At 54.1% G+C, this 57,671-nt stretch carries 36 protein-coding genes and 19 pseudogenes (2 of these 55 running past the window's edge); 19 read left to right on the top strand and 36 right to left on the bottom strand.

Features of this window, described 5'->3' with window-relative positions; all coding sequences use genetic code 11:
• Nucleotides 1–8, bottom strand: the 5' portion of a protein-coding gene (locus JCM13996_RS06295; RefSeq protein WP_054750485.1) for an ABC transporter ATP-binding protein. Its footprint begins 697 nt before the window's first position; 8 of the gene's 705 nt are visible here — the first part of the coding sequence; it begins with the start codon at nucleotides 6–8; its stop codon lies off the left edge, out of view.
• Nucleotides 1–785, bottom strand: a pseudogene (locus JCM13996_RS06290) (ABC transporter ATP-binding protein). The gene JCM13996_RS06295 and the pseudogene JCM13996_RS06290 overlap by 8 nt, the downstream one beginning before the upstream one ends.
• Nucleotides 782–1,734: pseudogene (locus JCM13996_RS06285) on the bottom strand (branched-chain amino acid ABC transporter permease). The pseudogenes JCM13996_RS06290 and JCM13996_RS06285 overlap by 4 nt, the downstream one beginning before the upstream one ends.
• 9 nt (nucleotides 1,735–1,743) lie before the next feature.
• A pseudogene (locus JCM13996_RS06280) lies at nucleotides 1,744–2,619 on the bottom strand (branched-chain amino acid ABC transporter permease).
• A 170-nt stretch (nucleotides 2,620–2,789) separates the two neighbouring features.
• A complete protein-coding gene (locus tag JCM13996_RS06275) occupies nucleotides 2,790–3,980 on the bottom strand; it encodes an ABC transporter substrate-binding protein (protein WP_054750484.1) in 1,191 nt (396 codons plus the stop codon).
• Between the two features lie 382 nt (nucleotides 3,981–4,362).
• A pseudogene (locus tag JCM13996_RS06270) lies at nucleotides 4,363–5,733 on the bottom strand (amino acid permease).
• Between the two features lie 204 nt (nucleotides 5,734–5,937).
• On the opposite strand from JCM13996_RS06270, the gene mmuM reads away from it, so the two are divergent.
• Complete coding sequence (gene mmuM, locus JCM13996_RS06265) at nucleotides 5,938–6,864, top strand: homocysteine S-methyltransferase (RefSeq protein WP_054750483.1); 927 nt, start codon at nucleotides 5,938–5,940, stop codon at nucleotides 6,862–6,864.
• 181 nt (nucleotides 6,865–7,045) lie between these two features.
• A complete protein-coding gene (locus JCM13996_RS06260; RefSeq protein WP_054750482.1) occupies nucleotides 7,046–7,735 on the top strand; it encodes an aspartate/glutamate racemase family protein in 690 nt (229 codons plus the stop codon).
• A gap of 22 nt (nucleotides 7,736–7,757) precedes the next feature.
• Here the strand turns inward: JCM13996_RS06260 and JCM13996_RS06255 are convergent, their stop codons facing one another.
• Nucleotides 7,758–8,411, bottom strand: a complete 654-nt coding sequence (locus JCM13996_RS06255) for a LysE/ArgO family amino acid transporter (RefSeq protein WP_054750481.1) — start codon at nucleotides 8,409–8,411, stop codon at nucleotides 7,758–7,760.
• Between the two features lie 301 nt (nucleotides 8,412–8,712).
• On the opposite strand from JCM13996_RS06255, the gene JCM13996_RS06250 reads away from it, so the two are divergent.
• Entirely contained in the window at nucleotides 8,713–9,342 is a 630-nt protein-coding gene (locus tag JCM13996_RS06250) for a histidine phosphatase family protein (protein WP_054750480.1), read from the top strand.
• Nucleotides 9,343–9,427: 85 nt separating this feature from the next.
• Here JCM13996_RS06250 and JCM13996_RS06245 read toward each other — a convergent pair whose 3' ends face one another.
• The 9 genes and pseudogenes from JCM13996_RS06245 to JCM13996_RS06210 form a co-directional block, all read right to left on the bottom strand.
• Complete coding sequence (locus JCM13996_RS06245; RefSeq protein WP_054750479.1) at nucleotides 9,428–10,471, bottom strand: dipeptide epimerase; 1,044 nt, start codon at nucleotides 10,469–10,471, stop codon at nucleotides 9,428–9,430.
• Between the two features lie 198 nt (nucleotides 10,472–10,669).
• Nucleotides 10,670–12,506 (bottom strand): annotated as a pseudogene (locus JCM13996_RS06240) (cation:proton antiporter domain-containing protein).
• Between the two features lie 193 nt (nucleotides 12,507–12,699).
• Entirely contained in the window at nucleotides 12,700–13,821 is a 1,122-nt protein-coding gene (locus JCM13996_RS06235) for an NAD(P)-dependent alcohol dehydrogenase (protein ID WP_054750478.1), read from the bottom strand.
• Between the two features lie 93 nt (nucleotides 13,822–13,914).
• Nucleotides 13,915–14,697: a metal ABC transporter permease gene (locus JCM13996_RS06230; protein WP_054750477.1), complete on the bottom strand. Its 783-nt coding sequence runs from the start codon at nucleotides 14,695–14,697 to the stop codon at nucleotides 13,915–13,917.
• The gene (locus JCM13996_RS12435) at nucleotides 14,690–15,130 is read right to left on the bottom strand and encodes an ATP-binding cassette domain-containing protein (RefSeq protein WP_263848880.1); all 441 of its coding nucleotides are present in this window, start codon (nucleotides 15,128–15,130) and stop codon (nucleotides 14,690–14,692) included. Before JCM13996_RS12435 ends, JCM13996_RS06230 begins: the two co-directional genes overlap by 8 nt.
• Nucleotides 15,022–15,264 carry a hypothetical protein gene (locus JCM13996_RS12430; RefSeq protein ID WP_263848881.1) on the bottom strand — a complete coding sequence of 81 codons (243 nt, stop codon included), beginning with the start codon at nucleotides 15,262–15,264 and terminating at the stop codon, nucleotides 15,022–15,024. Before JCM13996_RS12430 ends, JCM13996_RS12435 begins: the two co-directional genes overlap by 109 nt.
• A gap of 153 nt (nucleotides 15,265–15,417) precedes the next feature.
• Entirely contained in the window at nucleotides 15,418–15,873 is a 456-nt protein-coding gene (locus tag JCM13996_RS06220; RefSeq protein WP_054750476.1) for a MarR family winged helix-turn-helix transcriptional regulator, read from the bottom strand.
• Nucleotides 15,874–15,897: 24 nt separating this feature from the next.
• Nucleotides 15,898–16,803 (bottom strand): metal ABC transporter solute-binding protein, Zn/Mn family, encoded by a 906-nt coding sequence (locus JCM13996_RS06215; RefSeq protein WP_054750475.1) that lies wholly within the window; start codon nucleotides 16,801–16,803, stop codon nucleotides 15,898–15,900.
• Between the two features lie 277 nt (nucleotides 16,804–17,080).
• Nucleotides 17,081–17,893: a metallophosphoesterase family protein gene (locus JCM13996_RS06210; RefSeq protein ID WP_054750474.1), complete on the bottom strand. Its 813-nt coding sequence runs from the start codon at nucleotides 17,891–17,893 to the stop codon at nucleotides 17,081–17,083.
• Between the two features lie 344 nt (nucleotides 17,894–18,237).
• Here JCM13996_RS06210 and fba point away from each other — a divergent pair, with 344 nt between their 5' ends.
• Nucleotides 18,238–19,119 (top strand): class II fructose-1,6-bisphosphate aldolase, encoded by an 882-nt coding sequence (fba, locus tag JCM13996_RS06205; RefSeq protein ID WP_054750472.1) that lies wholly within the window; start codon nucleotides 18,238–18,240, stop codon nucleotides 19,117–19,119.
• A 186-nt stretch (nucleotides 19,120–19,305) separates the two neighbouring features.
• On the opposite strand, the pseudogene JCM13996_RS06200 reads toward fba, so the two are convergent.
• Together JCM13996_RS06200 and JCM13996_RS06195 are read right to left on the bottom strand one after the other, a co-directional pair.
• Nucleotides 19,306–20,039 (bottom strand): annotated as a pseudogene (locus JCM13996_RS06200) (ABC transporter permease).
• Nucleotides 20,040–20,094: 55 nt separating this feature from the next.
• A pseudogene (locus JCM13996_RS06195) lies at nucleotides 20,095–21,035 on the bottom strand (ATP-binding cassette domain-containing protein).
• A 141-nt stretch (nucleotides 21,036–21,176) separates the two neighbouring features.
• Between JCM13996_RS06195 and JCM13996_RS06190 the strand changes: the two are divergent.
• Nucleotides 21,177–21,682, top strand: a pseudogene (locus JCM13996_RS06190) (MarR family winged helix-turn-helix transcriptional regulator).
• A 150-nt stretch (nucleotides 21,683–21,832) separates the two neighbouring features.
• Nucleotides 21,833–22,174, top strand: a complete 342-nt coding sequence (locus tag JCM13996_RS06185) for a thioredoxin family protein (protein ID WP_082383852.1) — start codon at nucleotides 21,833–21,835, stop codon at nucleotides 22,172–22,174.
• Nucleotides 22,175–22,243: 69 nt separating this feature from the next.
• Here the strand turns inward: JCM13996_RS06185 and JCM13996_RS06180 are convergent, their stop codons facing one another.
• From JCM13996_RS06180 to JCM13996_RS06175, 3 genes are all read right to left on the bottom strand, one after another.
• Entirely contained in the window at nucleotides 22,244–22,828 is a 585-nt protein-coding gene (locus JCM13996_RS06180; protein ID WP_054750471.1) for a hypothetical protein, read from the bottom strand.
• 157 nt (nucleotides 22,829–22,985) lie between these two features.
• Complete coding sequence (locus tag JCM13996_RS12425; protein WP_263848879.1) at nucleotides 22,986–23,351, bottom strand: MMPL family transporter; 366 nt, start codon at nucleotides 23,349–23,351, stop codon at nucleotides 22,986–22,988.
• Complete coding sequence (locus tag JCM13996_RS06175; RefSeq protein ID WP_263848878.1) at nucleotides 23,345–26,713, bottom strand: MMPL family transporter; 3,369 nt, start codon at nucleotides 26,711–26,713, stop codon at nucleotides 23,345–23,347. Before JCM13996_RS06175 ends, JCM13996_RS12425 begins: the two co-directional genes overlap by 7 nt.
• Nucleotides 26,714–27,123: 410 nt before the next feature.
• On the opposite strand from JCM13996_RS06175, the gene JCM13996_RS13185 reads away from it, so the two are divergent.
• The 8 genes and pseudogenes from JCM13996_RS13185 (at nucleotide 27,124) to JCM13996_RS06145 (ending at nucleotide 35,476) form a co-directional block, all read left to right on the top strand.
• Complete coding sequence (locus tag JCM13996_RS13185; protein WP_263848877.1) at nucleotides 27,124–27,840, top strand: low temperature requirement protein A; 717 nt, start codon at nucleotides 27,124–27,126, stop codon at nucleotides 27,838–27,840.
• A gap of 82 nt (nucleotides 27,841–27,922) precedes the next feature.
• Nucleotides 27,923–28,231 (top strand): hypothetical protein, encoded by a 309-nt coding sequence (locus tag JCM13996_RS13180; protein ID WP_439646474.1) that lies wholly within the window; start codon nucleotides 27,923–27,925, stop codon nucleotides 28,229–28,231.
• 134 nt (nucleotides 28,232–28,365) lie between these two features.
• Nucleotides 28,366–29,205 (top strand): alpha/beta hydrolase, encoded by an 840-nt coding sequence (locus JCM13996_RS06165; RefSeq protein WP_156321889.1) that lies wholly within the window; start codon nucleotides 28,366–28,368, stop codon nucleotides 29,203–29,205.
• Nucleotides 29,206–29,471: 266 nt separating this feature from the next.
• On the top strand, nucleotides 29,472–29,606 hold the full coding sequence (locus tag JCM13996_RS12410) for an MFS transporter (protein WP_162205189.1): 135 nt from the start codon (nucleotides 29,472–29,474) through the stop codon (nucleotides 29,604–29,606).
• The gene (locus JCM13996_RS06160; protein WP_054750469.1) at nucleotides 29,603–30,598 is read left to right on the top strand and encodes an MFS transporter; all 996 of its coding nucleotides are present in this window, start codon (nucleotides 29,603–29,605) and stop codon (nucleotides 30,596–30,598) included. Before JCM13996_RS12410 ends, JCM13996_RS06160 begins: the two co-directional genes overlap by 4 nt.
• Before the next feature lie 276 nt (nucleotides 30,599–30,874).
• Nucleotides 30,875–32,270, top strand: a pseudogene (locus JCM13996_RS06155) (MFS transporter).
• 283 nt (nucleotides 32,271–32,553) lie between these two features.
• Nucleotides 32,554–34,027: pseudogene (locus JCM13996_RS06150) on the top strand (UbiD family decarboxylase).
• A gap of 70 nt (nucleotides 34,028–34,097) precedes the next feature.
• Nucleotides 34,098–35,476: pseudogene (locus tag JCM13996_RS06145) on the top strand (SLC13 family permease).
• Nucleotides 35,477–35,595: 119 nt separating this feature from the next.
• On the opposite strand, the gene JCM13996_RS06140 reads toward JCM13996_RS06145, so the two are convergent.
• The 3 genes from JCM13996_RS06140 to JCM13996_RS06130 all read right to left on the bottom strand — a co-directional run bounded on the left by JCM13996_RS06140 (nucleotide 35,596) and on the right by JCM13996_RS06130 (nucleotide 37,304).
• Nucleotides 35,596–36,489 carry a LysR family transcriptional regulator gene (locus tag JCM13996_RS06140; RefSeq protein ID WP_054750467.1) on the bottom strand — a complete coding sequence of 298 codons (894 nt, stop codon included), beginning with the start codon at nucleotides 36,487–36,489 and terminating at the stop codon, nucleotides 35,596–35,598.
• Between the two features lie 34 nt (nucleotides 36,490–36,523).
• Nucleotides 36,524–36,934, bottom strand: a complete 411-nt coding sequence (locus JCM13996_RS06135) for a peptide deformylase (RefSeq protein WP_054750465.1) — start codon at nucleotides 36,932–36,934, stop codon at nucleotides 36,524–36,526.
• 154 nt (nucleotides 36,935–37,088) lie between these two features.
• Complete coding sequence (locus JCM13996_RS06130) at nucleotides 37,089–37,304, bottom strand: P8 family protein (RefSeq protein ID WP_420836030.1); 216 nt, start codon at nucleotides 37,302–37,304, stop codon at nucleotides 37,089–37,091.
• Nucleotides 37,305–37,631: 327 nt separating this feature from the next.
• Between JCM13996_RS06130 and JCM13996_RS06125 the strand changes: the two genes are divergently transcribed.
• A complete protein-coding gene (locus JCM13996_RS06125) occupies nucleotides 37,632–38,498 on the top strand; it encodes a DegV family protein (RefSeq protein ID WP_054750461.1) in 867 nt (288 codons plus the stop codon).
• On the opposite strand, the gene JCM13996_RS06120 is transcribed toward JCM13996_RS06125, so the two are convergent.
• Nucleotides 38,495–39,229 carry an EAL domain-containing protein gene (locus JCM13996_RS06120; protein WP_054750459.1) on the bottom strand — a complete coding sequence of 245 codons (735 nt, stop codon included), beginning with the start codon at nucleotides 39,227–39,229 and terminating at the stop codon, nucleotides 38,495–38,497. The two genes, JCM13996_RS06125 and JCM13996_RS06120, sit on opposite strands and share 4 nt — an antisense overlap.
• Nucleotides 39,230–39,925: 696 nt before the next feature.
• On the opposite strand from JCM13996_RS06120, the pseudogene brnQ reads away from it, so the two are divergent.
• Together brnQ and JCM13996_RS06110 are read left to right on the top strand one after the other, a co-directional pair.
• Nucleotides 39,926–41,235: pseudogene (gene brnQ, locus JCM13996_RS06115) on the top strand (branched-chain amino acid transport system II carrier protein); the annotation flags it as partial.
• Nucleotides 41,236–41,689: 454 nt separating this feature from the next.
• Nucleotides 41,690–42,793: pseudogene (locus JCM13996_RS06110) on the top strand (SLC13 family permease).
• Between the two features lie 47 nt (nucleotides 42,794–42,840).
• Here the strand turns inward: JCM13996_RS06110 and JCM13996_RS06105 are convergent.
• A pseudogene (locus tag JCM13996_RS06105) lies at nucleotides 42,841–43,418 on the bottom strand (uracil-DNA glycosylase family protein).
• 603 nt (nucleotides 43,419–44,021) lie between these two features.
• On the opposite strand from JCM13996_RS06105, the gene JCM13996_RS06100 reads away from it, so the two are divergent.
• Nucleotides 44,022–45,161, top strand: a complete 1,140-nt coding sequence (locus JCM13996_RS06100) for a GGDEF domain-containing protein (RefSeq protein ID WP_054750457.1) — start codon at nucleotides 44,022–44,024, stop codon at nucleotides 45,159–45,161.
• Between the two features lie 117 nt (nucleotides 45,162–45,278).
• A complete protein-coding gene (locus tag JCM13996_RS06095; protein ID WP_054750455.1) occupies nucleotides 45,279–45,593 on the top strand; it encodes a SemiSWEET family transporter in 315 nt (104 codons plus the stop codon).
• Nucleotides 45,594–45,680: 87 nt separating this feature from the next.
• Here the strand turns inward: JCM13996_RS06095 and pepI are convergent, their stop codons facing one another.
• The 10 genes and pseudogenes from pepI to JCM13996_RS06045 form a co-directional block, all read right to left on the bottom strand.
• Nucleotides 45,681–46,559 carry a proline iminopeptidase gene (gene pepI / locus JCM13996_RS06090; protein WP_054750453.1) on the bottom strand — a complete coding sequence of 293 codons (879 nt, stop codon included), beginning with the start codon at nucleotides 46,557–46,559 and terminating at the stop codon, nucleotides 45,681–45,683.
• A 108-nt stretch (nucleotides 46,560–46,667) separates the two neighbouring features.
• Nucleotides 46,668–48,603, bottom strand: a pseudogene (locus JCM13996_RS06085) (GTP-binding protein).
• 836 nt (nucleotides 48,604–49,439) lie between these two features.
• Nucleotides 49,440–51,077, bottom strand: a complete 1,638-nt coding sequence (locus tag JCM13996_RS06080; RefSeq protein ID WP_054750518.1) for a peptide ABC transporter substrate-binding protein — start codon at nucleotides 51,075–51,077, stop codon at nucleotides 49,440–49,442.
• 251 nt (nucleotides 51,078–51,328) lie between these two features.
• Nucleotides 51,329–52,001 (bottom strand): annotated as a pseudogene (locus JCM13996_RS06075) (ABC transporter ATP-binding protein).
• A gap of 5 nt (nucleotides 52,002–52,006) precedes the next feature.
• Nucleotides 52,007–53,061 (bottom strand): annotated as a pseudogene (locus JCM13996_RS06070) (ABC transporter permease).
• 21 nt (nucleotides 53,062–53,082) lie between these two features.
• A complete protein-coding gene (locus JCM13996_RS06065) occupies nucleotides 53,083–53,589 on the bottom strand; it encodes a TetR/AcrR family transcriptional regulator (RefSeq protein WP_054750451.1) in 507 nt (168 codons plus the stop codon).
• A 151-nt stretch (nucleotides 53,590–53,740) separates the two neighbouring features.
• Nucleotides 53,741–54,221: pseudogene (gene rlmH, locus JCM13996_RS06060) on the bottom strand (23S rRNA (pseudouridine(1915)-N(3))-methyltransferase RlmH).
• Between the two features lie 80 nt (nucleotides 54,222–54,301).
• Nucleotides 54,302–55,403 (bottom strand): annotated as a pseudogene (locus JCM13996_RS06055) (SLC13 family permease).
• Nucleotides 55,404–56,082: 679 nt separating this feature from the next.
• Nucleotides 56,083–57,399 (bottom strand): S1C family serine protease, encoded by a 1,317-nt coding sequence (locus tag JCM13996_RS06050; protein WP_054750517.1) that lies wholly within the window; start codon nucleotides 57,397–57,399, stop codon nucleotides 56,083–56,085.
• Between the two features lie 174 nt (nucleotides 57,400–57,573).
• Nucleotides 57,574–57,671: the 3' end of an MBL fold metallo-hydrolase gene (locus JCM13996_RS06045; protein ID WP_420836031.1), read on the bottom strand. The gene runs 721 nt beyond the window's last position; the window shows 98 of its 819 coding nt (coding positions 722–819); its start codon lies off the right edge, out of view — the gene reads right to left on this strand; its stop codon occupies nucleotides 57,574–57,576.

Genomic DNA, 57,671 nt, shown 5'->3' with positions numbered 1-57,671 from the left:
TTAAGCATGGACGCCACCCCCTAAGTACGCCGTGACCACCGCTTCGTTGGCCTTAATTTCGTCCGGTGTCCCCGCGGCAATCAACTTCCCGTGGTCAAGCACAAAGATGCGTTGCGCCAGATTCATCACGAGCGACATGTCGTGTTCGATCAGCACTACGGTTACGCCATAGTCCGACTGCAGCTTGCGAATCAGCCGCATCAAGTCGGCCGTTTCCTCGGGGTTCATCCCCGCCGCCGGTTCATCCAGGAAGATGATCTGGGCTTCGTCGCCAATGCACGCACGATTTCCACGCGCCGTTGCTCACCATATGGTAGGTTACCCGCACCGGTGTCCGCAAACGGTGTCAGGTCAAAGTCGGCCAGTAAGGCATCGGCCCGGGCCCGTACCTCCGCCTCCTGCTTGTAAAATGACGGGAGCCGCAGCATGGTCGCCACAAAACTTTCGCGGTAACTCGTGGTCATACCCACGGCCACGTTGTCGCGGACGCTCATGTCGGCAAACAACCGGATGTTTTGGAACGTTCGCGACAGGCCCAACTTAGCCACTTTGTACGCGGGCAACTTGTTCAGCTCCACCGTTCCCTCCTGGGTATGGAGCAACACCTGTCCACTAGTGGGCGGTACCACGCTGGTGATGGCGTTAAACAGGGTGGTTTTGCCCGCACCGTTGGGGCCAATCAACGCAACCAGCGCCCCCCGCTCAACGTCGAACGACACGTTGTCCACTGCGGTCAGGCCGCCAAAGACTTCACTGACGTGCTGTAATTCCAGAATCGTACTCATTCGGCACCTCCCGCCTTCCGTTTCTTACCAACCCAGCGGAACGTCAACTCGTGCCGTCCCAACAGACCGGATGGCTTGAAGACCATCAGCAGAATCAGTGCCAACGCGTAAATAACCATCCGCAGCGTACCAAAGTTCTGGAGCACGGTATCGATCACGCCGAGCACCACGGCCGCCACGACGGTCCCGGTCATACTACCAATGCCACCGAGCACCACGATGATGAGGATAGCGATGGTGTTCATGATACCAAAGTCACTGGGGGCAATCATTTGGATATAGCTAGCGTGCAGTGAGCCCGCCACCGCCGCCGTGGCCGCGCCAAAGACGAACGTGGATAGCTTCCACTTGGTCGTGTTCAGTCCCACCGCTTCGGCTGCGATGTCATCTTCCCGCACGGACATCACTGCCCGTCCGGAGCGTGCATGGATGAAATTAACGGTCATGATGACCACGATACACATCACCACGTACACAACCGGCCAGGTCGCGTACATCGGAATGTTGAAAATACCTGAGGGGCCGTTGGTAATTTTGAGGTTGTTAATGACAACGCGGATAATCTCGGACGCCCCCATCGTGGCAATGGCCAGGTAGTCACCCCGTAGCCGGAGCGTCGGTACCCCGATGATGATGGCCGCAATAATAGCAATCACCACCCCCACGACGACCGACAGCCAAAAGCCCACGGCCGTCGTGGCGTACTCAGTGATGATTCCGGTGGCGTATGCCCCAATGGCCATAAACCCGGCGTGGCCCAGGCTGAACTGGCCGGTAAAACCGATGATCAAGTTCAGCCCCGTCGCGAGGATGACGTTGATGCCGATGGTTACCAATGCGTTTTCAATGAAGGTGTTGATCAGGCCGGCGAACTCACACGCATCGATGAGGCAAAGCCGGCGACCATTATTAATAGCCAAATCGCATTTGCTTTGATATTTCTTTGCATAGTGTCCCCCTAAACCTTTTCCTTCTTGTTCTTCCCGAATATTCCTGACGGCATGACCAGCAGGATGATGATCAGTACCACGTACACCGCTGCGTCCTTGTATGCGGACAGGCCCACCGCCTGCGTGGCCGTTTCCAGGATGCCGATAAGAAAGCCACCGATGGACGCACCGGGGATGGACCCAATGCCGCCAACCACCGCCGCCACAAAGGCTTTGATCCCGGGCGTCATGCCCATGAGCGGGTCAATAGAATTGTAGTAGAGGCCAATGAGCACCCCACCAGCACCCGCCAGCAGAACCAATGGCAAAGGTGAAGGAGATCACGTGGTTCGGGTTGATGCCCACTAACTGCGCCGCGTCCGGGTCGTTGGCCACGGCCCGCATGGCCTTGCCCATCTTGGTCTGTTTGATGACCAACTGCAGAGCGACCATCAGGAAAATGGCGGTACCCAAAATAATGAGTTGAATGTTGGAAATGGTGATCCCCGCCACGTGGTAACTATGTTGCTTGATTACCTGGGGGAAGTTACGGGCACTCGCGCCATACAGGTAGGACATCCCGTTTTCCAGGAAGTACGACACCCCGATGGCGGTAATCAGCGCCGCCACACGCGGCGCGTGCCGTAGTGGCCGGTACGCCAGAAACTCGATGATGACCCCCACCAATGCGGTAATAGCCATGGTGGAGATGAGGCAAAGATAAAGTTAAAGTGCCAATAGTTAATGACATAGTAGCCCCAAAACGCCCCCAACATGTACACATCACCATGCGCAAAGTTGAGTAGTTTGATGATCCCGTAGACCATCGTGTAGCCTAACGCCAACAGCGCGTAAATACTGCCCAGCGAAATACCGTTGATTAATTGTTGCATGACTGTGTGCACAATCAAACCTCCTCGTGATTGCTACCTGGGTGGCTGCCGCCGCGCTGTATGCGCAGGACACCACGCCCACACGTGATTAACTACACGAACGTATAAGCAGTCCCGAGCCGAAACCGACACCGTCGATTCCCGCCCGGGACCACCGATACTGCGTGTTGTGTCGGGCGCTACTACTTAACGGAGTAGGCCTTCACGATCTGCCCATTGGTCATCTGCTCAATGGAAACCGTCTTTTCAGGGTTGTGCTTACTGTCAATACTCATTGTCCCGGTGACACCCTTCATGTTCTTCAGCTTGCCCAGTGCCTTGGCGATATCGACGGAGTTCGTCGAGTTGGCCTTTTCAATGGCAGCTTTGACCATGTAGACCGAGTCGTAAGCCAGTGCGGAGAACGTTGGGGCTTCGGCGTTGAACTTCTGCTTGTAATCAGCCATGAAGTTCTTGACGGTCGTGTTCGTGTCAGCGGACTTAGTGGAGAATGGCGTGCTGTAGTAAACGTTCGTGGCGTTATTGCTACCAGCGATCTTGGGCAGCGACGGGTCACCCATACCGTCAGCCCCAATAATTGGCGTCTTGATGCCCATCTGCCGTGCCTGCTTGATGATCAGGCCAACTTCAGAGTAGTAGCCCGGAACGTACAGAGCGTCAAACTTCTTGTTCTTCAGGCTGGTCAGCGTAGCGTTGAAGTCCTTGTCACCCGCCTGGAAGTACTGGGTGGAGACCACGTCGCCCTTGAAGGTCTTCTTAAAGGCCTTGGTCAGGCCGGTGCCATAGTCACTGGCGTTGTCAGCCAAGATGGCAACCTTCTTCACCTTCAGCGTGTTGTAGGCAAATTTAGCAGCTGCCGTCGCTTGGAAACTGTCCGTGAAGCAAGCGCGGAATGCGTATGGCTGGACCTTGCCGTTCTTCTGTAGCGTGTAGCCAGCATCCGTAGCGGATGGTGTGATCATCGGTACGGACGCCTTAGTCACGTTCGGAATGGCCGCCGTCGAATCGTTGGTCGTGGCCGGCCCGACCACTGCCACCACTTTGTCGTTGTTCACCAACTGGGCGGCAACGGAAGCGGCACTGGTGGTCGATGACTTGTTGTCACGGTAAACCGGCTTGAGCTTCATCTTCTTGCCCTTGACCTTAACGCCACCAGCCTTGTTGATCTTCTCAAAGGCCAGCTCGATCCCCTTCTTTTCCTGCTCACCATAACCAGCCGTCGAACCAGAAAGTTCCATGTTGACCCCCACTTTAATGGTGTTGCCACTGGCACTATTGCCTTTGGCCTTCGCGGAACTGGAACAGCCTGCCATGATGGTCACCATGGCCGCGGCGGCAAATCCCAGTGCGATACGTTTGAAAGTTTTCTTCATCGTCCTAATCTCCTTCTAATCTATTCCCACACTCAATATGTGTAAAACCAACCACAGCAACCTATGTGCGCATCCATCCCGCAAAAAAAACGGTGGACCTTCATGCAGCAACTGCTACATCAGGGTCCACCGTTAACTTACCGGATGAGCCCCATTGCCAAAGTGAATAAGGCTCAATTGACGGCCTATCGCCGTAACCGGGTCCTTTACCTCAACAACAAGGCTAGCAACGCAAAAGCAGGCATCGTCACGGATGTTGTACCGTTAGTAATAATCATGGCGATTCCTCCTTTCGCGCTACCGATTCAATATGGCTATCTTATTAGCGATAGCCATATTTGTCAACACATTTTACAACCTTTCTTTAATTTAACGCACAGAATTAATGCTGGGAACGTGAAAATTTACTGCCACGGTGCCGCCGCCACGCCTCGCGGCCGTAATAGAAACCGTAACAAAGTGCGATAAATGGCAACATGTAAAACAGACTACTACGCTGATTAGGGTCAAAGATAATCAGCACGCACGACAGCAAGCTCATGATCAACGCGGCCCACGGCACCACCGGGTAGCCCGGTGTGCGGAATTGGAGCTCACTGACCGTGTGGCCCTGGGCCAGCCACTGCCGCCGGAAGTTGATTTCGGAGAGCGCAATGGCCATCCAGACGATGACGACTGCCAGTCCTGATACCGACACGAGGACCAGGTAGACGGTGTCCGCCGCCACAACGCTGGACGTGAGAGCCAGGATCCCACCGATCATGCTGACGGCTAGTGCCAGTAGCGGTACACCGCGGCGACTGGTATGCGCAAAGCGGCGGCTGATCATACCCTCATGGGCTAGCGACCACAGCATGCGCGTCGACGCGTACAAACCAGAGTTGGCCGCCGATAGAATCGCGGTCAACACCACGAAGTTCATCAGGTCACCAGCAAATGGTAGCCCAATCTGGTTGAAGACCAGCACGAAGGGACTCTGGTTGACCCCCGCATGCTGCCACGGAATCAGTGCGGCCATCACGAAGATACTGCCGATGAAAAAAAATTACCAGCCGCAAGAGTGTGGTCCGAATGGCTTGGGGGATATTGTGGGCCGGGTCCTTCGTCTCCCCGGCGGTGACACCGATCAGTTCGGTCCCAGAAAAAGCAAAGTTAACCGTCAACATCGTCGTGAAGACACCCTTAAAGCCCGTGGGGAACCACCCATCTTTGGTCAGGTTATGCAGTAACGGTGCGTGCTGGGTACCGTTCAGGTGAATGACCCCGATAATCGCCAGGCCACCCAGGATGATGAAGCAATGATGGCCACGACTTTGATGCTAGAAAACCAAAACTCGGTCTCCGCAAAGAAACGCACGGACAGCGCGTTGGACACCACAATTACCACCATAAACAGCAGGCTCCACACCCACGTTGGTGAATCGGGGAACCATTTGCGCATCATTAGCCCCGCGGCGGTGAACTCCGAACCCAATGCTACCGTCCAGGTCAGCCAGTAGAGGATGGCCACCGTGAACCCGGTGCCCGGGCCGATAAAACGGTCAGCGTAGACGTGAAACGAACCAGTTTCGGGCATCGCCACGGATAATTCGCCCAGGCACAACATGACCAGATACACCACGACCGCCCCAATGGCGTAGGCGAGAATGGTGCCAATTGGCCCCGCTTCATGAATGGTGTAACCCGAACTAAGGAAGAGTCCCGTCCCAATGACCCCACCCAGTGAGATCATCAGTAGGTGTCGGGACTCCATTTTGCGTTTTAACGTTTCGTGCTGTGCCGCCAAGTTGCTACCTCCCAGTGTATGTACTGCCTGCACGCCGAATGCATCAGCGGGATGACACCGATATTACTACGGATAATTTTCAGGTGCCCGCTGGCGTGCTACAATGTCTTTAACGCGCTTGTGATTCACTATCTCACTTTGTGGGCCGAATATGCAAGCATGGAGGTATTTATGCAGAATCCACTAACCACTTTACTCAATCAACGTCACTACCTGGTCGACGACGGCGCCATGGGCACGGAGCTGGACCGGCGGGGTGTTGATACCAACAATAGTTTGTGGTCCGCGCTAGCGTTGACCACGGATCCAGAGGCAGTCCAGGCGGTACACGCGGATTACTATGCCGCGGGTGCCGACATCGCCACTACTGACACCTACCAGGCCACACCACAAGGCTTTGCCCAGCAGGGTATCGACCACGTGGTCAGTAGCAAGCTCATCACCAAAGCCGTCGCGTTAGCCCAAGCCGCGCGTGATCACGCCACCCGTAGCGATGAGCGTCTCGTCGCCGGTAGTGTGGGCCCTTACGGTGCGTTTCTGGCCGACGGGAGCGAGTACACCGGGAAGTACCAGCTGAGCGACACCCAGTATCATGACTTTCACCTGATGCGGATGCGTGCATTAGCTGCCGCTGGCGTCGACCTCTTTGCCTTTGAGACCCAACCAAACAACGACGAGGTCACCGCGTTGGTCGAGCTACTCAGTCAAGAGTTCCCCGACCTCACCGCTTGGGTCTCCTTCAGTATTAGTGACCCCCACCACCTCGCTGACGGTACACCGTTGGCCCGGGCTGCAGCGGCGCTGAACGATAACCCGCAAATTGAGGCCATTGGGGTCAACTGTACTAGCATGGAAACCATCACCCCAGCGTTGCGGGTACTACGTCACGCCACGGAAAAGCCACTGATTGTCTACCCCAACAACGGCGATACCTACGACCCCAGCTCCAAGAGTTGGGTGACCAACCCACACGCTGCCAGCTTCACGGACCTGGTGCCAGAATGGATCACGGCCGGTGCTGCCATCATCGGTGGTTGTTGCCGTACGACGCCGACCGATATCGGCACCATCCGCGTCGCCATTGACGAAGCGGAATAACAATAACATTAGTCTTTGAATTTAAAAACTAGGTGCAGCCAGTTTGGTGGCTACACCTAGTTTTTTTGGTTGGCAGCACTATGAGCCCCCTAACTGGTCACGGAGAGTGGGCCCCCCACACTAAATTTTGACCACCCGTCAACAATTTAATGCTAGGATAGTGCCAAAGGAAGTGGTCACATTGAAAACAATCGGTTTACTGGGTGGCATGAGTTGGGAAAGTACCGTCACCTACTACCAGCTAATTAATACGTTGGTCAACAAACGCCTTGGCGGGGTCCACTCCGCCAAAATTCTGATTGCCAGCGTCGACTTTGACGAAATCGCCCGGTGCCAGGAACGCAACGAGTGGGATAAGAGTGCGGACATCCTCGGCCGCGCCGCGCACGGTTTGGAGTTAGCCGGGGCCGACTTTATCCTGATTGGCGCCAACACGATGCACAAAGTAGCCACGCAGATTCAGTCCTACATCAAGATCCCGTTGTTACATATCGCCGACGCCACCATTGCGGCTTTGCAACAACAACACATTACGCGGGTGGGACTGCTCGGGACCAAATACACGGTGCAAGAAGACTTTTACAAGCAGCGGATCGCAGCTGCGAGTATCGAGGTGCTCACTCCCAACGCTGCCGGCATTGATGAAGTCAACCGCATTATCTACGAGGAACTCGTGGTGGGTCAGAAGGAGCCGAGCTCTAAGGCCAAGATGCTGGCAACCATTGAACAGTTACAACAAGCCGGCGCCCAGGGACTGATTCTGGGTTGCACCGAACTGGACTTGCTCGTACAGCCAGCGGATACGGAATTACCGCTATTCGACACAACCCGAATCCATGCGGAGGCAGCGGTGGACTGGGCGTTGCGGTAATCACGGTTAGAGCGGCTGCTCGTTACTCGCGCCGAACAAATATTCCCGGGAAATACCTCACACCACCATCAGTACCGCGTGTCCAACCAGCGTCACGCCATAGACCATCACAATAGCGCCTGAAATAATGTTGATCCACAACAGGAACCGCCGTGGTAGTCGGTTCTTGAGTATGCCGATAATTAGGGTGACACCAAAAAAACCACAGCGCTGTGCTACTTAAAATGCCCAATAAGAACGGCAGCACCTGACTATTGCTGAGCGTACTGCGCATCGCCCCGAATGACACGCTGGTATCAATGATGGCTTGGGGGTTGGCAAAGGCCACCACCCAGGCGCCCGTAAACGCCTCCTTGAGCGGCATGGCGGTATCACCACCACCCAACGTGGTAGCGTTGGCGCTCCGTAAGATTCCCCAACCCATCCAAATTACCACTACGCCGCCGACCAGCAAAATCACTAACTTGAGCCATTGGTAATGGGTAATAATCGTGCCCACGCCCAAAAAGGCCACCACCGTTAACGTGGTATCCGCTACCCACACAAAAGCGGCGATCAACAAGGCCCGCCGGAGTCGGTTGCTCATGGCACTATTGAAGACAAAGAGGTTTTGCATCCCGATGGAACTAACTAGGGCAATGCTAATCAGCATCCCGCGCAAATAAACTGCTAACATGTTGGCCTCCTCACGCTACTATCCACAAAGAAAAAGGCACTCACCACACAATCTTCCAGCGCCATGCGCCGTGCCTACGATCGTGAAGTGAGTGCCTAAGCCAGTTGCCCGACGACAAACTGACCCAATAGCAATTTAACTTAACTAAGATTTTACCCGTGGTAATTGTGGCCGTCAAGTCGCCATCTTTGCCTGGTGTCCATACTGTTAAACACGCCACCGATAACTATGCCTGCTAACAATGGTCACTAATTTATGCCATAATGTGGCCGGACATAAATTGCACAGATGGAGGCTTGCTATGACCACCTTTTATTTTATTCGGCACGGTCAGACCACCGCAAACGCACTTGGCCTGAAGCAAGGCATCATCAATGACGCGCAAACCCACCTTAACACCGCGGGCCAGCAGGAAATACAGCGCTTGCACCAACAATTTGACATCAGCTTTGCCGACCGTATCGTCATCAGTCCGCTTGACCGGGCACGGGAAACCGCCAGCATTCTCAACGAAGATGCGCGCCTGCCCCTAACCACCGATCAGCGGGTCAACGAGATCTCATACGGCTCGTGGGACGGGCAACCTAACGCACAGTTGGAGGCCGAACACCCTTCCGTGTTTGACCCCGTTTTGCACGACGTGTTACCCGACTATGTCCAGTTAGCCAGTGACGGCGAGCAGTTCAGCCATGTACGCCAGCGCGTGGACGCGTTCATGCACGATGCCGCCGACCAGTACCCGGACGACAACATCATCGTGGTGTCACACGGATTCACCATTAAAGCGGCGGCGGTGGTCGCCACCAGTACGCAGGACATGATGAGCATCCCCGAGCCCGATAACTCCAGCGTCACAAAAATCACCCTGAGTGACGAAACCATGCGTTATTACCTGTGGTACTACAACCGTTTTAATACCACCGTATACTAGGAGCACATAAAAACACGCCCAACGCGTTCACGTTAGGCGTGTTTTTTTATACCCAGCGGTGCTTAATCGGATACCGTGAGTGGCGTCAGGTAACTACCATCAACCGCGTACCCTGCGTCTGGACGTTAGCCTCAGGCGCAATCATGTACGCCGCATCAAGGTCAACATACTGCACGTTGCGATGAGCAGACGCAAAGGCCACCGCCGCCGCCAAACTGATGGGGGCTTCAATCATACAGCCGACCATACAATCGATACCGTAGTCGGCGCACAGCTCAGCAATCTTGGTTGCCTGCGATAAGCCGCCCGTCTTCATTAACTTAATGTTGATCAGATCGCACGCATGCATCCGGATCAACCGTAGTGCATCACGGTAGGTGTGCACGGACTCGTCGGCCATCACGGGTAACGCCACGTTGGCCGTCACCCGTGCCAACCCATCCAGATCGTCGGCACGAACGGGCTGCTCAACAAACTGGATGTTCAAGTTGAGGTCGGCAAAACGGTTGATGGCGCTGATGGCCTGTTTCGGCGTCCACCCCTGGTTAGCGTCAAGCCGCAGTGGCGTGAGACCACCAACGGCATTGGCGATGGCCCGCACCCGTTCTACGTCGGTATCCAGGTCACCCGCACCAACTTTGATTTTAAAAGCCGCAAAGCCCTTATCCGCTAGTGCGCGGGCCATCGCCACCATGTGTTCAGTATCCGCAATACCAATTGTGTAGTCGGTCTGGATCGTCACGCCGGTGCCACCCAATAACTGCACCAATGAGGTGTCAAACTGCTGCGAGCGGAGATGATACAACGCAATTTCTACGGCCGCTTTAGCCGCAGCGTTGTGCTGAATGCTACTTTGTACCGTTGCCAATAAGTTCTCCCAATCATCAATGTCCGCACCAATAATGGCCGGTGTAATCCCCTCGCGCACAGCAGACTGCATCGTGCCCATCGTGTCGCCGGTCACCACGGCGTTCGGACTGGCCGCGCCAATTCCGGTGAGGCCATTATCCAACTGAATGCGTACCACCATTGCTTCCAGCTGTGTCACGGCGTGCTGCGACGTGGTAAATGGTTCTGCTAACGGTAACCGCTGGGAATCAACCGTAATACTCTCAATTTTATTACCCATAATGTAAGCCCCTTCACGTGTGTTTACCCTCAATGTACCATGACCGACAGGTAAAGTGAACGGAAAATGTGCTACTTGCACAGACAAACGGTCACGGCGCGCCACACCCTGCCCTGCAGAGAATAAAAAGCACTCACATCACCATGTCTCGGTGACGTGAATGCCAACTAAAAATTTGTTTCACGTGAAACACTGTATTTAGTTACGCGCCCCCAACTGCTGGCGGAGCGTCCGTGCGGCGTCTTTGCTCCCCGTAAAAATTAGGTGGTCGTTTGGCTCAATTAGCGTATCACCATGCGGCGCCACAAAGTGCCCGTTACGGTAGATTCGACTCACGGTAATGGCCCCAATGTCGGGCAAACTTTGCAACGTTTTGCCAGTATACCGGTGGTTGTGCACTTCAACTTCGTACAGGCCAGCTTCGGTATCCGTCAATAGTTTCAGCGTAGACGGTGATTCGATCATCCCGCGCAGCAAACTGGCGTTAACCGTAAAGGTGTTGAATAGCTCCACACCGTCAGCGGCCAGCTCCTCAAGGTGGTCATCACCCGCTTCACGCGTTTCAAAGCGCGCGACCACGCGGGCAACTTTGTGCTCGACGGCCATCCGGGCAATACGGTAGTTGCGGTCCGCGTCAAAGTAGCCGAGTACCAAGATGTCAGTATCAAACACCCCCGCCTGGGTGAGCGCATCATCGTCCAAAGCAGCTAGTAGCTTGACGTTCACCTGGCTGTTGTAAGTCCGGTAATTCTTTTCGGAATCAGTCACCATGGTAATGTCGTACATGCCTTTGGCCAACTGTTGCGCCACAGGAACCGTCAGAATGTTAGCCCCCAGAAAGGTGACGCGCGTCCGTTCCTCATCCTCTGGTTGCGGCCGGTACAACTTGTTAAACACAATGGGCGCAATCACACAGCTCAGAACGGCCGCCAGGGTGAAGGCCCCTGACTGGTCAGACGTAATCGCGTTCAGGTTCCGCGCGATGGTCAATGTAGGAATGACCAGCGTAATCGTCGTGGACGTCAGAACGGCCCCCGCCGCGGAATTCCGCGCGTTAAAGCGTTGGTGGAAGATAAAAAAAAGGTATAAGTTTGGCCAGTGCAAAACAAACAAAGAAGACCGGAATCAACATTAATGCCTGTGGGTTCCCCATCATGGTGCGCAGGTTGAGTTTAGCACCCGTCATAATGAAGAAGATGGGAATGAAAAAGCCGTAACCAATGGACGTGAGCTTATCCCGCGTCACCTCGCTGGGCCGCAAGAGTTTCATGACGATGCCAGCTAGGAACGCGCCGAGGATGTTTTCAGCACCCACGTTTTCGGCGATGGTGACCAGCACGAAGATGAGGAAGAACGCCAGCCGAATGTCGAGCTGAGTTGTGGATTTGTCGATGCGGGCAAAGAACTGGTACACGGCTTTAAACCGGCGCAGCAGGATAATGGCGGCCAGAAAAATCAGTAGTACCAACCAAATCCGGGCAGCATGGCCCCCGTTAATGGTGGAGTATACGGTCAGTGCCAGCAACGGGATGATTTCGCCAAGCGCTGCGGTCAGCAGGATGGTCTGCCCTAGTGGCTTACTGAGTAATTCCTGTTCAGTTAGCGCAGCGATCACGACCCCAAGCGCAATGGTCGAAAACAGGATGGTAGCCAGCATGACGTCACTAAACAGGCCCAACATTTTCAGCACCACCGCCAGCACTAACGCGGTGATGACAACGCCCACAAAGGCACTACCCGCGAGAAAGACGGGCGAACGCGGCACCGTACCGTCGCGGTTAGCCCGCGGCTTTTGGACAAACAGTTCAAAGTTGATTTCCATCCCCGACAGGAAGATCAGAACGATCACCCCAAGGCTGGATAAGAAGGTCAGGTCGGTCGTGGTGGTCACGAACCGCAGACCGGTTTTACCCAACAGAATACCGACCACGATTTCGGCCACGGCGGTAGGAATCCCGTTGATTTTAAACCGGGCCATGAACAGCGGGATCATTAGCGCCGCGATCATGACGATTAACATTGAAAGTTGTGGCATAAGATACATCCCTTCACGTAATGTCTTAATTGTCATCAAGTATAACGCACCCTACCGCTGGATTTCATAACAAAATCGGTGGTGGTGACCCCAACCCTGCACCGCGCCAGCTCTGGCTTGCCGCCACCAACTGACAGCCAACCAGAAAAGGCGTGACCCATACAGGTCACGCCTTACTCGTTACGTTGTTAAATTACTTGCCCGGTACATAGTCGGGGTCGATGACCAAAACTGGCTTGATCGTCTTACCACTGCGTGAGTCCGCGTTGGCTTCGTTGATCTGATCGAACGGGTAGAACTTCTCGGTCTTGTCAAAGTCGAACATGCCCATCTGGTAGAACTTGATCAACCGGGGCACGTCGATCTGCGGAATCGAGTCACCCATGTTAACGCCGACAATCTTCCGGTCAGACGTGCACAGGTCGTTCCACGTATCCACGTCGATGTGGTGTGCCGTAACGGCAATAGTTGCGGTCGTACCACCCTGAGCCAAAGCCTGGATGGAACTTTCCATGACCGCCGTAACCCCCGTCGTGTCCACAGCCCAGTCAACACCGTAACCACCAGTCAAGTCGCGAATGGCCTTAACCGGGTCGGTCTCCTTACTGTTGATGGTGTCAGTGGCGCCGAGCTCCTTAGCCAGAGCAAGACGACTGTCGACAATGTCAACGGCAATGACTTTAGTGCAGCCAGAAATCCGGCCCGCCATCATTGCGGCCAGACCAACGGCACCAGTACCAAAGACGGCGATGGTGTCACCCGGATGTGGCTGCAACGTGTTCAGCACGGTGCCGGAACCAGTGACATAACCACAGCCCAAAGGACCGAGGGCCCGCAAATCCAACTCCTTGGGCACCTTCACGGCGTTACGTTCACGCACAACCGTAGTGGTGGTGAAGGAACTCTGGTCAAACATGTCCGCGACGTGCTTACCGTCAATGGTGAAGTGCGACGACCCATCTGGACGCACACCTGAGAGGTTATTGTGCGCGTAGTTCAAGCACTGCGTTGGAATCCCACGCAGGCAGTTAGCACACTGTCCACAAGCGTAGAAGCTCAGGACAACGTGGTCGCCCGGCTTAAACTGGGTGACTTCTGGACCAACTTTTTCCACGATCCCAGAACCTTCATGCCCCAGCACGATTGGATAGTCGATAGTCGCATCGCCAACCCGCAACGCTTCGTCGGAGTGGCAGATCCCGGTCGCAACCATGTGGATCTGCAAATCATCCGGCCCCATCGGACAGAGTTCGACGTCGTCGCGGATTTTAAAGTCCGCGCCCTGATGGTCCACAACTGCAGCAGTGATTTTCATAAAGAAAAACCCCCTCAATTAAAATAATTGCTTACAGGGGTCATCATGGCACTGTTAAGGCGAGAATGCAAAGGCTTACAGAAAATTCGCGTACTACCGGGCACTTGTCGACACAAAGTAGATGGCCGACTCGATCATCGCGATGAAGAAGCTGACCGGCACGTTGGTCCAATATGACAAGGCCAACGCCCCCCAGACCCCAATGAGTGCGAACAAAATTGCTAACCCGATCATCTGGGAGACGCGCCGACCCCAACGCATGGCCGCGCTAGCAGGTAACGTCATCAGGATGAAAATCAGTAGGGAGCCCACGACCTGGGCGGACACCGCCACGGTCGTCGCCATCAAGACAAGAAAGACAACGTCCACAGCTTTGACGTGGGGCAACGAATCCACCGCCGTCGCGTGGTCAAACGCCACGTGCCGTAGCGGCCGGTACAGCAACACGCCTACCAGCAGAACGGCCAACGTCAGTACGATTACATGCACGATGTTCTGATGGCTAATACTAAAGATCGACCCAAACAGAATGCTGGTAGCTGAGCTGGCATTCTTTTGCGATAGTGCAAGGAACGCGATCCCGAGCCCGATCGCCACCGAACTGACCGCCGATACCGTTGACTCGCTGCGCCGTTCATCACCCACGTCCAGTTGGCCAATGCTGGCTGACGATACCAGGGTAAAACCAAGCATCCCCAGTAGTGGCGACCACCCCATGAACAGGGCAAAGGAAGCCCCGGCAAAACCAATTTCACTGAGCACGTGTGCCAGGAAGGACATTCTGCGGGCCACCACAAACACACCGATAAAGCCGCTCACGATGGCAATCAACGTCCCTACCACGTAGGCATTTTGCATAAACGGATAGTTAAACATGGTCGCGTCCCCCTTCCTCAAGTTTGCTAGTATCCAGCGCGTCAATCGGCCCGAACTCGGCCCCATCCGGGCTGAGCAGCAAGTAGTTATCCGAGTACCGTTCCACGATGTCGAGGTCATGGCTCACCATGATGACACTCAAGTCGTGGTGGTCTCGATAATGTTTCACAACATCCATCAACGCAAACTTAGCCACATTATCCATGTTAGCCGTTGCCTCATCGAGAATCAGGACGTCAGGATCCTGGATCATGGCCTGGGCGAGAAAAGCCCGTTGCTTTTCCCCACCAGACGCGCGGTCGATCCGCTCGTTGGCGATTGCCGTTAGGTTAGCCTCCTCCAAAACGTGAGCGAGGTGCTCCTTTTCACTCCGCCGCAACCATGGTAGCAGACCACGGTCATAGCTGAGGCCCACAAAGTCGGCGATGTGCAACGGAAACGCCCCAATATCGTCATGGTACTGGGTACGTAACCAATGCGCAGGTCCTGTGTGTGGTCATGGATAATTTGGCCCTCCGTGACCGTCCGTTGACCCATAATGGTCCGAATGAGTGTGGTCTTCCCCACGCCGTTATCACCAACTAGGGCCAGAATCTGACTACTATCAAGGTGGAAGTTTACGTGGCGGTATAACCACCGCTTATTGTCGGTAAACTGAATGCCGACGTCTTTGCCAGTAAGAATACGCACTTAAATACCTTCTATCTTCATTAACTTCGGTTACACATCGAGGCAAACGCTCAGTTCCTGGATAAACCGCCCAATGACGGCCTGTTCCGCCGCGGAAAAGTCATCAAGGACGGCCATGTACGCCTTGAGGGTGTCCTGATGGTTACGCGCGTGTGCGGCGGCCAGTTGCTGGCCAAAGTCGGTCAGGGACCATTGCTTACTACGTGCGTCGTCCGGATCCCTGGTGAGTGTCACCACCGCCGGCACCAACTTTTGCAGTCCCCGCATGGCTTTGGTCACGCCCGCCGCCGAAATATCCAGTTCTTTGGCTAACGTCGAGTTAGTCTGCGGTCCCTGCAACAACATCATCAACGCATGCCCCTGGGTGCCGGTGACCTGCCCGGTGCTGTCACCCAACAACACTTCCTGCTGGTTCTCGGGGACGACCCGCCGCACCTCGTTGAGTAATTTAGCTAACTGTTCCGCATACACCTTAGTGTCTGCCATGATTTGCCTCCGTCTTGCTTTCTACTATTGTTGCAGCGCTTTGAGTACCGCCCGCAACTCCTTGGTTTGCCACTGAATATACGTTTCACCAGCCGGCTTAGTCTCGGTAATGTTGACCACCGGTACCCCGTGCTGACGAGCGTAGGCGACGGCGGACTTCACCAGCCGTCCACTGTTCTGGGGGTTGTTGATGACAAAGGCCACCGTGTGGTTTTGGACATCGGTCTGCCACTGCCGAATTTCCGTGGCCGTGGGGTCATTTTCCGCATCGACAGCTTCCGCAAAGGCGTGAGCGTCATTCTGCGCCCCCAGCGCTGTTAGCATGTTGTCGTAGACGGGTTCGGTTGCCAGGTAGCGTTTGCCCGCTAATTGCTGACGGGCTCGGCGTTCCAACCGCCGCAAGCCTTTGAACTTGGCTAGGTACCGCTGGGCGTTAGTCGTGTATTGTCGCTTATGCTGGGGGTCAATTTTGATCAACTGTCGCTCGACCGCCAACACCACTTTGCGTGCCGTTGACGGCTTGTACCACAGGTGTTCGTTGCCCCCCGTCTTGTAGCCGGTCAGCTGCGCCACGGTAATGGCCTTGGCCCCGCTATTTTGCTGGGCGAACTGACTACTCCACTTATCGTAGCCACCACCATTGGAAATAATGATGTCCGCGGCCGCGTATTCCTTGGCCACATCCGAAGTGGGTTCGTAGTCATGGGGATCCACCTTGGTATTTTGAATGACCGAACTGACGCTGGCGTACTTGCCCGCCACGCCCTGCGCCATCTCACCATAAAAATCCAGGCTCGCCACGATGTGAATACTCTTTTGCGTCGTACCCTGTTGCTGCTGGGCTAAACCGCGGTTAATAATGAACCCCGTCACGGCAATAATCAAAACGAGCGGCACAATGACCGTCCACCAGGTATGTTTCTGCTGCATACGTCAATCTCCCTCAACCAGTACGAATTGGGTACCAAAATTTTAATTAACCGGTTAATTAACCAGTTAAATATAATCGAGCCGTGGTTGGCTGTCAACACTTACTAACCAAAAGATAGTATTTTGCGCAAAAAATTAACCAACGGTAGCACCGACTAAAATCTGGGTGAGAATAGTAAAGGAGCAACCACCGATCAATCACCCTGATTGCCGTAGTTACTCCTTTGCTTTTAGTGCCTATTCTGACTGTCGTTTGTGCTCAACGGAAAGTAATTCGTCACGTCTGCTGTGTAACCAAATTGCTCGTTAAACCGGCGTAACGTCGCCTCATCGTGGGTACTAGCCAAACCCGTCCGCCGCAATTTAACGTACAGGTCATAGTACGGTAGGGCCGGGCCCGCGCCAACGCCAGCTCGGCATCCACATCGTAGTCGACGTGCCGCAAATCGATGTCGGTCAGCCCTTGGTTGCCCACCGTCAACAACATGTAGCGCGCCCGTTGATCGCGGCGTAACGGGGCGTATGGCGAGTAGGGTTGCCCAACGGCACCCGGATTAAGCACCAGCTGGCCAGCATCCCCATACCGTACCAACTGGGTATGAATGTGCCCGTATACCGCCACGTCCGTCTGGCCATCAGCAAAGAGGGCCTTAAAATTACTCTGTTCAGCGCGCGGATACAGCGTGTGCCCGTAATTAATATCGGGCAGGTTGTGCTGAATGCCAAAGTGCAGGCCCCCTAACATCCGCGTCATACATAGTGGCCACCTGCCTAAAGCCTGCAGATCTGCGGCTGGCATGCGCTCCAGCAGGTAGCGAACGTTCCGCGCGACAAAGATGTCCATCGGCCGTCGCGGGTGGTAACTCCCCCGCATAATGGCTGCGGCAAAGTCGTCCCAATTACCCCGCACGCGGATGGTGGGGTGCACCGCGTTAATAAGCGTCCACACGTCTTCGGCACCAGGGCCCGGCATGTAAATATCGCCGAGGCACCAATACTCGTCCACCCCCGCTTGCTGCGCATCGGCCAGGACGGCCCGTAACGCGGTCACGTTACCATGAATATCCGAAATAATGGCCACTTTGGTCATCACCGTCACCCCTATTACCATGTAAGTATATAGGGCTAGTATACCCCGGAATGCCTGACATTCCCTCCATCAAGCACCATTCGCTTCATAGCAGTCAGTAAGCTGTAGCGCGTTGTAACTTGTTACACTTGCACACGTAAAACTGTAAGTTCTTGTTGGGTTAGCTATGAAAGCGATGTCACGCAAAATTAAAACCAATTATCGTTGACCAGCATGTCACCTTGCTCGCTTGTGATGCCGAGATACAGCCAACGCGCGTGTAAACGGGTACGACAATCCTTGCAAACTATGTTAGAATGAACGAGTAAAAAAAATTTGTTTTCAGTTTTTAGGAGGACTTTATAATGCCATTTGTTAACGGCACAGAACTGTTTGCTGCGGCTCGTAAGGGTCACTATGCTATCGGTGCTTTCAACACCAACAACCTTGAATGGACTCGTGCCATCCTTAAGGGTGCTCAGGAATTGAACGTTCCCGTACTTATCCAGACTTCCATGGGTGCTGCTAAGTACATGGGTGGTTACAAGCTTTGCAAGGCTTTGATCGAACTCGAAGCCGAAGCAATGAACATCACCGTTCCAGTTGTTATTCACCTGGACCACGGTAACTACGAAGCTGCTAAGGAAGCTATTGCTGCCGGCTACAACTCCGTTATGTTCGACGGCCACGACCTGCCATTCGAAGAAAACTTGGCTAAGACTAAGGAAATCGTTGCTTTGGCACACGCCAAGGGCATTTCCGTTGAAGCCGAAGTTGGTTCTATCGGTGGTGAAGAAGACGGTGTCATCGGTGAAGGTGAATTAGCCTCTGTTGAAGAAGCTAAGACTATCGCCGACACTGGCGTTGACTACCTGGCTGCTGGTATTGGTAACATCCACGGCCAGTACCCAGACAACTGGAAGGGTCTGCACTTCGACCGTCTCCAGGAAATCGCTGATGCTGTTGCTCAGCCACTGGTTCTGCACGGTGGTTCCGGTATTCCTCAGGAACAGGTTGAAAAGGCCATCTCCATGGGTATCGCCAAGCTGAACATCAACACTGAATGCCAGATGGCGTTCGCCAAGGCTACGCGTGAATACATCGAAGCCGGCAAGGACCAGCAGGGCAAGGGTTACGACCCTCGTAAGTTGCTGGCTCCTGGTACTCAGGCCATCACGGATACCTTCAAGGAAATCTGTGGCTGGATGGGCACTAAGTCCGTTAAGTTGGTTCCTGAAGAAGTTTAATGACTTCCTCACGTTAGCTATTAAAAAAGTCCGTCAACATTTGTTGGCGGGCTTTTTTTTACGCAGGCCCTTAGTGCTTTAGCACTTAGGGCCTGCTACTCGGAGGCTTCGCAACGCTAAGCCGAGAGACTGCTGCTCAATAGCTACAGACAAATACAGATCACCACTACCCAGAAGACTAACCGTTCACCGTAACCGCCGGTACGCCCACATGGTCAGCGGCACAAAGGCCAGCATCAACACCCCACCACTCACGAGCACGACGGAAGCGTCAATGCCCCAGGTGCCGGTGCCCATCAGCCTCGGATAGCAGTCACCGCCATGCTGACGGGGTTGAGCTTGACCAGCGTCTGCATTAGCCGTGGTAACGTCCGGGTAGGAATGAAGGCATTCGAGAGAAAGGTCATCACCAGAATGATAATCATTGATAAGCTACCGATCATTTCCGCATCTTTGGCTAACAGCCCCACCAGTGCGAACACCCAAGAGATAGACCAACCAATGAAAATGGCGAGTAGCAATGCCGCTACAACTGCCGGGAAGCTAGCGGTGGACCGCCACCCCATCATCGTCGCCGTGAGGAGCGCCATCACGCCGGATACCAGTAGCCGCAGCACATCGCCCACCAGTTGCCCGGCTAGTGGGGCCAGCGGTGAAATCGGTAACGTCTTGAACCGGTCAAACACCCCGGAATTAATATCCGTCCGCAGTTGCTGCCCCGAGCCGGACGCCGCGTTCAGAATACTTTGCACCAAAATACCGGGTACTAGCATTGGCAGGTACGCGTGCACGCTACCCGCGATGGCCCCACCAAACAAATAACCAAACAGCAAAGTAAATATTATCGGTTGCACTACCACATCGCTGAGGCTGTCAGGATCATGCACGGTTTTAAGTAGATTACGGTGCGCTAACGTCATCGTGTTCCGCACCACGTGATTAGTAACTTCTGTTTCATCATTTTTGCGTTGCTCCTTAATTCTTCCCCACGGTCATCCGCAGAAACACGTCATCCAATGAGGGTTCCTGCATGGCAAAGTTGCTCAGTGGCACGCCAGCAGCTTGTAATTGCTGCAAAATGGTGTTCACTGCGGGTAAACCATCCGGACCCAGGTCAGCGGTGACCGTGCGTTTTTCCACCATGACGGGTCCCGACAATACTTTCTGCACTACCGCTTGGGCCGGCGTGGTCCAGGATGCCGCTGGGACCTCCAGTGAGAGCCGTGACCCACCAATCTGCTGTTTGAGCTGGCTGGGCGTCCCCACCGCCACCATGCGCCCATGGTCAATCAACGCAATACGGTCGGCCAACTGGTCCGCTTCCTCAAGGTACTGGGTCGTCAGCACGACCGTTGACCCCTGCTGAACCAGGTCGCGGATGGTAGCCCACATCTGGGCCCGTGTCCGCGGGTCCAATCCCGTGGTGGCTCATCAAGAAACAGGATACTGGGAGCACCAATCAGACTGACCGCCAAATCCAACCGCCGCCGCATCCCGCCAGAAAATTCGGATAGTCGCTGGTTAGCCGCGTTGGTCAAATCAAAGCTGGCAAGCAGTTCTGCGGCCCGTGCACGCGCAGCGCTGCGACTCAATCCGTTCAGGCGGGCAAAGATGACCAGGTTCTCCGTTGCGGTCAAATCCTGATCAATGGTGGCAGTTTGACCGGTGAGACCAAACTGCCGGCGCACCATCTGCGGCTGAGTTAAAGTATCAAAGCCGTTCACCGTGATGTGACCACCATCCTGGCGTAACAACGTGGTGATCATCTTGAGAGTGGTCGTCTTGCCGGCACCATTAGGCCCGAGCAAGCCGAACACTTCTCCTTGGCGTACCGCGAACGATACATCGTGCACCACCACGCGGTCACCGAACCGCTTCTGTACGTGTGCTACTTCAATTGCATTTTCTTTTTCCAAGCTAAGAGACTTCCTTTGGTTTTCTATCAGGCCCCTGATTAAATATATAGTAAGGCCCCCTGATTAAAATGTCAACCACGCCGGTGCGCCCTCCTAGGGCGAATACTGTATACTAAAGAAAACGGGAATGGACTGATAGACGTGGCAGACGAAATTAAGGCTGAACTGGCCGCTGGCAAACTGGTCGAGTACGAACAGTTGAGTAAGATCTATGATGACATCGTCAAGCAACCCCGGCCGCGCTTAACGGTCGAGGGCCAGGGCAAAATATTACTGGCACTAGCGACGAAGACCACCTATCCCAGCGACAGTTGGCGGAACGGTTAGGCATCTCGCCCCAGTCAACCAGCGAGTTTGTCGCCAAATTGGCCAAGCGCGGTCTGGTCAGCCTTTCGAAGTCGGCTACAGACAAACGGGTCAACCTGGTCAACTTGACCGACGCCGGGCGGACCGAGGTTGAATCGGCACCAGCAGAAGTACCACCATTCCTCAACGCCCTTTCCAACGACGACCTTGATCAGCTCTCCCAGCTGCTCGACAAGATCACGACGGCCATGTACAACGATATCGACGTGGCCAACCCCACGCTAGCGGTAAAGTTCCACAAGTTGTTCGCTAGCCGGTACTTGAAACGCTTTCAGCAGTAGTGGTGCGCCTTGGCGCGATACACGTACGCCGCAATCCCATCACCGTTACCAGCGGCCCAGCCAGACGGCTTACAATTTGTAAGCATGTATGCTATAATACTGAGTAAATCAGGTGGTGCTTGAGCACCCACACTTGGAGGTAATTGATTCATGGAAATGTACAAACCAACGGTAGTATCAGACGACGCGGTGCGTACCGAGCTCAACAAGCCCGGCAAGCAGGTCATGTTCATGACGGCCGACTGGTGTGGCGACTGCAAAGCCATCAAGCCATTCGTCCAGCAGATCAAGGAGCACGCCATGAGTAAGGGTGCTGGCTGGGTTGATGTTGACCGCGACGCCAACATTGAAATCGCTAAGGAACAAGGTCTGAAGGGCATCCCCGCCTTTGTTCTCTTCGAAGACGGTAAGCAGATCAACCACATCGGCAACGGTGAACGGCTGAACCCCAAGCAGGTAACCGACTGGGTTGACAGCAACGTCCTCGCCTAACTAAATCTGGATACACAAAACGGCCGCACGTTGAGTGCGACCGTTTTTTTTGCGTGCAAATTTTATAACTTACTGGGCTAGCGCTGACTCCACGCTACTCAAGTCGACCCCCTGGCTGGCGGCCAACTGCTGCGCCTGCCGATAAACACCATACCAATTACCCTGCGCGATTTGCGCGCGAACGCCGTCAAGCGCGCTGGTGCTATAAATAGCGTTGGCTGCCGTGTTGGCCTGCGCACTGTCCATACCTTTACTCGTCAGCAGTGCCGCCAACGCCGACTCACTCTTGGCGGCCTGCATCACCGTCGACACACGTGTGGTCTTAATGGTATTAGCCACCTGGTCGATTGCGCCATCAACGGTACTGTTACCCGTTTTGGCTGAATCCAGCTTGCTGACCACCACACTCTTGACGGCCTTATCCGCCACCGTATCGTTGCCGCCCGTCGCCGTGCGCACGGTGTTGTTAATGGGAGTGAAGAAAACCACGCACAAGACCACCACTGCGATGACAATGGCCAGGATAGCGGCCACCCAGCGACCGGGATGGTGCCGCTTCTGGGCGACCGGTGCTGTGGTCCGCCCACGACGCCGAGTAACTGGGCCCGTACGCCGCCGTTGTTGCTGTTCCTGCTTACGTTGCATACGCCCCATGATGAGTACCTCCTCATATACTTACCCCATTATAGCTGACCGCCGCGCGGACACTGCGGCCACCACGATAAACAACAAAGATAATTTATATTTACCAACTAAAACGGCCACCTCCGCGTCCAGCAAAGGTGGTCGTCATTAGTTGATCAACGAATCGTTATTCGTCCTCTTCTTTAGTATCATCATCCGACAACTTACCCCGGTCATACGTCAGGTGAATAGCCGCCGGAATCAAAATTGGGATAATCAGCACTAGGATAATTAACCCGATGATCACGGCCAGAGCCACCTGAATTAGGGTCAGCACCCCTGACGGCATCAAGGCAGCAAAGGTACCGCCCAGAATCAGCGCGGCCGAGAGCACAACCGCCCCGATGACCTCGGAGGCCCGCACGATATTGACGCTTGGCCGCTCCCCGTCGGCACCAAATTCACGGTACTTCATCATCAGGAAGATACTGTAATCAACCCCAAGGGCAATCAGCATAACGAACGCGAAGAATGGTGTGTTCCACGTCAGCATCTTTTCACCCAGGAAGGCCCCACTGACCAACGCGTAATGCTCAGGGACGTGAAGTAAGCCAGGACGAGCGTACCCAGAATGTACAGTGGCTGCAGAATTGAGCGCGTAATGAACATCAGCGCGAGGCCGATCCCGATGAGCATGATGACTGCGGTCCGCACAAAGTCGGAGGACGCGATGTCATGCGTGTCGGCAATCGTGGCGGTCTGCCCGCCAATGGCAACCGTGGCACCGTCCAAAGCGGTCCCCTTCAGCTCACTTTGTACTTCCTTCTTGATGGCCTTCACTTCCGCCATTGCTTTGGCAGAACTGGGGTTGTAACCCAAGACGATGGTAAGCTGCGTGGCGTGCTTATCCGCCGACATGTACTGCTTGATCGCCGGCTTGAAGGTCTTACTGTGTAGCGTCTTCGTTGGGATGTAGAACTCATCCGCTGCGGCTGACTTACGGAGCCCGGTCAGGTAACTGTTCGACTGGGCCACGCCCTTACTGATGGTATTCAGACCATCGCTGGCACTACCCAGCCCGTTTTGTAGTTGCTGCATCTGCCCCACGACACCCTGCAGGCTGGTGTACATGGTCTTCTGCCCGGCATTGACCTGAAGCAACCCACTTGTCAGCGCCGGCACGTTGTTGTTCAACGTCGTGGCGCCATTAGCTAACGTCGTCGAACCGTTAGCCAAAGTCGTCGCGCCACTAGCAAGCGAACCCGTGCCGGTAGCCAACGTGTTAGCACCATTGGTTAACGTACCCGCACCAGTGGCCAAAGTGGCAGCGCCGTTGGCTAAGGTATTAGCGCCGCCAGACAGCGCGTTAGAACCACTCGCCAAGCTGGACGTCGCCGTCTGTAACTTCTTGAGGTTGGTTTGTAGCGCCGTCATTTGGCTCCCAACCTGACCTAACTGTGAGGACATCGCGGATAACTGCTGGCCCTCACTCATTAAGCTGTTAACTGAGGACAACATCTTCTGCAAGCCCGCAATCTGTGCCTGAATGGCCTTGATCTTGTCTTTGGACGGTAACGCGCTGGCCACTGACTTCAAGCTATTGGCCTGACTAGCTAGCGTACTCATACCACTGACTTTAGAGTTCAACCCCGTCAGCGTACTGATGTTAGGTGCCAAGTAACTGGAAGAACTGGTTTGGGCGGTCGTAATGATCTTTTGCGCGGCTTCCTTAGACGCCACCGAAGCCGATGCGTCGTTGGCAATCGTCTTGGCCGCAGCTATCATCTGCACGTTGGCAACTTCAGCCTTAACATCGTTGCTCCCAACCGTTCCCAACGCAGTCTTCAGCGTATTAATAGTGTTAGTTAGATCACCCGTACCGTTGAGCGCGTTGACCAAACTGTTGATGTTGTCCTCACTGTCAGCCAATTGCCCCAACATGGTGCTCATGGAGGAGAGTTCAGCATTCAAATTAGAAGTATTACCTAACTGTTTTTGCAGGGCGCTCATCTGCGACTGCATGTTGGCCATGGCCGTTTGTGCCCGGCTTAACTGTGCCATTTGGTTGGCACTGCCCGCCACCGCGGCGTTCAGCTGCCCAACAGCGTTGTTGATGGAGTTAGCACCGCTCGCCAGCACGGTCGTCTTGCTGGCTAAGGTCCCCGCACCAGTTGACAGTGTTGTTGCCCCGTTGGACAACGTGGATGCACCATTGGCCAGCGAACGCGTTCCGCTATTCACGGTCTGTGCACCATTAGCGAGCGTCGTGACACCACCCGCTAACGTCGAGGCCCCACTGGCTAAAGTCTTAGTACCGCTTTGCAACGAGTTGGTCCCAGCAATCAGTTTGTTGGTCCCGGTAATCAGCTGGGTCACGCCGTTAAGCCCCGATTGCATGTTACTGTTAGCAATCTGGTTCTTGGCCGACAGCAGACCACTATTAATGGTGCCGAGGCCACGGTGGACCTTAGTTGAACCTTTAGTGACCGTCTGCAACTGGTTCTTGGCGTAAAGTGCGCTGACACGGGAACCCCCTGGTTGGGTGGCCGAGGCCACGGTCTTCACGCCGTCTTTGGCCTGCAGCTTACGCGTGACCCGGTCAATGATCTTCAGGTACTTTTCTTGATCGAGTTTCTTATTATTAGTTTTAATGTACAGGGTGGATGGTTCAGCCGTCCCCTTGGAGAAGTGGTCCTGAACCACAAAGAAGCCCTGCTTGGCCGGTAAGCTGTCGCTTAATTCAGCCAACGTATCGTAGTTCAGGTGGTTGTTATAGGTAAGGAGGAACGGTAGCGAAACCAACCCCACCAACAGGATCCCCAGAAGTGGCCGCAACACGGCGTTCTTGGACAAGAAACGCCAGAGCCGACTGCGGCTCCCACCGGTAAAATTCTTGGTTGGCCAGAACATCTTTTTCCCCAGCGTGGCCATGAAGAACGGGTTCAGGGTCAACAGTACCGCCAGTAACACGGCGACCCCCACGGCCACCCCGACCGCTGACTGGTAGATGGAAAACTTAGCCAAAGCCAACGCCGTAAACCCAATCAGGATGGAAGAACCACTAAACAAAATTGTGTGGCCGGCGATACGCCGCGCCTTGCGCGTGGCGTCAACCGCCGACAGTCCCCCGGAGAGCTCCTCCTTAAACTGATCGTACATTAAAATGTTATAGTCCGTACCGACCCCAAAGAGGACGACGACCATGAAGACCTGAGTAAAGGACGATAGCGGGAACCCGAGGTACTGGACCAGGTTCATAACCACGCTCAACGAGGCCAGCATGGCCACCCCAACGGTGACCAGTGAAATTAGCGGTACGACGGGCGACCGGAAGACGAGCACCAACACGACGAAGATAAAGATGGCCGCGATAATCTCGGTCTTCTTAATGCCTTCCTCGGTCGATTGCTGAAAGTTATCGTTGAGGATGTCACTCCCCGTCACGTACGTCTTCACACCCGCAGTCTTAGCTGCCTTTTTCACGTTTGCGGCCTGAACCCGCACACCCTGATGTTTGGACATATTCAACTGCAGTAACTCCGTGGTGCGGTCCTTGGACACTAACTGGGCCCGCGCCTGCGCGTTATCCTGAGCGGACAGCATCGACTTGATCTGATAATGCCCCTTGTTACGCCGCAAACGGTTAATTGTGGCGTTGATCCGCCGCTTTTGCGTAGCCGTCAATTTGTCGTTGCCGTTGCTAAAGACGACCACAACCTGGCGCGTATTATTCTTACCATGGCCCCAGTGGTTCTGAATCGTGTTAGCCACCTGACTCTGTGCGGAACTTGGAATCTTGGTTTGTCCGTACTTAGTTACTAAAGCCGAAGTATTGGGCATTAGTAACACCGCCGCCAGGACAACCACAATCCATGCAATCAACGCACCGACATGGCGTTCAGCAAATTTCTTCATTTACAAAATCTCCCCAGGTGTTTTCAGTAACTTATGAGTTATACAAGGCCCCATTTTAGTCGCCTCCACAGCATACGCAACCCACTGTTTCTAAGCTTGTGGCTTATGCCACACACGCGGCAAAATTGGTAATTAAATATGGCATGTACTCAACCATGACCAGCAACTTCAGTACGTGCAACCATCCCCACCATCCATCCGGGTGAAGGCCGACTAAGTGTAGGGCCAGCTGATATTTTCCACTTCAATCATTAAATAATCGGCACACCGTACGGGCATAGACCAGCACGCCATTGATGTAAATTAAATAACGTGTAATGGCGGCAAAACGTGCTATGCTGGGGGCATGGTAATTTGCAGCCAATTTTCGCGCGGAAATGCCAGCTGCCCAATGACCGGAGGAGGATACCATGTCAAAACCCGTCACCATGATTGAACTATTCTACGACCTGGTCTTCGTCTACATGATCTCCCGGGCCACCGCCCTCATTCACCACCTGGAGCACGGGGTGATTGCACCGTTAGCCCTGGTGGCCTTCGTCTTTGTGGTGATTGTCTTCATTAACTCCTGGATGGTACAAAGTGTCTTCATCAACCGTTTTGGGCAGTCTTCTTGGACCGACATCGGCTTCACCTTTGTCGACATGATGATTGTTTTATACATGGCTAACAGCTTTTCGGCCCACCTGCATGCCAACCTACAGCCCTTCTACATCGCGGCCGGCCTGCTCTCATTGACCCTTTGCCTGCAATATTTGATTGTCCTCGTACAAACTAACAATGCGGCTGACCGTAACATTGCGCGTGCCTTTGCCGCCATTTTAGGTGGCCGCACGTTAGCCTTCCTGATTGCCGGCTGGTTGCCTGGCCCCCTGGGTACCATCATCGCCGTAGTTGGTGTGGTGGCCAGCTGGATTGCACCAGCTTTTACGGGTCGTTACACCCACCAACACCCAATCATCTTTGGCCACTTACTGGAGCGGTTAACCGAGTTATCAATCGTGATGTTCGGCGAAACCATCGTCGGTATTGCGGGCTTTTTCACCCAGCAGCGATTTTCGATTACTTCCATCATCATTTTTGTCATCGTGGCCAGCCTGTTTTTTTGCTTATATCGCCACGTTTGACCACCTAGTCGACGACGCGCGGACCGGTGAAACCGGCAATTTACTAATCTACCTGCACTACCCCATTATTTTTGGTATTAGCATGATCACCGTTTCACTTAACTTCATTACCTTGCCTACCGCCAAGCCGAACTTTGCGGTCACCTTCCTGTACGTCGGTATCACTTTGCTGTACTTGGGCTTACGTTGCGCGCGCCGTTACCAGCGCCCCGAGTTCCAGTGTGCTGACGGCACTTATGGTTGGATCGTGGGTTGCCTCATGGCGGGCTACCTGTTATCGCTAGTGCTTCCGAGCCGCTTTAGTACAATCGTCGTGACGGCCATCGCGACGCTGGCGAGTTGTGCTGCGCTCGTACGCCGGGTGTACCAAGCGCGCAACATAGCCTCATGAACATTCTGAGAAAATTTCATTTACACTATAATTATGCTAATTTCGGTCGCAAGTCCGAGCACCATCTCCGCGCCAACCGCTACAATGATGTTAGTGGGTATTAACAAAAATCATTGACCAAAGGAGGGGGGACCATGATGAACAAGCGTAGTTGGATCATTATACCCCTCATGTTGGTGGTACTGATGCTGGGTGCTGGTGGCCACAACCACGCTGCTGCCACTCAGGCCAGCACCACTGATGGTTACCACCGCCCCACGATTCTCATTCACGGTTTTCATGCTGGCGAGCGCACCTATGATAACTTCATTGACCTGGCCACCCACGAGCACCGCGCGCAGTACGCCCTCACGGCGGTCATTAACGGCCAGCAGATTCACTACTATGGTGACTGGACCCGGTCGATGCAGCACCCACTAATTAAGGTCGTCTTTGCTAATAACCGTGCCTCTTGGGACCGTAACGCTACCTGGTTAAACCACCTGCTGGACCAGCTGCGGTCGCAGTACCACGTACACAGCTTCGACGCCGTAGCCCATTCACGGGGGACGCTGGATCTACTGACGGCGTATAGTCACAGCCAACCGTTGCAACTTCGCCGGGCGGTCCTGATTGCCGGACCATATGACGGCGCATACCGTCGTGACGACTTCCCCCATGCCAACCACTTGCTGCAGAACGGCAAGCCGATGATCAAACATCCTGAATACCGCGAGCTCGTGCATAATGCGGCCTTTTTCCCGCGCGGGGTGCGCGTCCTCAACATCATGGGCGACGACCACTGGCACGGTACCAACAGCGACGGCAAAGTCGCCAATGTTTCCAGCAAGTCACTCTGGCCAGCAATGGGCCCACGCTTCAAGAGCTACCGGCAACTAACGGTGTACGGACACAACGCCAGTCATCACCGGATTATTCGTCATGACAACCAAGTGATGCGCGCAACCATGCGGTTCCTATGGCCAACATCTTAATCGGGATATTTCCCAGGAAATATTCGCTAACAAAAAAAGCAACCATGCTGATGGTTGCTTTTTTTATTTAGCTGGGCCAAAGATGGGTCACTATTGACCGGTATTACGGTCGCTGCGCGTCAGTACCGCGATGCTACCTGTACGCACCCGCACACGGAACTAATCGCACCACCGCGCACCCCCAGCTATTGCGTCCGGGCGCTCCTTCAACTAGTATAGATGGATAGCTTATTTTCTGTAACCTCTATACTAAGGAGTACGGTATTTTGAAAAATCGGACAATCTTCGTTTGGAGCATCATCCTGCTGGCAGTGAACATGCGGATTCCAATCACCGCCGTGTCGTCGCTGATCCCCGCTTTGCAAAAGCAACTGGGACTATCCACCAGTGCCGCAGGATGATTACCACCATCCCCATGCTGACCTTTGCTGTTGCCTCCCCACTCTTCCCGCGGCTAGCACGCCGTTTCGGGATCGAGCGCGTAATTTTGTTCTTCACCGCCTTGCTATCCCTGGGGATGGCGCTGCGCATTCTGCCCAACGCGGCTGGTCTGTTCATTGGGACCTTTCTCATTGGGTTGGGGATCGATAGCGCCAACGTGCTCCTACCGGCATCAATCAAGGCCCACTACACGGGTGTGACCACCCGCGGAATGTCCTACTACACCACCACAATGATGGTTGCTGGGGCCCTGGCAACCGGGGTTGTGGGCATGTTCGTTGAAAGTGCATCCCTGACGGCAATTCAGGTTGGTTTATTCGTGGTTTCACTCATTAGCCTCATTGGTTGGCTTCCAGCCGCCACGGTTAAGTTACCCGACGCGGAACCTGAAGTAACTGAACAAGAGGTGCTGGCCGAGAGTAAACGCTCCGTTTGGACTACCAAGACCGGCTGGCTTATTACCATCTTCTTCTCCTTGCAGGCCATTATCTTTTACTCCCTGCTAACCTGGTTGTCATCCGCCTACATTAGCTTCGGCATGACTACCGGCCAGGCGAGCCTACTGGTAACGGTCTTCCAGCTCTGTGGGATGCCGTTCTCCCTCATCGTGCCGTTGATTGCCAACACCAAGTGGGGCGTACAAATTAGTGCCGCCGTCATGGGTGGTGGTCTGATCGTCGGCCTCATCCTGACATTAATTGCTGGCGATAACTACGCCTTCAGCATGATTGCCGCCATCATCATGGGGCTGGGCAACGGGGTCTCCTTTAACCTCGCCGTCGTCTTCTTTGCCCAAAAGTCCGCCAACCACCGCGAAACTGCCGCGGTCTCCGGCATGGCCCAATCGGCTGGTTACCTGATTGCCGCCGTGGGTCCCGTCCTTTTTGGGGTCATTGGTAGCCACCTTGACTGGCACGTCGCCCTAATTCTGGCCGCAGCCTTTGCCGCCTGATGTGGCTCACGGGAATTGTGATTCACCACCAGAAGGGTCTATTCGTCCATTAAGACTGATCAAAAACGATCCTGCGGGGTCGTTTTTTTTGTCCATTTCTACCGTGACATGCATGGCCAAATTCTGCAATCACTGTTCTCCTTGCCCACAGTTGTCCGCACCGACACTCCGGATTACACTGATAGGTGGGATAACAACTGTTCACTGAACGGCAAATCCTGATCCTACCCGTAATTCGGCGCCCATAGCGCCATTAATGAATGAAGGAGTGATTTTATGGCCATCAATAACAATACTGCACCCATCCCGGTCCGTCACCGTACCGCGTTTATCGCCACGTTGCTTACCGGGACCTTTTCCATGTCCATCTCCCAATCGTCACTAAGCACCGCCTACCCTACGTTCATGCGTAGTTTCCACCTCGGGGCCAGCACCGTTGCGTGGCTGACGACGGGCTTCATGTTGGTGATGAGCCTGATGATTCCGGTGAGTCCCTGGTTGCTCAGCAACGTGAAGTTTAAGGCCCTCTTTCAGGGGGTTGTCAGCTTGTTCGCCGTGGGCACCGCCCTGTGCATCTGGGCGCCAACGTTTACCATACTGATGGTTGGGCGATTGCTCGAAGCCCTGGCGGTGGGAATCATCTTTCCCAGCTACCAAACGGTGCTGTTAACGATTACGCCGACCAACCAACGGGGTCGCGTGATGGGCACCGCTGGCCTGGTCATGGGTTCAGCCCTCGCGGTGGGGCCAATCATCTCGGGTGTCCTGCTCACATGGTTCCCGTGGCAAGCCCTGTTTGCCCTCTTCTTGGTGGTGGCCCTGGTTGTGTTAGCAACGTCCACGGCCACCATTAGCGACGTGATGACTCTGCATCTCACCCGGCTGGACTGGCTATCCGTGGTGTTAGCCGCCAGTTTTCCCGTCCTGCTCTACGTCCTGAGTGCTGCCACCAACGGCCACATGACCATCAGTCTCCTCCTGCTACTGGTGCTGGCCCTCTTAGCAGCCGTCTGGTTTGTCCATCGCCAATTACACCGTGACCAACCGCTCCTTCAACTGCACGTGCTGGCCACGCCCCTCTTCACGCAGTCTGTCCTGCTGACGGGGATTTCGTACATTGGTCTCATCGTAACCACCATCGTGATGCCACTGTACTTCCAGACGGTGCTGCACGTGTCACCACTTGTGTCAGGACTCGCACTCGTGCCGGCCGCTGTGGGCTTAAGTCTGCTCAACCCACGTACGGCAGATGCTCGACCGGATGGGCCCACGCAAAGTGGTGGTGATCGGGATGACCCTCATCGTTGGTGGTTTTGCCGCTATGGCGTTATTGGTGGGCCACCTACCACTATGGCTGGCCATCATTGGTGCCATGGTGACCGAGGCCGGGAACGCGTTCGTAATGATGCCCTCCGTCACGGCGGGGGCAAACGCCTTGCCGCCGGCACTCATTCCCGACGGCACGGCGGTCACCACCACCGTGCGGCAACTGCTTGGCTCCCTCGGTGTGGCTATCGCGACCATCGTTCTACAAACCGTTGAGCAGGTATCTGGTTCAGCAATTACCGGTTTTCGGGCTACCTTTGCCTGCTTTGCCGTCGTGGGTGTCATTGGCTGGTTATTGGGACTACGGTTACCGAGTAAAGCGGCGCGGGCCGGACGTTACGACTAGCGGTTCGGTGTGCACTTTACTAGATTAACCCCCAGTGTTAACTCATAGGCCGCTGTCATTGGTGTCATGACTTAGTCAGACACAACGTCAATGACAGCGGCCTTTTTGAATGCGCAGCATGCACCTGACCACGGGTGTTTCACGTGAAACACGCCCATCAACACTACCCCATCTTGTTCTGTGTTGTTATTCTATTCAGGAATAACGTTAGTCCGATTCAGAATTGAAGCGCCTCCAGCTTCCTCCTACAATTAATTTAGACAACAAAAGGAGGTTGTACGAAATGGCAGAACAACCATGGGATTTACGTCGAGTACTCGACGAAATTAAGGACGACCCAAAGAACTATCACGAAACTGATGTTGAGGTCGATCCTGACGCGGAGCTGTCTGGTGTTTACCGTTATATTGGTGCCGGTGGTACCGTAGAGCGGCCAACGCAGGAAGGCCCAGCCATGATGTTTAATAACGTGAAGGGCTTCCCCGGTGTCCGCGTACTGATGGGCCTGATGGCTAGCCGTAAGCGTGTGGGCAAGATGTTCCACACCGACTACAAGACGTTAGGCCAATACTTAGCTAAAGCGGTGGAAAAGCCCATCGCCCCTGTTGACGTCGCTGAGGCCGACGCTCCAGCGCACGAAGTCGTTTACAAGGCTACCGACCCGGACTTTGATATCCGTAAGTTAGTGGCTGCACCAACTAACACCCCACAGGATGCTGGCCCGTACATTACCGTTGGTGTGGTTCTTGGTTCCAACATGGACAAGACCATGAGTGACGTCACGATCCACCGGATGTGCATTGAAGATAAGGATAAGCTGGGCATTTACATCATGCCCGGTGGCCGGCACATTGGCGCCTTTGCTAAGGAATACGAAGCTGCCAACAAGCCGATGCCAATTACGATCAACATTGGTCTGGACCTGCCATCACCATTGGGGCAACCTTTGAACCACCTACTACCCCGCTTGGTTACAACGAGCTGGGCGTGGCCGGTGCTATTCGTCAGCAGGCCGTACAGTTGGTTCAGGGTGTGACGGTGGACGAAAAGGCCATTGCGCGTTCTGAATACACACTGGAAGCTACATCATGCCAAACGAACGGATTCAAGAAGACATCAACACCCACACGGGTAAGGCGATGCCAGAATTCCCAGGCTATGATGGTGACGCCAACCCTGCTTTGCAGGTCATTAAGGTCACGGCGGTAACCCACCGCAAGCAGGACCCAATCATGCAAAGTGTAATCGGACCTAGTGAAGAGCACGTTTCCATGGCCGGTATTCCTACTGAAGCCAGCATTTGGGAATTGGTTCAGAAGGCCATCCCTGGCAAGGTTACTAACATTTACAACCCGCCAGCTGGTGGTGGTAAGTTGATGACCATCATGCAGATTCACAAGGACAACCCGGCTGATGAAGGGATCCAGCGTCAGGCAGCATTGCTCGCCTTCTCCGCCTTCAAGGAACTCAAGACCGTCTTCCTGGTTGACGAAGACGTGGACATCTTTGATATGAACGATGTGGTTTGGACCATCAACACCCGGTTCCAAGCCGATGAAGATATCATGGTGCTCTCCGGCATGCGTAACCACCCACTAGACCCATCCGAGCGGCCACAGTATGACCCGAAGTCCATCCGGACGCGGGGCATGAGTTCCAAGCTGGTCATCGATGGTACCGTACCGTATGACATGAAGGACCAGTTCGAACGGGCCCAGTTCATGAAGGTGCCAGATTGGGAGAAGTACCTCAAGTAAACTGTCAACATTGTCAATTAATAAGCGGGCCACATTTCGTGTGACCCGCTTTACATAGGAGATGTAACCCATGAATAAGAAACGTATTGGCTTCATCGCCGGTATCTTGGTGTTCATCGCCATTGAACTCATCCCGTTAGGCGGTCTGTCAGCTAAGGGCAAAACTGACCTAGCTTGAGTCTAATGACGGTGGTCTTCTGGGCGTGCCAAGTCGCCCAGCCCGCCTTCACCGGTGGTTTATACCTCATGTTGCTCATCATCATGAACGTTGCCACCCCAGCCCAGGTATTTTCATCATCCTGGACTGGTTCCACCATGTGGCTGGTAATTGGGGCTTACCTGATTGCCGGCGCCGTGCGTGATTCCGGCCTGGGTGAACGCATCGCGTATGCGTTCATCATCCGGTTCGTGCGGTCGTGGAATAGTATCATTATTTCGATTTTCGTCCTGACTGGGATCTTGTCACTGCTGATTCCACACCCATGGCCACGGGCCTTCCTCATCATGTCCGTCATGGGCGTGGTGGCAGAAAGTGCACACATGCCGGACGTGGACAAAGCCAAGTTGGGTTTGGCCACCTTCGCGGCTTCCTGCCCGTTGTCAGGGATGTTCCTGACTGGTGATACGTCACTGAACCCACTGGCCGTGCAGGACTCCGGCGTCAGTGTCAGCTTCCTCCGTTACTTTGAAATTATGAGTGTGCCGATGATCATCGCGGCCATCATTACCATGGTGCTGATCATGGTGCTCTTTAAGCCCACGAAGCCCGTCAACATCAACATGGAAGTCCTCAAGAAAAAGCAGCAGTCATTGGGCAAGATGTCCGGTAACGAAAAGCGCGTTATCGTTTGGCTGATCATCGCCATCACCCTGTGGTTGACAAGTAGCCTGACCGGCATCAACGTTGGTTGGATCACGCTGGGCGTGGCCGTACTGATGAGTATGCCTGTCGTTGGTGAAGTGCTGACCGCCGACTCCTGGTCGGGTGTACCAATTAACGTGCTCGTCTTCTTGACGTCCGCCATTGCCATTGGGACCGTCGGTGGTGTCACCGGGATGAACAAGTGGATTGCCAACACCATTCTGCCAAGTTCACTGCCACACAACTTGTTCCTACTGGCTATTCTGATCACTGTCTTTGCCATGATCATTCACATGTTCATGGGGTCTGTCATCGCGGTTATGGGGATCACCATCCCCGCCATTGTGGCGGCAACCTCCAGCATGGGCATTAGTCCGCTAGCTGTCTCCCTCCTGGTCTTCTCCGTTGTTAACCTGCACTACATCCTGCCATTCCACAACCTGGCAGTCCTGGTGGGCAGTGACCCGAAGACCGGCGGTGGTTACACGCAAAAGGACGTCATGCGCCTAGGCATTCCGCTCACTGGCGTCATGTTCATCGTCGCCGTCGTTGAAATTGCCTGGTGGTACATTATCGGTTTAGTTTAACGCTGAACCATCGTTACAATATAAATAAAAGTGCCGTATCCGGCGCCCATGACTTATGGGCGTACCGAATACGGCACTTTTTTTTAGTGGCTATTACACGTTAGTTACGGGTTACTGGCTCACACGCCAAACTGCTCACGCACGTAATCCACAAAGTCGGTGACGGCCTTACTGCGATTTTGCATCTTGTAGACCATCTGGAGTTCGGTGGTAACGGCCGGCTGCAATGGCCGCGACACCACGGCATCGGTCGCAAACGGGGCAAAAGAACGCCCAAACAGGAAGCAGACCCGGTCGGATCCGGCTAGCATCCCCACCAATGTCTCGATGTGGGGGCTACTAAACACCACTTTGGGTTCGTACTGCGCCTGCTGGTAAAACGTCATCATGGGCTCATACACCCCCGAGCCGGGTAACAACGACACGACGTCGTGCCCACGTAATTCCTTAGCCGTGACCGTACGGTGCCGTCCCAACGGGTTCGCCGCATCCATGATGGCCACCAGCTGGTCACTGGTCAACGGCACCTTGACGTAAGTCGCATCGTGCAACATGCCACTCTGGGAACTGCGCAGAAACGCTAAGTCCAACTCGTTGCCCGCTAACTGGTTAATCAGGACACTGCCCTCCTGCTCAAATACACGCAGGTTGAGCCGGGGATACTGCTCCCCAAAGTGATTGATCATTTGCGTCACGCCGTACTGACTCAACACCGGCACCGCACCGATTCGCAGGGTACCGACGTTGAGGTCATGTAAGTCCACCATATCCTGCTGAAGCCGGTCCACCTCGCGACTAATAACCAGGGCGTGTTCGTACAGGTGCTCGCCCGCCTCGGTAATATGAATATGCCGCCGGTCGGTCGTATCAATGAGTTGAATATGTAGTTCCTCTTCCAGCCCGTGCATCCGCTTCGAGAGGGCCGATTGCGACAGGTGCACGGCCGCTGCGGCGTTGGAGAAGCTTTTGAGCTGGTGTAAAACCACAAATGCGTGTAAATCATCAAAGTTCATGTTGGCTGCCTCACTGCTTTAGTTGCACTACGTACTAAATTAACCGCCCTTGCGTGTGGTCGACCTCATGTTGAATGATTTGGGCCACCCACCCCGAAAAATGTTGGTGTTGGGGTCGCCATTGCGCATCCAGATAATCCACGTCCAGTGACTGATAACGGACGGTCTCCCGTTCACCATCCAGCGACAAGCACCCCTCTTTGGTAGTAAACGGCCCGTGTAGGTGAGTGAGCCGTGGGTTGATCATCGGCACCGCCACCGGGCCCATCCGTACGACGATCACGTTCTTATTGACCCCGATCATGTTCGCCGCCATGCCCACGCAGCGGTCACTGTTGGCGGCTAACGTATCGAGGAGATCAGTCACCACCTGCTGGTCTGCCCGGGTCGCCGCCACCGCGGGCTGGCTCAGTAACAACTGGTCCCGATTAATGGCTCGTTCCATGTCTTGGTCCTCCGTAGGTCACTACTATTACCCGGGAAATATTCCGGGCCAAACCCTATTGTCAGTATAGCTTACTCAAACAACGCGAACAAAGGGGCCAACCTCAACTGCGGTCAGCCCCTCTGTTAATGTTATATTATGTGGAACCGCCAGTTTAGTGCAGTTCCTTTTCAGCCAGTTCCTTCACCTGATCGTCGGTGTAGTCCAGGACAGGCTTCATCTGCTCTTCAGTCTTGATGGTGTCGTGATTGTTGGCTTCCATGTAGTGGTTCCACAATGCGTCACGCACCGCGTCCTCACTGTCGCTCCAGTCAAAAACATCTTTCATCGGTGTGTCTAGCACTAAAGTCTTTTCAGCTTCTGCTGCCATGATCATTACCTCCATATTGTTTGACTTGGTACACCTACATTATAGGGCAGTTATTTCATGATGGCACACTTCATTAGCAGTTTTTTTAAACGAGTGCTAATTATTACTGTGATCGGCAGCACCAATTGTAAATCCACGTCCCTGCGGCCGCCCTGGCGTGACACCATTATTGACAGCTGTCACACGTGAACCCAAAACTATTTACGCCGGATACAGGTTGGGATAGAGTTTGCTTACATAACAACATGCTGCTGTAATCAAAAAAAGCGTCCGTACGTACTGCTAAGTGTAGACGCCGGCGCCCTGCCATGAGAAAGTAGGCTCCTTATGTTCAAATTAATGACTGATTCCGCCTGTGATCTGCCACAGGCAACTTTACGTGACCACGATGTTGACGTAGTCGCCCTGCACGTCCTGGTCAACAATCAAGAAGTTTACCTCACCACTGATAACGTCGCCGGTATGCACGACTTTTACCAGCAACTCGGCGCCGGCCACACCGCCACCACCTCCCAAGTGAGCGTGGGCGAATTCGTGGCCGCCTTTGAACCATACGTGCGCAACGACACCCCGGTATTGTACCTCGCCTTTGATAGCGCCCTAAGTGGCACCTTTGCCGGCGCCGTCCAGGCTCGCCGAGTGATCCAGGAGGATTACCCCCATGCCGACATCACGATTGCGGATTCCCGCGCCGCTAGCTGCGGGCTAGGCATGATGCTGCTGGACGTGATCAAGCTCCGGGACCAGGGCCAACCGGCGGCCAGCGTCGCCGCCTGGGTGCAACAGCACCGCCACGAGTACCACCATGTAGTCACCATTGACGACCTCCACTACCTGGTCGCGGGCGGCCGACTCAAAGCCAGCGCCGCCAAAATCGGGGCACTGTTGAACCTGCACCCAATTCTTGAGTTGCAGGAGGACGGGGCCATCGTGGTCCGCCACAAGGTCCGCACCTTTGGTAAATCCTTGCGCTTCCTCGCTCAGCAAGCCGGTGACGCCCTCGGTCATACGCCGCACCCCACCGTCATGATTGTCAGCAGCGCGGATGCGACCACAACGGCAAAGTTGGCAGACGCCGTACGCCAAGTTCTACCTACGGCACAAATCACCAGTATGCCCGTGGGCACCGTGCTGGCAAGCCACACCGGGCCGGGTTGCTGCGCCGTCTTTTTCCGGACACCAGCTACAGCTTAATTACTATTTTGGGCCCGACTGAGCAAGGCTGGGTGACCCAACAGGTAGCCCTGCACCACGTCATAGTCGTAATGGGCATCGATTTCCGCCAACTCAGCAGCGGTTTCCACACCCTCAATAGCCAACATCTTGTGCTCACGCCGCGCCAGGTGGTACCAAAAATTGAGTTGCGGTTCAATTTCCTGGATGTTGTGGTACGGCCGAAAGTCCTGGAAGGCGAACTTGAACTCATCCACCGAATCATTCATGCGTAGCACCATTTCGGGGGTATTCTCACCGGTACCAACATCGTCAATGCAGACCAAGAGGCCACGATGGTGGAACTTAGCGGCCGCGTCCACCAGCGAATCCTCACTAATACCCGGAGCGAGCCGCTCCGTCAACTCCGTAAAGAGGTTAATGCGGGTGTGGTCCTGCACGTAGGTCACCATGTCCAAAAAGGCGGGATCCACAAACTGATTCTGCTCCAGATTGAACGATAGCATCTCGACCGATTCGTGCATAGTGAGCACGACGTCCATCAATAAGTGTTGTAACGTGTCTGCGGTAATCCCGTTAAAGTCTTGCGGCAGTAGCCAACGACCATCAACATATTGGCGAATAAACAATTCGTACCCAATCAGATTACGCGTGGTGTTGTTGGTACCAGCATACTTGGGTTGCCCAAAAAAAACGGTACATACAAACCAGCCTCCTTCGTAATTCGACCCTGAAACGAAAACAACCCGCACATGACTTTCTCATGTACGGGTCGTATGCCCTAAACTTCCGGGCTTGAGCATTGAACATATATGCGTTGAGTTATCTCTGACGCTATAGTATACCCCTGACACTAAAAATCCAATACTTCAGTGCAAAAAAATTGTATTTTTAATCGCGACGATGCCTACCAAGTCGCACCAGGTACCGATAACCGTTGTTATCACCAGCCAAAAATGAGATTTTTTTGTATTTATTCTCTTGACTTTCACATTTATTTAATTTAAGGTAATCACAACATCAATTGAAACAAAGACGAAGAGTAGCAGAGTAACCGGTAGCGCGTGTCAGTGAGTCGTGATCAGTGTGAAGCGACCACGTTAACCCGGTGAAAGTAGGCTATGAGTCGTCGCTGCGACCGTACGGGAGTGGCGACTGGGATTGCGCCCATTACAGCAATGGAGTATCACCGTGCACCGGTCACGGCCGTACTCTCCGAGGTTTATTCGGTGACGGATAGACGAACTAAGGTGGTAAAGCGCAATGGCGCCCTTGGCAAACGTAAAGTTTGCCAGGGGCGCTTTTTTTTCGTCCCCGGTCCGACCCCGGCCAAGGTTGGACCGCCCCCCTTTGTTGCAATTAACCATTATTTTTGGAGGACATACCTATGGAAATGAAAGCAAAATCAACTCATCTCACTAAAAAAACAATACTTAACCCTTGGTTCCATGCTCTTTGCACTCTTCTTTGGGGCTGGCAACCTGATTTTCCCGATCCATTTGGGCCAGGCCGCCGGCGGTAACTGGATTCCGGCTACTTTTGGCTTTATTATCACCGCTATCCTGCTACCACTGCTCGCTATTCTGGCCATCTCCATGACCGAAAGTGACAGCATGTACCAGTTGGCCCGCCCCGCGGGTAAAATTTTCGCCCTCTTCTTCCTGATTGCGACCCACGCCACGCTGGGATTGCTGTTTGCCTCCCCCCGTACGGCCGCAACGTCCTTTGAAATCGGAATTCTCCCCTTCATTCCCAAGGGCTCCGACCAAATCGCACTCCTGATATACTCCGCTATCTTCTTCGGCCTCACGTACTTCCTGTCCAAAAATCCGAACAAGATGCCCAACTACGTGGGTAAGTTGCTCAACCCGTTACTGCTGATCTTGCTGATTGCGGTCTTCATTGCGGCCTTTCTCATCAAGGGTGACGGTGCGACGCTGGCTGCCACAACGCACGCTACCAAGGCCGGTAGTAACTTTACTTACGGTTTCCTGCAGGGTTACAACACCATGGATGCACTCGCCGGACTGGGCTTCGGGGTGACGATTGTGGCCGCACTGAAGCACTTTGGCATTCTCAAAGCTGGGCAGCGGTCCCGTGACGTGGCCAAAGTTGGTGCCATGTCCATGGGGCTCGAAGCCGCCATCTACTTAGGTTTGATCATGTTGGGCGTTATTTCCCTTAAATTCACGCAGGTTTACTCCAACGGTGGCCCCGCCTTTAGTGCCATCATGACGCATTACACCGGTATGATTGGAACGGGCATCCTGGCTGCCATGGCCATCATCGCCTGCCTCACCACCTCGATTGGACTGGTTACCTCATTCTCCCAGGACCTTGGCCGGCGGTTCCCGAAGATTGGTTTCAGCAAGTTCCTCATCTTCACTTGCACCTGCTCCTTCCTGATTGCCAACTTCGGTCTGGATACCATCATCGCCCTGTCCACGCCGATTCTGATGCTGCTGTACCCATTGGCCATGGCATGATTCTCCTGGGCATGCTGCACCCATTCATTGGCAAACAACGTACCATTTACCGCACGACGATTGGCTTTACCTTAATTCCCGCCATTCTGGATGCTATCCACGCGCTACCGCCGTTCTTAGCCAACCTGGCCTTCTTCCAGGCCATCGACAACTTCGCCACTAAGTACATTCCTATGTTCTCCATCTCCATGGACTTTGTGCCATTCCTGGCCGTGGGTCTGATTGGCGGCGCCATTATCGCCAAACTGACTGGCCAGTCCTTCAAAGCTGATGACACCGCTGAACGTGCCATTGAAGCCCGCGAAGACAGCGGCGCAGCAGTGATTGAACCAACCACGAGCGCTAGCGAAATGTCGGCAACCAACGACTAAGCACATCCGTTAGCAATATCAATAAGTGCCGCCAGGATTATTCCTGACGGCATTTTGTATGGTTACTGCTATTCATCAACCTGAGCGCACAGTTCATAAAAAGTCACCGATGCTGTGCAGCCTATTTGTTGCAAACCCTGGCCCTGTGCCGTTGTCTCCCGCGGCGCTACCCCCGTAGAGCCGTATGTTGGACGCTCGCCACACGCCCTACTGGACATTATTTCCCGGGAAATATGCCGGTTTGTAAACATTCAGTCCCCGATATTTACGAGAGTTTTACACTAGTCCGATAGTAGGCCACCCTTTTTAAGTGCAAAATATTTACGTTGAGTCAATTTTCGAAGAGGGTTTATTCATGACCGTAATCAAAAACGTTGCTAAGGACCACGTGCTGCAAATCACCGTGGTTTTGGCATTGATTAGTTTGTTCTTTGCGAAACCGCGTCTCGCAGATATCAACTTTTCTACACTGTTCTCCATTCTGGCGATGATGACCATCATCCAGATTTTTGAGTACCTGCATATATTGGATTACTTTACCTACCGTCTGACCAGTCTGGCCACCACTACGCGCCAGCTGACATGGATGTTTGTCCTCCTCGCCGTCGTAGCGGCAATGTTTATGACCAATGACGTGACGGTCATTACCTTAGTTCCCCTCTATCTCCGTATTGCCAAGAAATTCAAGCTTCCCGAGATTTTACCTGTGACGTTGATCGGGATGGCCGCCAACTTTGGCAGTGCCTTTACACCCTTTGGGAACACCCACAACATCTTCCTGATGAACCACTACCACATCCACGTGGGCACCTTCTTTACCTGGTCGATCCCGTTACTGATTGCCAGCATGATTCTCCTCACCCTCTTCATCTTTACCATCAAGAAAACCCCTTTACCGTCCGTCCCACCCCGGGACATCCGTATTCAACGGCGCCCGACGATCGTTACCTGCATTGTGGCGCTGATCATCTTCATCGGGGTCCTTGGCTTCATCCCCTCATGTCGGTGCCATCGCCGCCATCGTGCTCGCACTAGCCTTTGATCCGCACATCATGCTCCACGTGGACTACGCCATCGTGCTCACCTTTGGCGGCTTCTTCGTCATTGTCAGTGTGCTGCGCCAGATGCCATGGGTCGTCACCCTCGTCTCGGGACTCATGGCCACCCGCCACTCCGTCTACTTGACCAGCTTGTTGAGCAGCCAAGTAATCTCCAACGTCCCGTCAACGGTCTTAATTGGAAAGTTTACCAGCTTCTCGGAGGCCCTCTTCTTGGGGTCCAACATCGGTGGCCTGGGCACGGTGGTTGGCTCCATGTGTAACTTGCTCGTGTTCAAGGAGTACACTGACTTTGGTAACCACAACCAAGTCCGCTTCTTTCTCGCTTTTCTGCCTTTAACTTTTTGGGCCTCGCTATCCTGGCCGTGATGGGCTGGCTGATTCTCGATTTCATTTTGTAAATATGATTCCATACCAAAGGGGGGCAACTATGCGTTGCCCCCTTTTACTATGCATCCACCAATACCCGCACCGGCCGTTGCAGCGCGGGCACTACGCGTTCTTCAAACCACGGATTCTTGTGCATCCATCCGTAATTGAGTGGCGACGGGTGCACAAGCGGAAAGTATGGTGCGTAGTCCGCGTAATGCTGCACTGTGGCCGTCAACGTACGCCGGCGTTGCGGTAGGTAGTAACGTTGAGCGTACGCGCCGATCAATAGCGTCAATTGCACGTTCGGCATCAGCTTTAATAGCGGCGCGTGCCACTTTTCAGCAAATCCCCGCCGCGGCGGGAGGTCGCCACTTTTGCCCTTGCCCGGATAGTAAAAATCCAGGTTGAGGACCGCAATGCGGCCAGAGTGTAAAATTCATCCGCATTAATGCCCATCCACTGGCGCAACCGGTCGCCGCTCGGGTCGTGCCAGTATGTCCGCGCTAACTGCGCCTGGCGACTGGGTGCCTGACTGATAATGAGGATGGTAGCCGTGGGCTCCACGTGAAATAGCGGCTCGATTCCCGCCGCCGTGTACTGCTGGTTGGCGGGATCCGCCATAATTGCCCGAGAAATTTCCTCTACCGTCTGCATGCTGACCTCCACTAGTGCTTGTTTACCAATACTATAACGCACCTTATGCAGCTCGTCATGATGTCTGCCAGCTTGATGGCAAGCTACAGGCGCAGTGTCCCGTCATTATCGGTCCATTGCGACCGTGAAATGGACAGCTGACCCGCTAACTCGTCGTATGATCAGTTACGTAGGGTGCAAAAATTCCTTAATCGACCAGCAAACTGCAGGGTTCATGTTTCCTCCCCTCGATACACCATTATTATGCCCGGGGGTACCAATACATGCCAGCAACGGCTAGGCACTTTCCCCTCACTAATCATCCTTCATTGCCGCCACCCAGAGTGCACACAGCCCATAACCCATTAGTATAGCCAACAATGACCGATAACTAAGGACCACAATTATTGCCAGTAAAATAGCCCGTGCCAACGACACGGACTGTGCGCAAAATGCGTCAATATCAACCAAACACGCCAATCCGAACCAATCGTCTGCAGATATCTTTAATAACTCTGTATAATAGAGGTAAAAGCGATTGACCAATCGCTAAATGTGGCCTATGTTGAAGTCAAACCCGGTACTTTCCAGTATCACACTTCGACCGCCAAGGAGGTCATTCTAATGAACGTTGCATCATACGTGACCACGTTCTTCATCGTCGTCATCAGTATGCTCGGCTTTACGTCCGTTTACAGTCAAATTGAAGCTGGTACCAGACAACGGGTCGCGCACATGCGGATGTTGGCGCGGGTCCAAGCAGTGTACCCACTGCTTATTTACATATGCCTGATGCTGATACTGTTACGGTACCTGTATGGTCATTCCAGCAACCTCATGCTCTTTTGGGCGTTCGTCAACATTCAAAGTACCATTCTCATCTACTCCAACCTGTTGACCACCAGCCTGGTGGGTTTTGCCATTATTCAAACCGTGGGGGCAATCACCTACATTAGTACGGGCGCCATGTCGATTACTAATTGGATCTTGTTTCTTTTTGCGTGCCTTGTCATCTACGCCGAGCGTTGGTATGGCCAGCTGTTGCATCAGCAACGTTGGGTGTACTTCTTGCCCGCCCTCTTCGTGGGGACGCTCTTCTGGGTCAATATGTACTTGACCGCGCCCCGGCCCCTGCCGTTAGGGTTGGCCATTGCCAACCTCATCTCGTTTGGTTGGGCTTACTTTGCCCTCTGGGACTTTGACCAGTACTTGCAGCATGACCAACAAGTGTTGGCCAAGCTCACCCACGAGGCCCAATATGACGCCCTCACCCGTGCGCGCAACTGGGCAACCTTTCGCCATGATCTCAACAGTGAATTTGCCGACCAGGACCGGCAACCGTTGGCGTTGGTCGCGATTGACCTGGACCACTTCAAAAGCATTAATGATACTTACGGCCACCTGATGGGTAACCAGACGTTGATCGCGTTCTCGCGCCAAATACAACAAATACTACGCGAACAGGACGATCACTACGGGTTTTACCGTACTGGCGGTGAGGAATTCGCACTCCTACTGCCTAACACCAACTTGGCCGCCGCTCAGGAAATAGTGGCTGAGTGTCAGCGGGGCTTGAAAAATATGTATATTCCGTTAACACAGGGCGAGCTCCAAATTACCGCCTCCTTTGGTTTGGCAATCGCCCACCCACAGGATAATAACGCCACTAATTTCTTTAAACGTAGCGACCGTTATTTATACCGATCCAAGCATGACGGCCGTGACCGGCTCACGGACGAAGCTGACGGAACGGACGATTTTTAACATTCAGCAACGGGTATCGTGTTATTTTTGTGATGACAAACGCCCGTTTTGTTTGCTTTCAGGTATCACCCGTGTTATGCTTGTCCCCAATCAATGCTTGAGGAGGCAGATATTTATATGCGTATTGACACGTCCAAGTATCCAGAAGGCAAAGACGCGGTGAATCCAAAACGGGTGCGGCGGCTCAAAATTTTGAGCAAGGTCGCAACCATCATGTGTATTTCCATGTATATCTCCTACATTCCCGAAATTATTGCCAATTTTTCGGGAAGTCCCGTTTCACCCCTGCAGCCGCTAGTGGCCGCCGTTAACGCCACGTTATGGGTGGCATACGGCTGGACTAAAACCTATAGGGACTGGCCAGTCATTATTTCGAACCTACCCGGGATCGTCTTTGGTCTCGTTACGGTCATTACCGTTTACATCCATTAATTAATTAAAAAAATGGGCGCGTCCCGTTCACCTCGCGTTGAGGTGGTCGGTACGCGCCCTTTAGTATCACTTATCACTTATCACTACTTAATCGTTGGCAGCCAGCCAGTGGTCCAAGACATCGATAAATTCATCGTGCTGATCCAGTAGTGCTAGGTGCCGGCTGTTGGCAAACAGGTGCCACTTCGCACCCGGAATGTGGTCGTACACGGACTTGGCAATCAACGGGGTGCACAGGTCATCCGTACCGCTGGTAACCAGGACCGGCACGTGAATCTTGTGCAACTGGTCGGTCACGTCAAAGTCGCTGATCGTGCCGTTTTCGGTGAACTCATTCGGCCCCTCAGCAATCCGGCTAGCCCGTTGCCCGTTCGTTGGCCGGCGCAGTGGCTCCGGCGAGTTCTCGTCGGGGTCATCCCAGCAATACCGCTCCATGTAACGGTCATTGGCGGCCAGGTACTTAGGACCAGTAAAGTCACCGGTGCGTTCTGCTTCAGCAATCGCCTCACGGTCCTCATAGCTCAGGTAGGAAATCAAGCGATGTTGCTCCTGCGTCCACAGCTTGATCGATGCAGGCGAACCATCAATCATCACACTCTTGATGCCCTGGGGATCAAAGCTAGTGAGGTAGTACATTTCGAGCATCCCACCCCATGATTGACCTAGCATGTGGATCTGGTCGAGGTGGAGGTACTTACGTAGCGCAATCAGTTCGGCTGCCCAGGTCTCCTTCACGTAGACGGACTCATCTTCAGGTAGGGAGGATTTCCCACAACCAACCTGGTCGTACATAATCAGCTGGCGCCCGGTATTAGCGTAGTCGTCCATCAATTCAAAGTAGTTGTGTGAGGAACCGGGGCCACCGTGAATCAGCAGCAATGGTGCTTTGTCTGGGTTCGGCTCACCCACGATGCGGTAGTACGTCTTGTAGCCACGAAACGGCATGTATCCTTCTTCAATATGCATATGTAATGCCTGTCCTTTACTAAATATTTGGCCTTATGGGCGATTGTACTCCTGACTGGCAGTGAGCTCAACGCTATGCGGATGGCAATGTTTCACGTGAAACATTGGTCAGCTCAAATACGCCACGTGGGCCATCCGTGGCACCTGGTCCCAGGGAACCGGGTAACCAGCCCCATGCGCACAAAAAAACCGAATCAGGCGTGTTCTCTAGATCACTAACCGGCGCATAATCCGCGGCCGCCACTACCACTTCCTCATTGTGGCACGGCTGGTATCCCGCCACCACGCAGTCCAATTGGCCCTGCCTGTGCGTGTAGGCCCGTATCCGCTGACTGTAGTCCCGCATCGTCGCTACGGGGGCGTGTCCAGTAATTGTTACCATCTGCGCAGCCGCCGCTGGGGCGGCGAAGTCCCCGTCCATCTGTTGAATATCGTTCAGCGCACGCCCAACCTGGTCAGCGCCCACCGTCAACTGGAAGGCATACCACGGCTCCAGTAACTGACACTGTCCCTGAGTGCGCGCCATCATTAAGCCCTGACGCACCGCGCGCCACGTGGCCTCGCGGAAGTCGCCACCAACCGAATGCACATTGCTGGCGCGCCCGTTGACTAGCTTGATCTCCATATCCGTAATGGGCGCACCCGTCAGCACACCACGATGTTCCTTCGCGGCTAGGCTCGTTAGCACCTGGTGCTGCCAATTACGCGGAAGAACGTCGACGGAACAATCGCTGGTGAAGTGCAACCCGGCGCCCCGTGGTAGTGGCGTGAGGAGCAAGTGTACCTCCGCGTAGTGCCGCAGGGGTTCAAAGTGGCCCACGCCCTCAACCGGTGCGGTAATGGTCTCTTGGTAGAGAATGCTTCCCTGCACAAAGTCGACCTGTAGGCCAAAGCGGTCCGCCAATAACTGCTGCAAAACTTCTAACTGAATCGTACCCATTACCTGAACGTGAATTTCATTCAGTTCTCGCAACCACTGCACGTGCAGCAACGGATCTTCATCCGCCAGTTCTTCCATGGCCTGCAAGCAGGTATGGATATCTGCGGTACCCGGCGCCAGTGTGTACGTCAACACCGGTTGCATCAGCGGCGTGACTGCAGCTTTGGCCGTACCCAGACCTTGACCCGGCGTCGTGTGCACGAGTCCCGTGACGGCGCACACATCACCGGCACGCACTGCCGGCACGACCGTATACTTGGCGCCGTTGTAAACGCGGAGTTGGTTCGCCTTTTCCCCGTCTACCAGCGCGTCTTTGGCCCGCAACGTCCCGCCAGTGACACGTAACCACGTAAGTCGCTCGCCGTGTGCATCATGGCTAACCTTAAAGACCCGCGCCCCAAAGTCAGCGGCCCACGCCGTTGGTCGCGCCCACCGTGCGATACCGGCGAGCAACGCATCCACGCCGCGCAGCTTCAAAGCTGCACCAAAGTAGCACGGAAAGACCCGCCGTTGCTGCACCAACGTTTGGACGGTCGTATCCGAAAGCGTGCCCTGCTCCAGGTAGTCCGCCAACACCGTATCATCCTGCACGGCCACCTGCTCAACCGCGTCGTCATGCAATTGCCCGTTCGCCTCGGTGAAGTCCACGCACCCAGCACCTAAATCCCGCTGTAAGGCCGCCATGATGGCCGCACGGTCCGTGCCTGGCGCGTCCATCTTGTTCACAAAGATAAATGTGGGCACCTCATACCGTTGCAAGAGGCGCCACAACGTACGCGTGTAGCCCTGCACCCCATCCGGCGCGGCCACCACCAAAATAGCGTAATCCAGCACACTGAGGACCCGTTCTGTCTGCGCAGCAAAGTCCACGTGCCCTGGCGTGTCGAGGAGCGTCAAAGCCAGATTGTGGTAGTGTAACTGGGCCTGGTGGGCAAAGATGGTGATGCCACGCCGCTTTTCCAGGGCATCAGGATCGAGGAACGCATCCCCTTTGTCGACCCGACCCAATTGGCGCACCGTCCCCGTCCGGTATAACAAGGCCTCTGATAAGGTGGTCTTACCCGCATCCACATGGGCAAGAATTCCTGCGGTAATACTGGTCACGATGATTGCCTCCCCCAAAAATATCTATGTACACCAACCACCCATTACTAACGCCCCTGACGGATTACTAGCTGGCTGTTCGTTGGTACCACGTTGCTTACTGATAAATAGTATACCGCTGTCAAGGCGCGCGTTACTAGTGTCGTGATGCTGGTACGGCTGGGCGTAACCAACACGTAGCACAACCGCGCCAGTGCCAAAAAAATCGCCCTCCGCGAATTACACACGGAGGGCGCTGAGGGAGGGGCAACCGGCTTCTGGGCAAGTCGGCCACCAATTTATGAAGAAGAAGTTTGTGGGTAGTAACGAGGTCTGGGTTCCTCGCTGCTATGTAAATGATTATGCCCATCACCCATGAAGAAAGTGTGTCGTCACAATTACGGTTTCGCGAAGTTTATGCAACGGCTTTGTGCCGATTACAGTTACAGCATCACTATCACTTACCCCAACTACTTCACCCAAATTGGCCAAACAAAACGGGCTCCGTTTTGTTTGGCACTCCAGCACGTTCTGTTTGCCGCATTCAACCTTCTTCACCTCACCCACAACAACCGCCCACCAATATTGACCGTTATTTTAACGCAACATCGATAACTGTTAATGTTATTAAATCAACCATTGGCACAGCTTTACCAGCACGTCAAGTGTTGATGACGCGTAATTTATTTGCTAATGTGGAATGGTTATGAAAATCAATTGAGGAGGGCTGGCGCTACTACGCGCCACAATCTAAGTGAGCGTCCTGGCCACTTTATTTCCCGGGAAATATATTGCCCCATAAAAATGACGACCCATCAACAAGTGGTGGGCCGTCATTTTGTCGACAACGTGCAACCTTACTTAGCAATGTACGTTGTCTTCCAATCATAAGGTACCCCAGACGGGTTGTAGTTGACATTCTTGACCTTGGAGTTCAGCAGCTGCATGCTGTTGGACTGGAACAGGGGTATCGTTGCCTGCTGCTTCATCAGCAAACGCTCTGCCTGCGCGAGCGTTTGCCAGCGCTTCGTCAGTTGGTTACCGTACTTGTTCTCCGCATCTGCTAATAACTGATCGAACTTGGTATCGTGCCACTGACTGCTGTTGTAGCTGGACTTGCTGCCCCAAATCTGCAGGAAGTTGATTGGGTCACCAAAGACGGACTGCCAGCCGGTCACCGTCAGGTCGTAATCTCCCTTGTTCTGTAACTGCAGTTCTTGTGCCGCCGGAATGGCCTTGACGGTCACATGTACGTTGGGCAGCTTTTCAAACTGGCCCTGCAGGTATTCAGCCAAAGTCTTGCTGGAATCAGCGTCACTCGTCAGGAGTGTGAGGTTCAGACTCTTGGTGCTCGTCGCCGCCATTCCTTTACTCAACAGCTTTTTAGCGGTCTGGAGGTTGTAGTCGACCCCGCTGGCTACCTTGCTGGCGCGGGCAAAGTCCTGACCGTTCGGCCCGGTTGCTAAGCCCACGGGGGTAAAGCCAATCGCCGCACGGGAGCCGTTTTGCAGGACCCGCTTGACTAGTTGCTGCCGGTCAACGACCAGCGAGAAGGCCCGCCGCACGTTCACGTTACTGAACGCGGGCACCCGCTTCTCGTTCATGTCCACGCGCATCATGTTAGCGCTCAAGCGGTCAACACGGTGCCGGTTGTGCGCTTGTGCTACTGCAGTGGCCCCGGACAGTGATACCGCGTCCACTTTGCCCGTATCAAACAGGTTTAGGCCGGTATTGGCATCCTTGACGACCTGCTCCTTGATCACGCTCAGCTTCACGTGCCGCCGATCCCAGTACTGCTTGTTCTTCACCAATTGCCACGAATCGTTAGTCCCGTTCCACTTAGCGAGCTTGTACGGACCGCTATATACTTGAGCACCAGCTTTGGTACCGTAATGCTGACCGTACTGCTTCACCACCTCAGGGTTTTGCGGGTAGAAAAGCGGCCAGGCTAACAGCTTCTTGAAGTACGCCACGGGCTTATTCAGCTTGATTGTCAGGTGCCGTTGCCCCTGCGCCGTAATGCCCAGCGTGGATAAGGATTTCTTGCCGGTATTAATGGCCTGCGCATTTTCGACCGGATAGAAGTAGAAGGCGTCTGGCGACTTAGTCTTAGGGTCAACGACCCGCCGCCAACCGTAGACAAAATCCTGCGCCGTAATCGGCTCGCCGTTACTCCACTTGGCCTTGCGTAACGTCACCTTATAGGTCTTGCCGTTGGCACTGATCTGCACCCGCTTAGCTAACGCCAGGTTCATCTTCTGGCCGTGGTTAGACGCGCGATACAGTCCCTCCTGCGTATTCAGCAAGACGTTAAAGCTAAGCGTATCAACCGCCTGGGCCGGATCATCGGTCGCCAACTGCGTCGTTTCTGTCCACCGTAACACCTGTTTAGGGGCCACCTGTTTGGCCGCCGGTTTATTTGCACCCCACGCGCTCAGCATGAGTGCGCCCAGCGTCAGCGCGCTGGCAAACATCAGAACCCTCTTCCTCATCATAATTTTGCCTCCCAGCAAGTATTCCACAATCAACAGGCGCGCGCCATCAAGCACGCAAAGGGGCCACCAATCATCACCTGATGGTTGGTGGCCCTAGTGATATTGCCGCTCATTTGGCCCTACGCCACCGCCATGTGGTTCATACAGGATAAATTATGGCGAACGGTGTAAACGCTGTCAACTGGTAATGCCAGTATTATCACTACACTTTAATATCATCACATTTTCCTCAATGATGCCACCACTGTCGGTCATTCACGCGTCATCCGGCCATCCTGGATGGTGTACCGCTCATCAGCAAAGTCAATCAGCCGCACGTCATGAGTCACCACCACCACAGCTTTGTGATGCGTCAGGGCGAGATCCTTCAAGAGCTGGCCGACAATCTGCACCCGGGCACTGTCTAGTGCCGCCGTAGGTTCGTCCGCCAAAATAATTTCGGGATTCGGGTACAGTGCCCGCGCAATGGCCACACGTTGCTGCTGGCCGCCGGATAATTCATCGGGGTACTTATTGACCAGGTCCGCAATGCCCAACTGATCAAGTACATCCGTGAGGGCCGCGGGGCTCAGATTGCCTTGAGGCTTCACTTTGTCGACCAACCGAAACTGGTCCGCCACGGTCAGGTACGGTAGTAGTCGGTATGCCTGCAACACGAAGCCGATTGCATCCAGGCGTAACCGGTCACGCTCCTTTTTTTGACCGGCCCGAGTACTTCTTGCCGTCCACCGTAACCTCACCGATGGTCGGCGTCAGTAGCCCACCAGCAATGCTGAGAAAGGTGCTCTTACCGGAACCCGAGGGCCCCATGACGAGGCTTAGCGTGCCGGTAGCGGCCGCAAAGTTGACGTCGGTCAGCGCTTGGACCTGCGCGGTACCACTACCAAAAACCTGATTCACGTTCGTTAACGAAATTGCCGCCATGTTGTTTAGCCTCCAATCACACTTACCGGGTCAACGCTCACGACACTCTTAATCGGGATCAACGCCCCGAGTACGGCCATGACCACTAAGCCCGCGGCCACCCCAGCCAAAGCCGGGATGTCAAACGCCATCGGTACCGCCGCTGGCAAGGCCAACGCGGTGACCGCAGTCAGAAGTGCACCCAGCACAAGCCCGCTAATTACCAGTAGCAGGGACTGACTGATGGTGGCGCCGACCAACATCCGACTAGGAATGCCTTGCGCCCGCAAAACGGCGTAGTTCGGCAGCTTTTGCATCGTCAGGATGTACAGGAAGACCGCGATGATCACTAGCGAAATGACCATCAGAAAGCCAATCATCAGGCCAAAGGTCATGTTCTGGGCCGAGTACCCGGGCAGTTTGGCGATGATTTGCTTAGTCGTGTACGTCTTGGTGCCCGTATGCCCATTGTGGTAGTGCGCGTTCCGTGAAACCACGGCGCTGGCTACCGGACCTGCAGTCATCCCCCGCAGCGACCGCCACGTTGCCAGTTGCCCGTAAACTACCGGTGCAATGTTCAACTTAGCGTTTTTGGTAAAACCGACAATGGTGTACTTGGTCTGATCGTCGTTGAGTTTGAGGCGGCTGCCCAGCTTGTATCCGGCCAGCTTAAACGCTTCGTCAGCCACAATTTCGTGGCTGGCCCGGACGCGGTGCCCACTGGTTAAGCGCACACCTTGCGCCACAAACTGGTTGGCTTTGAGCCCCACAAAGACGGCCGATAACTGCTGACGGTGCGGCGCTTTCGCCACCACACTGGTCTCACCCATGTAGGCCTCATCGTTGGTCAATTTGCCCGCCTGTTGCTGGCTAAGAAATGACTGCCGCATATCCACGTTAGCATCAGCATTCAGCGTGACCCGCTCAACGTGCCACGAGTTAATGGCATCCGTATTTTCACGGGCGAGGCCTAACGCTAAACTAGTCAAAATAAAAATGAGGTAACTAATTAGTACGATCATGGCCACAATGAGGCCGAACGTAACTTTTCCTTCTTAATTTCCCTGAGTGCTAAAAACATGTTACTTGCCCCTTTGTAATACTAATCCCCTAACGCCTGTTGCAACTGCGTTAACCGCGCCTCCGCTTGGTCCGGATCCAACAACACATCACGGACGGTCTGATGACATAGCACCGCCACGGCCCAGCGCCGGGGTCCATCGTCACCTTCCAGTATCCGCGTGGGCCGCACGCCGACGACGCTCTCGTTGTGACGGTAGTACATCGTGATGAACGCACGGTAACCGTGCGTATCCACCGCTTCAACGAAGTGGCGCACCGCCGCCACGTAGTCCGCCCCATTGTGTGATGTGACCTGACGCGGGACGCCGCTATGAATGACCCGCATGACGTCGGCGAAGACGTATTGATAGGCGTCCGTCAGGTCAGCAAAGTACTTGTAGAACGCCCCGCGCGCAATCCCCGCGGACTGCACAATGCGGGCCACTTGTGCTTCCGCTAACGGGTGGTGCGTAAACTCGTCCATTAATGCGGCCCGCACGCGCGCTTGCTTGGCCGCGGGGATGTGGTCAAACGTACTTAAAACCATAACCGCCCTCCTTTCGGTGACATCGTGTCACCAGCTGACTAACTCCAGTATAGTTGACGGTGACACGGTGTCAACTTAGTGGTGAAAAAAAATACGGCGCAGGTAACTCCCGGCCGCACGAACTTATAAACTCATGATTGATGTTGACAACCTACTTGTGGTACGGCCGCCCCGCGTTGATCATAAAGGCCCGGTAAATCTGTTCCATCAGCACCAGGCGCATCAACTGGTGTGGCAGCGTCAGCTTGCCGAAACTCAACGTATCGTTGGCGCGTTGCATCACGGCTGGGCTCAGGCCCAGGGAACCACCAATGACAAAGGTGATGTCTGGGTGCCCGTACGTGCCCAGATCCGCAATTTCCTTGGCGAAGACCTCACTGTCCCGCTGCTTACCCTCAATGGCCAGGGCAATCACCCAGTCACTGTCCTTAATTTTTTTCCAGGATGCGTGCACCCTCAACGGCCTTGACCTGCTCCATTTCCGCCGCCGACAAGGATTCAGGTGCCTTTTCGTCGCGTACCTGCACCAAATCCACCTTGGCAAACGCGCGCAGCCGCTTCTGGTACTCCGCAATGCCCGCGGTAAAGTACTTTTCTTTGATTTTACCGACACCAATGACCTTAATATGCACGTTGTTCACCTCGCACCGATTATACCAAAAGAGGCTGTGACAAGGATTCCTGTCATAGCCCCATTGCAAGCACAATTTAACTAGCGCACTAACAACCACCAGCCCAGCGCGCCCATGATGGCCAACGCCACAAAGTTGATGATGGTAAAGAACAGGAGGAAGCGCCCCTTGGACCGCCGGCTGTACAAACCGTACTGTTTGAACGATAGCAGGTTACACAGGCTCGCCACCAGCGTGCCCAGGCCACCAATATTAGTCCCATAAAACAGGGCGGCCACCTGGTTGCTAAATCGCGCTACCAGGACGGTGGACGGCACGTTACTGATCACCTGCGAGGTCACGATACTCGTGAGGTACACGGAGACCGGATTGGTTTCCAAATGCTTCAGCGTGGTGACCACCGCCGGAATCTGGCTAATGTCGCTGACGATGATGAAGAAACCCACAAAGGTACAAATGATCCCGTAATCTACCTGCCCCAGAATCCGGTGGTCCATCATGGCGGCCAGGGCCACCACGACGACGGCAGCGACCCACTGAGGAATAACCCCAAAAACAGCCACGAACACTAACAGCGCCGCAATACAGGTAATCGTGGTGGGCCGCGGATTAATCCGGATATCCACTACCGGTACGGTCGGCACGGTACGCTTGGGTACCAGCGAACTGAGCAACGCGAGGAACACAACGTCGGCGATGACCAGTGGCCACACCCACGCCCCGAATTGACCCAGACTGATGTGGAACTTAGACATCAAGAAAATGTTGTGGGGATTACCAAACGGCGTCAGTGCGCTCCCAAAGTTAGCGGCAATGGCAATCGCCGTAACCGGGATAATTTCCGGCAGGTCGTACTTCCGGGCAATGCGCAAATATAGCGGAATACACGTCAACACCGCCATGTCGTTGGTTAAGAACATCGCGCCCACGAACGACAAGAGCACAAAAAAACCAGCTCAGTTGCCGCGAATTGGTTGCGTGGCTCGTGAGGCGGTACGTTAGGTAATCCAACACGTGTAAATATTCAAATATTTGGATGATGGTCATCATTGCGAGTAATGACCATAATGTGGAGAAATTAATATCGGCCAGATGCGGGCGCGCGAAAAACAGGCTCAGTATGGCGATAATCGCCGTAATCTGAAATACCCGGTCCTTACCGATGTTTTTGACAACGGTCATGTGCAGGAAAACATCCTTTCAGAGACTTACCGCTAACTATTGTGCGCCTTATTCGCCGCCACGACAACACCTAAGCAAATATTTGCTTCATATAAGGCAAAATGCCACCCAATTTTCAGCAAGTCTCATTAACACTCAGGCACGCGCCACAGACGGGAATATTTACATTATCGCCGCTATCCCATCCGGGTCACGGTGGGGCAAAACGAATAATACACTGGCAATACACCCCGAAACACAACTTGTCCCCAGCACTTATGCACACGGGGGATAACTCCACACCCAAATATTGCGCACACGCCGCCACCCCCACCCCACATTTTGCGGTGTCAAAATGCAAGGGTAAATTCGTTTTGTGCCGTTTATCCACAAAAATTGATTATTCGTCAACACCCTGAAAGCGGGGACAAAGCCTATAGCGGCGGGCCCCGAACACCCATTCGCACCTAATGTAAAAGTTTTATCCACAGGAATTCCCGGAATGTGCAAAACCCGCGCAAACCCACTTATTAACACTATCCACAGAGTTATCCACAGAAACGCGCTGGCTTTGTCCCCAAAAACAAACGTTTGCCCCTCAATAATACCCGAACTTTTTAGCCATTTCGCTTTAAAAAGTACACAAAAAAACGACCATCCGGCCCCATTTGGGCCGTAATGGTCGCATAAATTGCTTAATTTACTTGCTGGAACTAGTGCTAGTGGATAACGATGCGTCCGTTTGGGTCAACTTGAGCGAAACGGTCTTCTTAGTGCTCCCGTGGTAATACGTAATCTTCACCGTATCCCCAATCTTGTGCTTGTACAGGGCAGTGTGGAGATCCGCTACGTCTGTGATCTTGGTGTTATCCAGGCCGACAATCACGTCGTACTTAGATAAACCGGCGTTCTTAGCAATGCTGCTCGAAGTGAATCCAGCAACCACCACCCCACTCTTAAGGGATCGTGGCGTGTTGAGCAGCTCGCTTTGTTGATCCGAGCTGATGTCCGACAGGCTAACCACCGAAATGCCCAGGGCTGGCCGGACAACTTTGCCGTTCTTGACCAGCTGGTTAATGATGGACACAACTTCATCACTCGGAATGGCAAAGCCCATCCCCTCAATCGTCGCGCTGTCACTACTGCTACTCGAGGAGCCGGATAGCTTCATGGAGGTAATCCCAATGACTTGCCCACTCAGATTAATGAGGGGCCCACCAGAATTACCGTTGTTAATCGCCGCATCGGTTTGGATAACCGTGGCTTCGTTAGTCGTGTTGCCGCTTTCGTCAGTCACATCAACGGTCCGCTTCTTGGCCGACACGATCCCCTGCGTTACCGAGGTCGCATACTGGGTGCCCAGTGGTGAACCAACGGCCAGCACGGTTTGACCAGCGCTGATCTTGTTAGAGTTACCAAAGCTGGCCACGGACTTAACCTTACTACCATTGATCTTGAGTACCGCCAGGTCGGTCACGGAGTCCGTGCCGACTTTGGTGGCGGTGAGTTTAGTCCCATCACTCAAAATAACTTCCAGCTTATCCGAACCGGACACCACGTGGTTGTTGGTGACGATGTACGCGTAGCCATCCTTCTTCTGGTAAATCACCCCAGAACCTTCAGAATATTCAGTCAGCGTGCTGCTCTGACTGTTACTCGAGGACGAACTAGTCTCACCAAACAATTCGCCCCAACCGTTGTCGCTATCCGTGCTGGAACTTTCCTTCTGCAGGTTGATGACTGACACCACGGCGCCCTTGACCTTCTTAAAGGCCGCCTGACTAGCGCTACTCGTGGTCTTGGTCTTAGTCACGGCGGTAGTACCAGCCGTGCCCGATTTACTGGTTACACCCATGTTATCAGCAGACATCCGGGAAAAGCCGTAATAGGCGAGCCCACCGCCAGCGCCACCACCAATCAAAGCCGCGACCACCACAATAGTCGCCGTTTTTCCCAGGCTGTTGCCCTTTGGCCGGGTGTTAGCTTCTGGTTGTACACCATTATTTTGCTTATCCATATCAATATGTGCTAACGCCACTCAAGCCTCCTTTGCATACGTGCTAATACCACTTATTTTATGGTTTAATGCTAACGAAAATTTATGACGAAAATATGATGGTACGCGTAATTTTCTCGCGAACCATATAAAATGGCCAGATGCCCGTCAACCAGGTATCTGGCCACACCTTAATTATACCGTAAATAACGCTTCGGGTGTTTCACGTTCGGTGTCCAATAGCTGGAAGTCGTGCCCCACTGGCAAACCTTCTGCCAGCAACATATCCGCCA

It is taken from the genome of Lacticaseibacillus thailandensis DSM 22698 = JCM 13996 (assembly GCF_001312865.1).
Taxonomy (GTDB): domain Bacteria; phylum Bacillota; class Bacilli; order Lactobacillales; family Lactobacillaceae; genus Lacticaseibacillus; species Lacticaseibacillus thailandensis.
Note: the sequence above shows the minus strand (reverse complement) of the source record. Positions and strands in the feature narration are given on the sequence as shown.

Coding starts and splice junctions, on each gene's coding strand:
- JCM13996_RS06275 (WP_054750484.1), bottom strand. CDS start 3,980: ATGAAGAAAACTTTCAAACGTATCGCACTGGGATTTGCCGCCGCGGCC.
- mmuM (WP_054750483.1), top strand. CDS start 5,938: ATGCAGAATCCACTAACCACTTTACTCAATCAACGTCACTACCTGGTC.
- JCM13996_RS06255 (WP_054750481.1), bottom strand. CDS start 8,411: ATGTTAGCAGTTTATTTGCGCGGGATGCTGATTAGCATTGCCCTAGTT.
- JCM13996_RS06250 (WP_054750480.1), top strand. CDS start 8,713: ATGACCACCTTTTATTTTATTCGGCACGGTCAGACCACCGCAAACGCA.
- JCM13996_RS06245 (WP_054750479.1), bottom strand. CDS start 10,471: ATGGGTAATAAAATTGAGAGTATTACGGTTGATTCCCAGCGGTTACCG.
- JCM13996_RS06235 (WP_054750478.1), bottom strand. CDS start 13,821: ATGAAAATCACTGCTGCAGTTGTGGACCATCAGGGCGCGGACTTTAAA.
- JCM13996_RS06230 (WP_054750477.1), bottom strand. CDS start 14,697: ATGTTTAACTATCCGTTTATGCAAAATGCCTACGTGGTAGGGACGTTG.
- JCM13996_RS06220 (WP_054750476.1), bottom strand. CDS start 15,873: ATGGCAGACACTAAGGTGTATGCGGAACAGTTAGCTAAATTACTCAAC.
- JCM13996_RS06215 (WP_054750475.1), bottom strand. CDS start 16,803: ATGCAGCAGAAACATACCTGGTGGACGGTCATTGTGCCGCTCGTTTTG.
- JCM13996_RS06210 (WP_054750474.1), bottom strand. CDS start 17,893: ATGACCAAAGTGGCCATTATTTCGGATATTCATGGTAACGTGACCGCG.
- fba (WP_054750472.1), top strand. CDS start 18,238: ATGCCATTTGTTAACGGCACAGAACTGTTTGCTGCGGCTCGTAAGGGT.
- JCM13996_RS06185 (WP_082383852.1), top strand. CDS start 21,833: ATGGAAATGTACAAACCAACGGTAGTATCAGACGACGCGGTGCGTACC.
- JCM13996_RS06180 (WP_054750471.1), bottom strand. CDS start 22,828: ATGGGGCGTATGCAACGTAAGCAGGAACAGCAACAACGGCGGCGTACG.
- JCM13996_RS12425 (WP_263848879.1), bottom strand. CDS start 23,351: ATGCTGACGTGGAACACACCATTCTTCGCGTTCGTTATGCTGATTGCC.
- JCM13996_RS06175 (WP_263848878.1), bottom strand. CDS start 26,713: ATGAAGAAATTTGCTGAACGCCATGTCGGTGCGTTGATTGCATGGATT.
- JCM13996_RS13185 (WP_263848877.1), top strand. CDS start 27,124: ATGTCAAAACCCGTCACCATGATTGAACTATTCTACGACCTGGTCTTC.
- JCM13996_RS13180 (WP_439646474.1), top strand. CDS start 27,923: ATGATCACCGTTTCACTTAACTTCATTACCTTGCCTACCGCCAAGCCG.
- JCM13996_RS06165 (WP_156321889.1), top strand. CDS start 28,366: ATGATGAACAAGCGTAGTTGGATCATTATACCCCTCATGTTGGTGGTA.
- JCM13996_RS06160 (WP_054750469.1), top strand. CDS start 29,603: ATGATTACCACCATCCCCATGCTGACCTTTGCTGTTGCCTCCCCACTC.
- JCM13996_RS06140 (WP_054750467.1), bottom strand. CDS start 36,489: ATGAACTTTGATGATTTACACGCATTTGTGGTTTTACACCAGCTCAAA.
- JCM13996_RS06135 (WP_054750465.1), bottom strand. CDS start 36,934: ATGGAACGAGCCATTAATCGGGACCAGTTGTTACTGAGCCAGCCCGCG.
- JCM13996_RS06130 (WP_420836030.1), bottom strand. CDS start 37,304: ATGGCAGCAGAAGCTGAAAAGACTTTAGTGCTAGACACACCGATGAAA.
- JCM13996_RS06125 (WP_054750461.1), top strand. CDS start 37,632: ATGTTCAAATTAATGACTGATTCCGCCTGTGATCTGCCACAGGCAACT.
- JCM13996_RS06100 (WP_054750457.1), top strand. CDS start 44,022: ATGAACGTTGCATCATACGTGACCACGTTCTTCATCGTCGTCATCAGT.
- JCM13996_RS06095 (WP_054750455.1), top strand. CDS start 45,279: ATGCGTATTGACACGTCCAAGTATCCAGAAGGCAAAGACGCGGTGAAT.
- pepI (WP_054750453.1), bottom strand. CDS start 46,559: ATGCATATTGAAGAAGGATACATGCCGTTTCGTGGCTACAAGACGTAC.
- JCM13996_RS06080 (WP_054750518.1), bottom strand. CDS start 51,077: ATGATGAGGAAGAGGGTTCTGATGTTTGCCAGCGCGCTGACGCTGGGC.
- JCM13996_RS06065 (WP_054750451.1), bottom strand. CDS start 53,589: ATGGTTTTAAGTACGTTTGACCACATCCCCGCGGCCAAGCAAGCGCGC.
- JCM13996_RS06050 (WP_054750517.1), bottom strand. CDS start 57,399: ATGGATAAGCAAAATAATGGTGTACAACCAGAAGCTAACACCCGGCCA.